The 57,671-nt window shown below is 59.2% G+C and carries 49 protein-coding genes (2 of these 49 only partly in view); 30 read left to right on the top strand and 19 right to left on the bottom strand.

Annotated features, from left to right (window positions below; translation table 11 throughout):
- Window positions 1-292 carry the 3' portion of a TrmO family methyltransferase domain-containing protein gene (locus IE087_RS00275; RefSeq protein WP_189366934.1) on the top strand. It extends 188 nt beyond the left edge of the window, so only the last 292 of its 480 coding nucleotides appear in the window; the start codon falls outside the window, past its left edge; the stop codon is at window positions 290-292.
- Between the two features lie 93 nt (window positions 293-385).
- On the opposite strand, the gene IE087_RS00280 is transcribed toward IE087_RS00275, so the two are convergent.
- From IE087_RS00280 to gpmI, 3 genes are read right to left on the bottom strand one after another with little or no spacing between them, the layout of a single operon-like run.
- Window positions 386-1,747: a S41 family peptidase gene (locus IE087_RS00280; protein WP_189366935.1), complete on the bottom strand. Its 1,362-nt coding sequence runs from the start codon at window positions 1,745-1,747 to the stop codon at window positions 386-388.
- Window positions 1,748-1,753: 6 nt separating this feature from the next.
- Window positions 1,754-2,878, bottom strand: coding sequence for a murein hydrolase activator EnvC family protein (locus tag IE087_RS00285; RefSeq protein ID WP_189366936.1), 1,125 nt, complete (start codon window positions 2,876-2,878; stop codon window positions 1,754-1,756).
- Window positions 2,875-4,386 (bottom strand): 2,3-bisphosphoglycerate-independent phosphoglycerate mutase, encoded by a 1,512-nt coding sequence (gene gpmI, locus IE087_RS00290; protein ID WP_189366937.1) that lies wholly within the window; start codon window positions 4,384-4,386, stop codon window positions 2,875-2,877. Before gpmI ends, IE087_RS00285 begins: the two co-directional genes overlap by 4 nt.
- A 114-nt stretch (window positions 4,387-4,500) precedes the next feature.
- On the opposite strand from gpmI, the gene IE087_RS00295 reads away from it, so the two are divergent.
- On the top strand, window positions 4,501-4,992 hold the full coding sequence (locus IE087_RS00295) for a DUF3291 domain-containing protein (RefSeq protein WP_189366938.1): 492 nt from the start codon (window positions 4,501-4,503) through the stop codon (window positions 4,990-4,992).
- Here IE087_RS00295 and IE087_RS00300 read toward each other — a convergent pair whose 3' ends face one another.
- Entirely contained in the window at window positions 4,993-5,451 is a 459-nt protein-coding gene (locus IE087_RS00300; protein WP_229801210.1) for a hypothetical protein, read from the bottom strand. It lies immediately after the preceding gene.
- Window positions 5,452-5,463: 12 nt separating this feature from the next.
- Window positions 5,464-8,436 (bottom strand): error-prone DNA polymerase, encoded by a 2,973-nt coding sequence (locus IE087_RS00305; protein ID WP_189366939.1) that lies wholly within the window; start codon window positions 8,434-8,436, stop codon window positions 5,464-5,466.
- A 198-nt stretch (window positions 8,437-8,634) separates the two neighbouring features.
- Here IE087_RS00305 and IE087_RS00310 point away from each other — a divergent pair, with 198 nt between their 5' ends.
- A complete protein-coding gene (locus IE087_RS00310; protein ID WP_189366940.1) occupies window positions 8,635-9,102 on the top strand; it encodes a DUF1203 domain-containing protein in 468 nt (155 codons plus the stop codon).
- A gap of 68 nt (window positions 9,103-9,170) precedes the next feature.
- Complete coding sequence (locus tag IE087_RS00315) at window positions 9,171-9,365, top strand: zinc-finger domain-containing protein (protein WP_189366941.1); 195 nt, start codon at window positions 9,171-9,173, stop codon at window positions 9,363-9,365.
- On the opposite strand, the gene IE087_RS00320 is transcribed toward IE087_RS00315, so the two are convergent.
- Entirely contained in the window at window positions 9,352-10,101 is a 750-nt protein-coding gene (locus IE087_RS00320; RefSeq protein ID WP_194547700.1) for a methyl-accepting chemotaxis protein, read from the bottom strand. The two genes, IE087_RS00315 and IE087_RS00320, sit on opposite strands and share 14 nt — an antisense overlap.
- Before the next feature lie 98 nt (window positions 10,102-10,199).
- Between IE087_RS00320 and polA the strand changes: the two genes are divergently transcribed.
- From polA to IE087_RS00335, 3 genes are all read left to right on the top strand, one after another.
- Window positions 10,200-12,992 (top strand): DNA polymerase I, encoded by a 2,793-nt coding sequence (gene polA, locus IE087_RS00325; RefSeq protein WP_189366943.1) that lies wholly within the window; start codon window positions 10,200-10,202, stop codon window positions 12,990-12,992.
- Window positions 12,993-13,008: 16 nt separating this feature from the next.
- Window positions 13,009-13,431: a hypothetical protein gene (locus IE087_RS00330; RefSeq protein WP_229801211.1), complete on the top strand. Its 423-nt coding sequence runs from the start codon at window positions 13,009-13,011 to the stop codon at window positions 13,429-13,431.
- Window positions 13,432-13,776: 345 nt separating this feature from the next.
- Window positions 13,777-14,130, top strand: a complete 354-nt coding sequence (locus tag IE087_RS00335) for an MmcQ/YjbR family DNA-binding protein (RefSeq protein ID WP_189366944.1) — start codon at window positions 13,777-13,779, stop codon at window positions 14,128-14,130.
- Window positions 14,131-14,142: 12 nt separating this feature from the next.
- Here IE087_RS00335 and IE087_RS00340 read toward each other — a convergent pair whose 3' ends face one another.
- The 5 genes from IE087_RS00340 to IE087_RS00360 all read right to left on the bottom strand — a co-directional run bounded on the left by IE087_RS00340 (window position 14,143) and on the right by IE087_RS00360 (window position 17,902).
- The gene (locus IE087_RS00340; RefSeq protein ID WP_189366945.1) at window positions 14,143-14,979 is read right to left on the bottom strand and encodes an ORF6N domain-containing protein; all 837 of its coding nucleotides are present in this window, start codon (window positions 14,977-14,979) and stop codon (window positions 14,143-14,145) included.
- A 341-nt stretch (window positions 14,980-15,320) separates the two neighbouring features.
- Window positions 15,321-15,548 carry a DUF2798 domain-containing protein gene (locus IE087_RS00345; protein WP_189366946.1) on the bottom strand — a complete coding sequence of 76 codons (228 nt, stop codon included), beginning with the start codon at window positions 15,546-15,548 and terminating at the stop codon, window positions 15,321-15,323.
- A 79-nt stretch (window positions 15,549-15,627) separates the two neighbouring features.
- On the bottom strand, window positions 15,628-16,380 hold the full coding sequence (locus IE087_RS00350) for a hydroxypyruvate isomerase family protein (RefSeq protein ID WP_189366947.1): 753 nt from the start codon (window positions 16,378-16,380) through the stop codon (window positions 15,628-15,630).
- Window positions 16,381-16,422: 42 nt separating this feature from the next.
- Window positions 16,423-17,124, bottom strand: coding sequence for an SDR family NAD(P)-dependent oxidoreductase (locus tag IE087_RS00355; RefSeq protein ID WP_189366948.1), 702 nt, complete (start codon window positions 17,122-17,124; stop codon window positions 16,423-16,425).
- A gap of 202 nt (window positions 17,125-17,326) precedes the next feature.
- Entirely contained in the window at window positions 17,327-17,902 is a 576-nt protein-coding gene (locus IE087_RS00360; RefSeq protein WP_229801212.1) for a DUF1285 domain-containing protein, read from the bottom strand.
- Window positions 17,903-17,971: 69 nt separating this feature from the next.
- Here IE087_RS00360 and IE087_RS00365 point away from each other — a divergent pair, with 69 nt between their 5' ends.
- Genes IE087_RS00365 through IE087_RS00380 form a run of 4 tightly spaced genes read left to right on the top strand, consistent with a single transcriptional unit; the run spans window position 17,972 to window position 24,658 of the window.
- On the top strand, window positions 17,972-18,979 hold the full coding sequence (locus IE087_RS00365) for an AAA family ATPase (RefSeq protein WP_189366950.1): 1,008 nt from the start codon (window positions 17,972-17,974) through the stop codon (window positions 18,977-18,979).
- The gene (locus IE087_RS00370; protein ID WP_189366951.1) at window positions 18,976-19,857 is read left to right on the top strand and encodes a DUF58 domain-containing protein; all 882 of its coding nucleotides are present in this window, start codon (window positions 18,976-18,978) and stop codon (window positions 19,855-19,857) included. The genes IE087_RS00365 and IE087_RS00370 overlap by 4 nt, the downstream gene beginning before the upstream one ends.
- Complete coding sequence (locus IE087_RS00375) at window positions 19,854-22,619, top strand: DUF4159 domain-containing protein (RefSeq protein WP_189366952.1); 2,766 nt, start codon at window positions 19,854-19,856, stop codon at window positions 22,617-22,619. The genes IE087_RS00370 and IE087_RS00375 overlap by 4 nt, the downstream gene beginning before the upstream one ends.
- Window positions 22,616-24,658, top strand: a complete 2,043-nt coding sequence (locus tag IE087_RS00380; protein ID WP_189366953.1) for a hypothetical protein — start codon at window positions 22,616-22,618, stop codon at window positions 24,656-24,658. Before IE087_RS00375 ends, IE087_RS00380 begins: the two co-directional genes overlap by 4 nt.
- Here the strand turns inward: IE087_RS00380 and pbpC are convergent.
- Both pbpC and IE087_RS00390 read right to left on the bottom strand, forming a co-directional pair.
- Window positions 24,655-26,568: a penicillin-binding protein 1C gene (gene pbpC / locus IE087_RS00385; RefSeq protein ID WP_189368286.1), complete on the bottom strand. Its 1,914-nt coding sequence runs from the start codon at window positions 26,566-26,568 to the stop codon at window positions 24,655-24,657. The genes IE087_RS00380 and pbpC overlap by 4 nt on opposite strands.
- 38 nt (window positions 26,569-26,606) lie before the next feature.
- Window positions 26,607-31,994, bottom strand: coding sequence for an alpha-2-macroglobulin family protein (locus IE087_RS00390; protein WP_189366954.1), 5,388 nt, complete (start codon window positions 31,992-31,994; stop codon window positions 26,607-26,609).
- Window positions 31,995-32,139: 145 nt separating this feature from the next.
- Here IE087_RS00390 and IE087_RS00395 point away from each other — a divergent pair, with 145 nt between their 5' ends.
- A complete protein-coding gene (locus tag IE087_RS00395) occupies window positions 32,140-34,320 on the top strand; it encodes a response regulator (RefSeq protein WP_189366955.1) in 2,181 nt (726 codons plus the stop codon).
- Here IE087_RS00395 and yaaA read toward each other — a convergent pair.
- The 3 genes from yaaA to IE087_RS00410 all read right to left on the bottom strand — a co-directional run bounded on the left by yaaA (window position 34,317) and on the right by IE087_RS00410 (window position 37,533).
- On the bottom strand, window positions 34,317-35,090 hold the full coding sequence (yaaA, locus tag IE087_RS00400; RefSeq protein ID WP_189366956.1) for a peroxide stress protein YaaA: 774 nt from the start codon (window positions 35,088-35,090) through the stop codon (window positions 34,317-34,319). The two genes, IE087_RS00395 and yaaA, sit on opposite strands and share 4 nt — an antisense overlap.
- A 30-nt stretch (window positions 35,091-35,120) precedes the next feature.
- Window positions 35,121-37,163 (bottom strand): DNA helicase RecQ, encoded by a 2,043-nt coding sequence (gene recQ / locus IE087_RS00405; protein WP_189366957.1) that lies wholly within the window; start codon window positions 37,161-37,163, stop codon window positions 35,121-35,123.
- Window positions 37,164-37,242: 79 nt separating this feature from the next.
- Window positions 37,243-37,533, bottom strand: coding sequence for a YggT family protein (locus IE087_RS00410; RefSeq protein ID WP_189366958.1), 291 nt, complete (start codon window positions 37,531-37,533; stop codon window positions 37,243-37,245).
- Window positions 37,534-37,655: 122 nt separating this feature from the next.
- Between IE087_RS00410 and IE087_RS00415 the strand changes: the two genes are divergently transcribed.
- The 7 genes from IE087_RS00415 (at window position 37,656) to IE087_RS00445 (ending at window position 44,631) form a co-directional block, all read left to right on the top strand.
- Entirely contained in the window at window positions 37,656-38,222 is a 567-nt protein-coding gene (locus IE087_RS00415) for an acyl-CoA thioesterase (RefSeq protein ID WP_189366959.1), read from the top strand.
- A 69-nt stretch (window positions 38,223-38,291) separates the two neighbouring features.
- Window positions 38,292-39,656 carry an MFS transporter gene (locus IE087_RS00420; RefSeq protein ID WP_189366960.1) on the top strand — a complete coding sequence of 455 codons (1,365 nt, stop codon included), beginning with the start codon at window positions 38,292-38,294 and terminating at the stop codon, window positions 39,654-39,656.
- 80 nt (window positions 39,657-39,736) lie between these two features.
- Window positions 39,737-40,579 (top strand): penicillin-insensitive murein endopeptidase, encoded by an 843-nt coding sequence (gene mepA / locus IE087_RS00425; RefSeq protein ID WP_373296484.1) that lies wholly within the window; start codon window positions 39,737-39,739, stop codon window positions 40,577-40,579.
- Complete coding sequence (locus IE087_RS00430; protein WP_189366961.1) at window positions 40,552-41,385, top strand: esterase-like activity of phytase family protein; 834 nt, start codon at window positions 40,552-40,554, stop codon at window positions 41,383-41,385. The genes mepA and IE087_RS00430 overlap by 28 nt, the downstream gene beginning before the upstream one ends.
- Window positions 41,386-41,448: 63 nt before the next feature.
- Window positions 41,449-42,081, top strand: coding sequence for a queuosine precursor transporter (locus IE087_RS00435; RefSeq protein WP_189366962.1), 633 nt, complete (start codon window positions 41,449-41,451; stop codon window positions 42,079-42,081).
- 255 nt (window positions 42,082-42,336) lie between these two features.
- A complete protein-coding gene (gene arfB, locus IE087_RS00440) occupies window positions 42,337-42,753 on the top strand; it encodes an alternative ribosome rescue aminoacyl-tRNA hydrolase ArfB (RefSeq protein ID WP_189366963.1) in 417 nt (138 codons plus the stop codon).
- A gap of 561 nt (window positions 42,754-43,314) precedes the next feature.
- Entirely contained in the window at window positions 43,315-44,631 is a 1,317-nt protein-coding gene (locus tag IE087_RS00445) for a hypothetical protein (RefSeq protein WP_189366964.1), read from the top strand.
- Window positions 44,632-44,803: 172 nt separating this feature from the next.
- Here IE087_RS00445 and IE087_RS00450 read toward each other — a convergent pair whose 3' ends face one another.
- Window positions 44,804-45,052 (bottom strand): hypothetical protein, encoded by a 249-nt coding sequence (locus IE087_RS00450; protein WP_189366965.1) that lies wholly within the window; start codon window positions 45,050-45,052, stop codon window positions 44,804-44,806.
- 150 nt (window positions 45,053-45,202) lie between these two features.
- On the opposite strand from IE087_RS00450, the gene IE087_RS00455 reads away from it, so the two are divergent.
- A protein-coding gene (locus IE087_RS00455) for an IS5 family transposase (RefSeq protein ID WP_189366966.1) occupies window positions 45,203-45,960 on the top strand; the annotation gives its coding sequence in 2 pieces (ribosomal slippage) (window positions 45,203-45,539 and window positions 45,539-45,960; 759 coding nt in all).
- Here the strand turns inward: IE087_RS00455 and IE087_RS00460 are convergent.
- Window positions 45,944-46,177, bottom strand: a complete 234-nt coding sequence (locus IE087_RS00460; RefSeq protein WP_189366967.1) for a P-loop NTPase family protein — start codon at window positions 46,175-46,177, stop codon at window positions 45,944-45,946. The two genes, IE087_RS00455 and IE087_RS00460, sit on opposite strands and share 17 nt — an antisense overlap.
- Window positions 46,159-46,551: a P-loop NTPase family protein gene (locus IE087_RS00465; protein ID WP_189366968.1), complete on the bottom strand. Its 393-nt coding sequence runs from the start codon at window positions 46,549-46,551 to the stop codon at window positions 46,159-46,161. The genes IE087_RS00460 and IE087_RS00465 overlap by 19 nt, the downstream gene beginning before the upstream one ends.
- A 143-nt stretch (window positions 46,552-46,694) precedes the next feature.
- On the opposite strand from IE087_RS00465, the gene IE087_RS00470 reads away from it, so the two are divergent.
- From IE087_RS00470 to IE087_RS00515, 10 genes are all read left to right on the top strand, one after another.
- On the top strand, window positions 46,695-47,405 hold the full coding sequence (locus IE087_RS00470; RefSeq protein ID WP_268244623.1) for a tryptophan 2,3-dioxygenase family protein: 711 nt from the start codon (window positions 46,695-46,697) through the stop codon (window positions 47,403-47,405).
- 47 nt (window positions 47,406-47,452) lie between these two features.
- The gene (locus IE087_RS00475) at window positions 47,453-48,574 is read left to right on the top strand and encodes an aminotransferase class V-fold PLP-dependent enzyme (protein WP_189366970.1); all 1,122 of its coding nucleotides are present in this window, start codon (window positions 47,453-47,455) and stop codon (window positions 48,572-48,574) included.
- 1,242 nt (window positions 48,575-49,816) lie between these two features.
- Window positions 49,817-51,493, top strand: a complete 1,677-nt coding sequence (locus IE087_RS00480) for an FAD-dependent monooxygenase (protein WP_189366971.1) — start codon at window positions 49,817-49,819, stop codon at window positions 51,491-51,493.
- A gap of 1 nt (window position 51,494) precedes the next feature.
- Window positions 51,495-52,472, top strand: coding sequence for an aminotransferase class IV (locus IE087_RS00485; RefSeq protein ID WP_189366972.1), 978 nt, complete (start codon window positions 51,495-51,497; stop codon window positions 52,470-52,472).
- Window positions 52,469-53,239, top strand: a complete 771-nt coding sequence (locus IE087_RS00490) for a cyclase family protein (RefSeq protein WP_189366973.1) — start codon at window positions 52,469-52,471, stop codon at window positions 53,237-53,239. The genes IE087_RS00485 and IE087_RS00490 overlap by 4 nt, the downstream gene beginning before the upstream one ends.
- A gap of 95 nt (window positions 53,240-53,334) precedes the next feature.
- The gene (locus IE087_RS00495) at window positions 53,335-54,447 is read left to right on the top strand and encodes a pyridoxal phosphate-dependent aminotransferase (RefSeq protein ID WP_189366974.1); all 1,113 of its coding nucleotides are present in this window, start codon (window positions 53,335-53,337) and stop codon (window positions 54,445-54,447) included.
- A 16-nt stretch (window positions 54,448-54,463) separates the two neighbouring features.
- Window positions 54,464-54,928, top strand: coding sequence for a VOC family protein (locus IE087_RS00500; protein ID WP_189366975.1), 465 nt, complete (start codon window positions 54,464-54,466; stop codon window positions 54,926-54,928).
- A 59-nt stretch (window positions 54,929-54,987) separates the two neighbouring features.
- On the top strand, window positions 54,988-56,271 hold the full coding sequence (locus IE087_RS00505) for an ATP-grasp domain-containing protein (protein ID WP_189366976.1): 1,284 nt from the start codon (window positions 54,988-54,990) through the stop codon (window positions 56,269-56,271).
- A complete protein-coding gene (locus tag IE087_RS00510) occupies window positions 56,268-57,482 on the top strand; it encodes an ATP-grasp domain-containing protein (protein ID WP_189366977.1) in 1,215 nt (404 codons plus the stop codon). The genes IE087_RS00505 and IE087_RS00510 overlap by 4 nt, the downstream gene beginning before the upstream one ends.
- A gap of 127 nt (window positions 57,483-57,609) precedes the next feature.
- Window positions 57,610-57,671, top strand: the 5' end (the start) of a protein-coding gene (locus IE087_RS00515; protein ID WP_229801213.1) for a M14 family metallopeptidase. The gene runs 1,123 nt beyond the window's last position; 62 of the gene's 1,185 nt are visible here — the first part of the coding sequence; its start codon is at window positions 57,610-57,612; its stop codon lies off the right edge, out of view.

A 57,671-nucleotide genomic window follows, 5' to 3' on the forward strand; every position in this document is an offset into this window, starting at 1 on the left:
GCCATATACGTCGGCATCCGGCGAATTGGGTGTGTTCTCTACTCGGTCGGAAGCACGCCCAAACCCAATAGGACTGTCGGTTTTTTCGATCGCGTCAATCGACTTGGAAGCGGGGATCGTGTTTTCCCACTACTTCGACATGCTGCCCGAAACACCCATTCTTGACCTCAAGCCATACTTCCCAGCCTCAGATCGTGTTGAGAATGCAAGCGTTCCCGACCATTTCAGCCACTGGCCGAATTCATTGGAAGCATCAGCTGGTTTCGACTGGGAAAAGGAATTCACAGCGTAGCGGATGGTTCGTCCATCCGCCTGTGTCATCTTACGCTCCGATATTCGGACTCCAAAAAGAGCGCACGGTGGGGCACCCCACCGTGCGCTTTGATTATTTGGAGCTTGTTCTGCGGTCTTCTTCGACCGGCCCGAGCGCGTTTAGACCTTTCAGGATATCGATGGCATAGGCCAGCTGGTAATCCTCTTCCCGCAGGTCGGCAGCCGCCTGGGCCTTGGCGCGGTCCTCCTCGATCTGGCGAACCTGATCGTCGGTCAAAGAGTCGTTGTCGAGGCTGCCGCGCAGATCGCCTTCCGTGCGGGGTCCAACTGCACTTGCAGGTTCATCCTCTTCCTCGGCAGGGCGACGACGTGGCTGCTCAACGATGATGTCAGGGCTTACGCCCAGCGCCTGAATCGATCGGCCGGACGGCGTGTAGTAGCGCGCGGTCGTCAAGCGCATGGCACCTTCACCGCGCAGCGGCATCACGGTCTGAACCGAACCCTTGCCAAAGCTCTTGGTGCCGACCACGATGGCCCGGCGATGGTCCTGCAGCGCGCCCGCCACAATTTCCGAGGCCGAGGCAGATCCACCATTGATCAGCACAACAATTGGCTTGCCCTGCGCCAGATCACCCGGCGTTGCATTGTACCGATCTCCATCCACCGGGTCGCGGCCACGGGTCGATACGATCTCGCCTTCCTCCAGAAACGCATCCGACACGCGAATGGCTTGTGTCAGCAGACCACCAGGGTTGTTCCGCAAATCCAGAACAAATCCATTGACGTTGTTCATCCCGCCGAGAGTTTCGACCTCTTCTTCCAACTTTGAAACCAGATTTGGCGTTGTTTTGTCGTTGAAAGTGGTCACACGCAGCACGACGGTATCGCCTTGGGTCCGGGTACGCACCGCCTGCAGCTCAATAGTGTCCCGAATGATCGACACGTCAAAGGGCTCGCTCTCACCTTCTCTTACAACCGTGATGATGATCTCGGACCCGACCGGGCCGCGCATCCGATCCACTGCCACGTCGAGCGTCAGACCCAACATCGATTCACCATCAACATGGGTGATGAAATCGCCTGCTTCGATCCCAGCCTCAGCGGCGGGGGTGCTGTCGATGGGCGACACGACCTTGATGAAACCTTCTTCCTGGGTCACTTCGATGCCCAAACCGCCAAACTCACCCCGCGTCTGCACCTGCATCTGTGCGGCGTCATCGGGCGACAGATAGCTTGAATGCGGATCAAGCGATGTCAGCATGCCATCAATGGCCGCTTCGATCAGTTCCCCGGGCTCAACATCCTCGACGTATTGGTTCCGTATGCGTTCAAAGATGTCGCCGAACAAATCCAACTGCTCGTAAACAGTCGCATTCGACGCACTTTCCTGCGCCAGAAGAGGTCCTGCGACCTGCGTCGTGGCGATTGCACCTGCCATCGTTCCGCCCAAGGCGGCCATCACGAATTTCTTCATTCCAGCTTATCCATCCTGTTCGGTGCTGAACCACGTGAGAGGGTCCATTGGCACATTATTCTCTCTTACTTCTATATAGAGCGTTTCCGAGCGGTCAGTACCACCCCCTTCACCACCTGTTGATGTGCCATTTTGTGCCGGAAACCCGCCCATCAGGCCCAAAGGCGTGCTTGCTGCGATAATCTGTCCCGTCTTACCATAGCTGACAGCCATCCCCGCAAGGATGATCAAGGTCTCTGGTCGAGGCTCAAGAATGGTGACAGAGCCAAAGTCCAGAAGCGGCCCGACATAGCGCAATGTAGCTGCAGTTGGTGACGTCACCAACGTGCCGGGGCGGGTCGCCAACAAGATGCCAGGACGGGTGATGCCCGCGGCATCCGGCTCTCCTGAACGTCGCAGGATCACACCACGCGCGGGCATTGGAAATTCACCGATCAGGTCATCAATCTGCGGAGGTGTCCAACCTGCGTCCCCTTCAGCGATGCTGGCCAATCCACTCGAAAACGCATCCAGAGTTTCCGCCGACGCGATCAGGATCGCGGTCCGCACCGGGTCTTCGGTAAACCGTTGAGGCAGATCCGTCCGTTCTGCCATCGCCTGATTGAGCGCCGATCGCGCCGTTTGAACCTCGGATAGCCCGGTTTGCAGCTGCAGTGCCGCCTGCTCCTGCAAAACGCGCAAGCTTTCAACATCGTTCAGATCCTGCCGCAACTGGCTGGCACGCTGGTTCAAGGCGGGGGTGAGTTCTGCCAGTAACATCCCCGCACGCGCTGTTCCGTTAGGACCATCCGGATGCAGAAAGGCAGTCGGTGACTGGCCCGGGCTCAGGGTCTGCAAAACAGCAACAAGCTGCGCAATCTCCGCGTCACGGGCCTGAAGCTGGCGACGCAACTGCGCCTCTCGTATCGATGCCCGGCGCAACCCTGCCCGCATCGCGGCAAGCCCGGCTTCGTATGCGTGCACAGTATCCGTCAGGGCACGCACCCGGTCGCGGGCGCTGTCAGCCTCTGATAAACGGACCGAGGCTGCCTCAAGTTGCACACCCGCGTCACGGGCAAGCGCACCAGCGTCTTCCTGCGCGGACAGAGGCAGCGCAAGACACATCAAAAGGGCTGCAGCCAGACGTCTCATGTAATCAGACTGACACCCGTCATTTCTTCCGGTTGCTCCAGGCCCATCAGCTCCAGGATCGTCGGCGCCAGATCGGCCAACTTGCCATCCGCGATTGTACCTTCAGCACCGATCAACGCCACCGGGACCAGATTGGTGGTATGGGCCGTGTGCGGGGCGCCTGTTTCGGGGTCGATCATCGTCTCGCAATTCCCATGATCGGCTGTCAGGATCATCGCACCACCTGCCTTTTCAAGTACCGGCAGAACGCGACCCAGGCCGGTATCCACGGCTTCGCAAGCCGCAATTGCAGCATCCAGATCGCCCGTGTGCCCGACCATGTCCGGGTTGGCATAGTTCACGACGATCATATCATAGCCTTCTTCAATGGCCGCAATAAACTTGTCCGTAACTTCAACGGACGACATCTCGGGCTGCAGATCGTAGGTGGCAACGGCAGGAGATTTCGGCATCGCGCGATCCTCTCCGGTCTCCGGTTGCTCTTCACCGCCATTCAGGAAGAAGGTGACATGCGGGTACTTCTCGGTCTCGGCCAGCCGGAACTGGCGCAGCCCGGCCTTGGCGACCCACGCGCCGAGCGTGTTCACGATCTCGGGCTTTGGATAGACAGTGGTCATGTAAGCGTTGTGCTCTTCCGAATAGTCCGCCATGCCGATCAGCCCGGACCACTGCGGACGGCCCTCCGGCGCGAAGGCATCAAACCCGGGATCGCCGAGCGCCGCCATGATCTCTCGCGCGCGGTCGGCCCGGAAATTCAGACAGAACAGCCCATCGCCATCCTTGGCGCCCTTGTAACCGTCCATGACCGTGGCCGGAATGAATTCATCGGTCTTGTCATCGTCATAAGCCGCTTCAATAGCCACCTGCGCGTTTTCAGCAATATGCGCATCGGCCCGCACCATCGCGGCAAAGGCCGTTTGAACCCGGTCCCACCGGTTGTCGCGATCCATCGCAAAATAGCGACCCGTCAACGTTACAATCCGAGCGCCCGCTGGCAGGGCGTCATGCAGCTGCTCAAGATAGGTCAGCGCAGATTTCGGGGCCACATCGCGCCCATCCGTGATGGCATGGATCAGCACTGGCAGACCTGCATCGGTGCAGGCCTTGGCAGCGGCAACCATGTGGTTGATATGGCCATGCACACCACCATCAGACAAAACGCCCATAAGGTGCGCGCGTCCCTCAGCCTCCTTGATCCGTGCAATCCACTCGGTTAGGCGGGGATTGCGGAAAAAGCTGCCGTCTTCGATCGCCAAGTCAATCTGGCCCAGATCCATCGCCACGACGCGACCGGCACCGATATTGGTGTGGCCCACTTCCGAGTTACCCATCTGACCGCGTGGCAAACCCACGTCCGGACCATGGGTGATCAGGGTCGCGTGGGAACAGGTGTCCATGATGCGATCAAAGGTCGGTGTCCGGGCAAGCTTTGGTGCATTCCCCGTTTCATCCTCGCGCAGACCCCAGCCATCCAGAATGCACAAAACAACAGGTTTGGGTGGTGCCATTGCAGGATCCTTCCGATGTATCGTCTGCGTTCTACCGCGCGGCCATGCTGTTGGAAAGAAGGCTTGCGCGGCTCATGCGGTGCACTAGGCTTCCGATCTACGGAGGGCGACGGAATGAGCGAACACATGCTGGTGCACTTGAACGTCGTGCGCCCGGTTGGCCCGTTCAGCGCCAGTCACCCTCATGCGCAATACTTCTTCGGTCAACTGCCCCTGGTCTTTGCCCGGGCCAAGGCCGATGGCGGGATGTTTTGGCACAATCACGGCGCACGCTTGCCGGATGGGACCTATGGCGACATGGGCGACATCCTTGCCCTGCAAACGGACCGCACCGAGGATAACTTTCACATCCTGACCATGGCCGGATGGCGTGACGTGCAGGCCATGCACCACTTTGCCTATCGCGATACGCTGCACCGTGAAGGAATGAAAGCCCTGCGCGATTGGGTGGACAGGTCGGAGGGACCGACAATGGTGATGTGGTGGGCGCCAAAGGGCACGCGGGTCAGCCTTGATGAAGGTTGGGAACGTCTGCACCTCTTGCGGCAGAACGGGCCGACCGAACAGGCATTTTCCCTGCAAACGCGCTTTGACCCGCCCGCTTGATTACGTGATGCGATCCGGCAAGCCACGCCCATTGTTCCACCAGCGATGGGGATTGTCGCTGTTCGGATCATAGGCGGCACGGCCTGCCCAGTCCTCACGCAGGAAGATGACTGGTTCTTCGTAATGATGGACCTCCAGAACGGCATCCATCACTTTTTCCAGAACCGCCAGATCGCGCTCGATGGAGATTTTCAACTCGACCATGGGGTAGGTCTCGGTCCCTCCGGCCTCGAACCCCTCCACATGGGTTGTTGTTGTCGATCCGGGTTCAGGTTGCGCCGTCTCGGCTCCGACGGCCGAGATGCTGGCATTGCGTTGGTAGCGCCCGTAACTCAGTGGATGCACAGCCATCACCGCATCCAGAATGCGATCCGTGTCTTCGGGCAGGGTCTGGATTTCAAGTGTCCATACGGGAACAAACATGCCGGATGCGGCCTTGTAATCGGTGAGTGCTGTCATTGTGGGGCTCCTTCAGTCCGGGTTGCCACGGGTGAAACTGATCTTGGACAGGTCGGGGGCGGCCTGCGTCGTCGGCAATACCTCAACGCGGGCCGCGCCGGGCGTGAGGATATGGCGCAACAGGCCCACGGGATGCGCTCTTAGGGTCAGGCGCGTCGACACGTAATCTTCCACCACCTCTTCGCCCAAGCTCATCTCGGGCAACAGGGCCGCAGGCTCATCTACAACCTCACCATCCAGATCCGTGGCGAATAGGGGCAAGGCGGATCCGGGGACAATGGCCTTGGCCTCCCAAAGCGCCTCACGGCGGTTGATGCCTGCAGTGGCAAAGGCATCCGCCTCGGCCAACCGCACGATCACGGCAGGTCCCAACCCCGCACGCCGCCACACGTCCCGCACCGAACGGTAGCCATTCCCGCGCGCCGCGGTCAGCCAGCTGGCGTCCTCCTCGCTCATCCCCTTGAGTTGCCGAAACCCCAACCGCAGGGCCAAGCCCCCCCTGCCGTCCGGCTCCATCGTATTGTCCCAGAAACTCGCGTTCACACAGATGGGGCGCACCTCAACCCCGTGTTCGCGCGCATCCCGCACGATCTGGGCGGGCGCATAGAAGCCCATGGGCTGCGCGTTCAGAAGCGCACAGGCAAAGATGCCGGGATGGTGACACTTGATCCAGCTTGAGGCATAGACCAGCAGCGCGAAACTGGCTGCATGGCTTTCAGGAAAGCCGTAGCTGCCGAACCCCTCGATCTGACTGAAACACCGCTCGGCAAAGTCGTCATCATACCCGTTCTTGCGCATGCCATGCAGGAACAAAGCCCGGAATTCACTGACACTGCCATGTTTCTTGAAGGTGGCAAGCGACCGCCGCAGCCGGTCCGCCTGATCGGGGGTAAAGCCTGCCCCCACAATGGCGATCTGCATCGCCTGTTCCTGGAACAGTGGCACACCCAAGGTCTTGCCCAGCACCTGGCCGAGTTCATCCGATGGAAAGGACACCTCCTCCTCACCGTTCCGGCGCCGGATGTAAGGATGCACCATATCGCCTTGAATGGGGCCGGGGCGGATGATCGCCACCTCGATCACCAGATCATAGAAATTGCGCGGCCGCATCCGGGGCAGGAAGTTCATCTGCGCACGGCTTTCGACCTGGAACACCCCGATACTGTCGGCTTTGCACAGCATGTCGTATACGCGCGGGTCCTCTTTGGGCAGAGTCGCAAGGGTGTAGCTTTGTTGATGATGCATCTTCAGCAGATCAAAGGCCTTGCGAATACAGGTCAGCATCCCAAGGCTCAGCACATCCACTTTCAGGATGCCAAGGCTGTCGATGTCATCCTTGTCCCAACAGATAACGGTGCGGCCCTCCATCGTGGCGTTTTCAATCGGCACCAACTCATCAAGCCGCCCCTCGGTGACGATGAACCCACCGACATGCTGGGACAGATGCCGGGGAAAGCCGTTGATCTCGTAGACCAGTTCGATGGTCTGCCGCAGGCGCCGGTCGCGGAAGTCGAGGCCGATCTCGGCCATGCGTTCCGCCTCCAACCCCTTGGTGGAAAAGAACCCCCAAAGCTGCGAGCTGAGGGCACTGATCGTATCCTCGGTCAGGCCCATGGCGCGGCCCACCTCGCGGATGGCACGCTTGCCCCGGTAATGCACGACTGTGGCGCACAGGCCCGCGCGGTGGCGACCATAGCGCTCGTAGATGTGCTGGATGACCTCTTCGCGCCGCTCATGTTCGAAATCCACGTCGATATCGGGCGGTTCATCGCGGGCTTCAGACACGAAGCGCTCAAACACCATCGTGCCCATCTCGGGAGAAACGGAGGTGATGCCCATGCAGTAACACACCACCGAATTGGCGGCCGAGCCACGGCCCTGACACAGGATGCCACGGCTGCGCGCAAAGTGGACAATGTCGCGGACGGTCAGGAAATAGGGTTCGTATTTCAGTTTGGCGATCAGGGCGAGTTCATGGCGCAGAAGGGTCTTGGCCTTGTCTGGCGCCCCGCCGGGATAGCGCCATTTCAACCCCTCATAGGCCAGCCGATTCAGCCGTTGGCTGGGTGTTTCATTCCTGGTGATTTCCGACGGATACTCATAACGCAACTGGTCGAGTGAAAAGGTCAGGCTGTTCGCCAGTTGCCCTGCCCGATGCACAGCCTCTTCGTGGCCCACGAACAACCGCAGCATCTCGGCCTCGCTCCGAAGCCGCCCTTCCCCGTTGCTGAGGGCCGCACGGCCCAGCGCATCGACGCGGCACTTGAGACGGATGGCACTGACCACATCCGCCAGCTTGCGCCGCGCGCCATGATGCATGCGGGGAGCAGCCGAGGCAAGGGTGGGCAACCCCAACATCCGCGCCTGATCCGCTAGCCGATCAAAGCGGACCGTGTCGCGCCCATCATAGCGCGGGGTCATCAGCACCTGGATGTTTCCAGCAAAGCGGCGCGTCAGCCGTCGCGCCGTTTGCATCCAATCAACCGCGCCGCCCTGCACCGTCTGCGCCTCTGGCCACAGAAGCAGGTGCAGACCTTCGGCAAAGTCTTCGAGGTCGCTGAATTGAAGGTCACATTCTCCTTTTTCAGCACGCAGACGTCCCTTGGAAATGATCCGGCAAAGACTGCGCCAGCCCTGCCGGTTCACAGGCATGGCTGTGATCGGAGGGGCATCGCTGAACATCAACCGGGTTGCCGGAATCAGGCGCGGCACCACCGTGATCGGTACGCTGGGCGGTGCAGGAACATGATCCGGCTTTGGTGGGCCGATCAAACCGTGGAGGGTGTCAAAATCCCGCCGCTCTTTCACACTGCGCGCAATGGCTTTGGCCTGCGTATGCGCCCGCACGATCCCGGCAACCGAATTGTCATCTGCAATAGCAATCGCCTCCATCCCCAGCAGGGCGGCACGATTCACGTACTCCTCGGGGTGGGACGCCCCGGTGAGGAAGGTGAAATTCGATGTGATCGACAGTTCGCAGAACATGAGAATGGCAGATTCGATTACAGCAGGGGGACAGTATATTCACTTTTTGTTCTCATTTGAACGGTTGGTTTTGGGGCTCTGCCCCGTCCTACGGACTCCCCGGGGTTTTAAAAACGGGGAAAGGATCATCGCCATTGCGCAGCATTCGGGTCGCGTGGTGCGGGCAGGCAAAGCAGGATCGACAAAAGGAGACTTCGCATGCCCAGATTCAATGCACTGCCCACCGGCCTCGTCCAAAGCTATCGCGCTGGCGGACCGGATGCTTTTGGCAATCCACCCGAACGCAAAATCTCAGACGGTGCAGGCAACCCCTGCCGCCACTGCCTGCGCAACATCCCCGCGGGGTCAGAGATGCTGGTCCTCGCTCACAAACCCTTTGATGGCGCCCACCCCTATGCAGAGGTTGGACCCATCTTTCTATGTGCAGACGAATGTACCCGTGGTGGAGGTACTGATCTGCCGGACATACTCACCACTTCACCGGACTACCTGATCAAAGGGTATTCAGCGGACGACCGCATCGTCTATGGAACCGGAGCGATCACACCAACGCCCGAAATTCAGGCCCGCGTTACCGCGATCTTTGCAGACCCGAACGTCACCTATATCCATGTGCGATCTGCCCGCAACAATTGTTACCAGGCCCGCATTGATCGCGATGCGTAACCCCTTGTGCGGTCTGCCGCCTTGGCTCATAAACACGGGCGCACGCGCCCCAGCCAAGGATAGCCAACATGCCCATCGACGCGCCCGAAACCAAGACGGTCCACACCCACCGCGTGGCCTGTGACGGGGGCGAAGGGCCATTGGGACATCCCCGGGTCTGGCTGCAGATTCCCGAAGATACGGGATGGGTCGAATGCCCCTATTGCGACTGTAAATACGTTTATGCCGACAAAGCAGACAGCCAAGCGGTCAGTCGTCAATGACCTGATGGATCAGCGCATCGACCTGGGCTTGCACACGCGCATTGGCCTGCTCAATCTTTTCTGAAAGCTCGCGAATTTCCGTTGCGATAACGGCAAAGCCGCGCCCCTGTTCCCCAACATGCGCCGCTTCGATCGATGCGTTGATGGCAATGAGGCCGACGTTCCGCGAAATTTCACTAATCTCGCGCAGAGCAGTGCGGGCATCAGTCCCCGTCTGGCTTGCAGTTGCGCGCCGCACGATCCGGTCGCTGTGCAAGTGTTCACTCAACCGATTGACCAATTTCGCAAAGTGTTCGTTGAACGCACCAGCAGCGAAGCGGGTCACATCGCGCAAGTGATCCGCTGTGCAGGTTTTCGCGGCAAAGGCATTGGCCAGTTCGGAAACGGCCGCCACAAATCGATCCATTTGTTCGATGCTCTCGGGCATATCAGCCACGGTGTTCCGCAACCATGCCAACGCAACGGGATCAATGCCGGGCTCGACCTCACCACCAGACAAAAGGCGCACGCCAGCATGCGCGCCCGGCATGGCACGGCCTATGCCTGCAATACATGCCTCACGATCGCGCAGATCATCAAACAACAACCCCGCAGCACAGTACAAAGTGGCCCGCGCACAATGGGATCGGATCATATCCACGGCACGCAACAACTCGATACGGGCGGCAATACCAGTCGCCCCCGACTGCTGCCCCAGAACATCCGTGATATCGGCCAAACGGTTCATCGCTGTCATATCCGACTTGTGGCAAATCCGGGTTAACAAACCGCTTGTGCTTTCACCTATTCCGGAATCGTGGCACATCACCTGAACAGCAAGAAACCAAGGGGGCGATGAACATGGCATTTGGTAAAGGGTGTCACCTGCATCTGATCGATGGCTCGGCTTTCATCTTCCGCGCCTACCACGCGCTTCCGCCCCTTACCCGCAAATCTGATGGCCTGCCCATCGGCGCCGTCAGCGGGTTTTGCAACATGCTCTACAAGTATGTCGAAGGGAACCACGGCCCCGACGCCCCCACCCACGTGGCCGTCATCTTTGACAAGGGCAGCCACACCTTTCGCAACGACATGTACGACCTGTACAAGGCCAACCGCGAAGCGATGCCAGAGGACCTGAGGCCGCAGATTCCGCTGACCCGCCAGGCGACCGAAGCCTTCAATATCGCCTGCAAGGAGAAAGAGGGGTACGAGGCCGATGACATCATCGCTACCCTCGCCGTGCAGGCGCGCGCTGCCGGGGGCCGCTGCACCATCATCAGTTCGGACAAGGACCTGATGCAGCTTGTGGGCGACGGGGTCGAAATGCTGGACGCCATGAAGAACGCCCGCATCGACCGCGACGGCGTGTTCGAGAAGTTCGGCGTCTACCCCGACCGCGTGGTGGACGTGCAGGCGCTTGCCGGAGACTCCGTCGACAACGTGCCCGGCGCACCAGGCATTGGCGTCAAAACGGCCGCCCTCCTGATCAACGAATATGGCGATCTCGACGCGCTGCTTGAACGCGCCGAAGAGATCAAGCAACCCAAGCGTCGCCAGACACTGATCGACCACGCCGACCAGATCCGCCTGTCGCGAGACCTTGTGAGGCTCGACGAAAAGACGCCCCTCGACTTCACGCTCGATGACCTCGAAGTGCAGGACCCGAAACCGGACCAGCTTATGCCGTTCCTTGCGGAAATGGAGTTCCGCACCCTCACCAAACGCATCGCCGACCAACTTGGCGTCGAAGCGCCCGAGATCAAGGAACCGGCACCTGCGGTCCAGGATGCGCCCGAAGCGCCCAGCTTTGACGATGCAACTTACGAGCACGTGCAGAACGCCGACCAGCTGCAAACCTGGATCGACCTGATCTATGAACGCGGCTGGGTCGCGGTCGACACCGAAACCACCGGGCTCAATGAAATGATTGCGGATCTGGTGGGCATCTCACTTGCCGTGAACCCGGGGCACGCCTGTTACATCCCGCTGACGCATAAACAGGGGGGCGATGACCTCTTTGGCTCCGACGATCTGGCCGAGGGACAGATGCCCTTCGAACAGGCGCTTGAGATGTTGAAACCGGTGCTTGAGGACGACAGCATCCTCAAGGTCGGCCAGAACATGAAATACGACGCCAAGATATTCGCGCGTCTGAACATCCATGTGGCCCCCATCGACGACACGATGCTGTTGTCCTACGCCCTGCATGGCGGGTTGCACAATCACGGTATGGATACGCTGTCCGAGCGCTATCTCGGCCACACGCCCATTCCAATCAAGCCGCTACTGGGGTCCGGCAAATCGGCCAAGACCTTTGATCAGGTCCCGCTCGAAGACGCCGTGAAATACGCGGCCGAAGACGCCGACATCACCCTGCGGCTCTGGCAACTCCTCAAACCGCAACTGCATCGGTCACAAGTCACCAAGGTCTACGAAACGCTCGAACGGCCCATGGTGCACACATTGGCCGGTATGGAACGGTCGGGCATCAAGGTCGACCGCGACACGCTTTCGCGCATGTCCAACGCCTTCGCCCAGAAAATGGCGGGGCTCGAGGATGAAATCTACGAACTTGCCGGGCGCAAGTTCAACGTGGGTTCGCCCAAACAGCTTGGCGAGATCCTGTTCGACGAGATGGGCATCGAAGGCGGTAAGAAGGGCAAGACCGGGGCCTATGCAACGGGTGCCGACGTGCTCGAAGACCTCGCTACGATGCACGAACTGCCCGCCCGCGTGCTCGACTGGCGGCAATTGTCGAAACTGAAATCCACCTACACCGATGCACTGCAGGACCACATCAACGCGGACACGGGCCGGGTGCACACCTCCTACTCCATCGCCGGTGCCTCCACCGGGCGGCTGGCCTCAACCGACCCCAACCTGCAAAACATCCCCATCCGGACCGAGGAAGGGCGTCGTATCCGCGAGGCTTTCGTGTCCGAACCCGGCAAGACCCTCGTCGCGCTGGACTACAGCCAGATCGAGCTGCGCATCCTCGCGCATATCGCGGACATTCCCAGCCTGAAGCAGGCTTTTGCCGATGGGCTGGATATTCACGCCATGACAGCGTCCGAAATGTTCGACGTACCCTTGGACGAGATGACACCCGAAGTGCGGCGCCGCGCCAAGGCGATCAACTTTGGCGTTATCTACGGCATCTCGGGCTTCGGCCTCGCCCGCAATCTGCGCATCCCGCGGTCCGAAGCACAGGGCTTCATCGACCGTTATTTCGAACGCTTCCCCGGCATCCGCACCTACATGGACAACACCAAGGCGTTCGCCAAGGAACACGGATACGTTCAGACGCTCTTCGGTCGCAAAATCCACACGCCGGAAATCGCCTCCAAAGGCCCACGCGCAGGCTTCGCTGCCCGCGCCGCGATCAACGCCCCGATCCAAGGGACCGCCGCCGACGTCATCCGCCGCGCCATGATCCGCATGCCCGACGCGATCAAGGACCTGCCCGCCGCCATGCTGCTGCAAGTCCACGACGAACTGCTGTTCGAAGTGGAGGACAGCGCCGTCGACGACCTGATTGGCGTGGCCAAAGGCGTGATGGAAAACGCAAATGACCCCGTCGTGCATCTCGACGTAAAGTTGACCGTGGATGCAGGACAGGGGCAAAACTGGGCCGAAGCGCACTGACGGAAAGGAGCCTGACATGACCATGATGCCTGCACAGGACGACCTGACCTTCCGCGACCTCTTCGAAACGGGGCGCGTCGCGCCGGATGACTTCAACCACCGCGCCCACCTGCGACTCGCTTACGTCTACCTCTGCGAAGGACCGGTCGATGCCGCCATGCTCCGGATGCGCGCAGCGCTCCACGCGTTCCTGAAACGCAACGGCGTCCCTGCGGAGAAGTACCACGAAACCCTTACCCGTTCGTGGCTGATGGCGGTCGCCTATTTCATGGACAAGGCAACGCCAGCCACCTCTTTCGACAGCTTCCTGAAACAGGATGACCGCCTGCTCGACACGCAGATCATGCTGACGCACTACCACAAGGATACCCTGTTCTCCGACGCAGCGCGCGCCGCCTTCGTGGCACCTGACTTGCAGGCAATCCCGCCTGCCGCATGAACCGGGAAACAATGGAATCGGAGCACGGTCGCATTAACTGATATCACTGCAGCAATTATGCAATGCAAACTTGGAATTTAGAAAAGAAGCTGGAAAGCGAAGACGGCCGACGGAACGTCGAAATGTGCGTCAGCTCGGACGGTAAACTCTTTCGCTACTACGAACATCTATGGATTCCCGTGGGAGAGGAAGAACTGCTATACTATTCCGACGGCGGCTACTGGATATGCGAGCAGATGTCTGGCTACTTTTCCAATTTGGAAGAGTGCGAACGTGGCGCACGTGCCGATATCAGGTGGCTCGCGGGCGCTTCATAGACCAAAACCCGGGGATGAATTGCATCCAATGATCCACACTTGGGAAGACCTCAAAACTCTTGGCCTGTCATTGGGTTTACCCAAAGTCGAAGTCGCAACAAGCTGGGGCAACGAAAACCTCAAGGCGCACGGCAAATTGTGGACATGGTGGTCGCCCTACGTGGATGCCGCCATCTTCAAGGGCAGCATCGACGAACGCGAGATGCTAATGCAAGCCGACCCCGACACATTCGTTCTGCACCCTCACTACGCCAAACACGGCTGCATCCTTGTCGCAGCCGGTCGGATCGATCCGGATTGGGCCAAAGCACGCCTGCACAGCACGTGGCGCGACATGGCACCAAAACGGTTCCTGAAGGAATGGGACGCCCAGCGCGGGTGATTGCGAAACGCCTCAAGCCTCATCGTGGCTTGCTATCGCAATCTGCGATGGCAAGGGCAGCTTTTGCATGTCTGCATTGTCGAACCCATCCGTCAGCAAATCCACGACCTCATCGCGCTCAAGCTGCGCTGACATTTCGCGCAATTGCTGGATCAACGTCAGACGTTTGGCAAACACGTCCATCTGGATGCTGGCCACTTCGGCATTGTTCTTGCGCGCCTCGGCAAACAGCTTGGCCGTTTCGGCCTCAAGCTTGCCAATTTCTGCACTGATTTGGGCATTGCGTTTCGCAGGGGCATCCAACACCGCCTTGACCCGACCAATCGCAGCCTCTGTTACGGTTTTCAGCTCGTCCGACACGCTTGTGCCCGTCGGCATTTCCAATGCGAGCAATGCCTCCATCTGCTGGTACAGCCCCTCTTGTAACCGGTGTCGGTATGTTCTGGCAGCCGGGCCATTGAGCACCCGTTCGTTTGGCAGGGTGCCCCGACGATAGGCCACGAAGGTGTCGATGACAGCACGAGCAATGCGCGCCGCCCGCTCTCCGGACATACGCATGGCCAGCATCGCGAACCCATGCTCGGTATAGGCCCATGGAATGCTCCTCCGCCCCCCATGCGCCGTTGAAATCGCAAATTGCGACTTCAAGTCTGACCATTCCTCGCGTGTCAGCTGAAACGCATAATGTTCTGGGAAAAGAAGCTGGTTGCGGGACCGCAGCTCGTTCACATGCCCGGTCTTGCGATCAAAAAAAGCAGCAATGTCAGCATCCAGGATCACGCGCTCGCCGCGGATCTGAAACAGGCTCCCCGGTGCATCGGCCAACATCACTTCCTGCTTGTCCGACATCTGCTTTGCCCCCAGTTTTGCGCCAGTGTTTCCCGAGTACCCCAAACACCCGCAAAACGGGAGACCCCGTTTTTAGGACAATCGGCGGCTGCACTATGAACGCAGCATGCAAGGGCCGAGCACGACCTACAGACAGCCCTCCCCCTACACCGCGCACATCAACGTCCTCCTTGTCTGAGACCCGGAAAACCGCGCCCCGTCGCGCACCATGGTGCGTTTTTGGCGGTTAACATGCGGTACCAGACCGCGCGCAGACCCAAGCATCTGAAATCGTGCGAAAATCGCAAAGGCATTAAAATCATGCAAACGGACCGAACAGCTTGTCCCCGCGGGGACAAACCCTAGTCCGGGCGCGTCACTGACGCCACAAGCCTACGCGCGATCGGCGCGACCACCAGCACAATCGGAAAGGCAACGGCCCAACTGGGCAGCCATGCGCCAATCCACTGCCCAACGAATCCCGCAACAGCACCAACGGCCAGGAACGTCGAAATTCCGGAGACCAGGAATGACATCATGCCACTCAGAACAAAGCCAAAAGCAATATGCGCATAGCGGGCTGGGATCATGACGGGGCTCCTTCTTCATCGCTCGGCGGCAAAGTGTTGTTCAAATCATCGGAACGCAATTCCACACCGGCGCACAGGGTCAGCGCATCCATCCCAGTGTCTTGTCTGTGCGCCCATCCGTACGGTACTCTGCACTAACCCAGCCGTCATACCCGCCGGCGTCGATCGCATCGAACAGGGCCGGGAAATCAATACATCCCTTTCCCGGGGCAACCCGCCCGGGCGCATCCCCGATCTGGATATGCTGAATAAGGGGCTGCATCGCCTCGAAAGCGCCCAGCGCGTCGCCAGTGATCTGCTGGGCGTGATAGCTGTCAAACTGCAGACCGACATTTGACGCGCCCACAGCGTCGATCACTTCGGCAGCAAGTGCAAAGCTGTTCAGGAAATAGCCGGGATGACTTTCACCACACAGCGGCTCGAGCGTCATCGTGAGGTCGTCCGGCAACGTGGCTGCAGCCCGTTTTAGATTGCCGATCAGCGTTGTTTTGGCCGCATCTCCCGCGCCATCGCCGGTGATCACGTGAATAACAGACGCCCCAAGCACCTGCGCGTACCGCACGGCCCGACGCATGTCATAGTCGAACCGTCTCTCGCCACCGGGGACAGCCGCAAATCCACGCGCGCCGCCCGTGTAATTTGGCCCAGGCGCATTCAGCAACACCATCTGCAACCCGTTGCGGTGCAACGCTGCAAAGGTGGCTGGCGCGGGGACATCATAGGGTTGCTGCACTTCAACGGCGGCAAACCCGGCCTCGGCCGCTGCATCGAACCGATCAAGGTAGGGCAACTCCGCCCACAGATATGTCAGGTTGGCAGCAAACCGTGGCATATCGCGGAACCTAGCGCGCAGTTACGGGGCATTCCAGCGCGATCAAAAGCGTTCGACCCAAGGGCGCAGGCTCAACTCGTTTGACCATGTCGACCGGTGTTGGTCGATCAACTGCATATAGGCCGTCGCGATCGCGTCCGGGTCCAGCATCTTGTCTGTCCCGTCATCCGTCCGTTCGGAGCGCGCCGTATTGGAAATTCCACCATCGATGTTGACCCAAGCCACATGAATCCCCTTGGGGTGCAACTCGCGCGCCATGGATTGGGCAAGGCCCCTTTGTGCGAACTTACCCATGGCAAAAGGTGCCGACTGGGCAAAGCCTTTGACACCGGCCGAAGCGCCCGTGAACAGAATGGTTCCGCGTTTGCCGTCCTGCTCATCCTGATCCTGCATGATACGCGCAGCGGCTTGCCCCATCAGGAAAGACCCGAAGGCGGTGATCTCGACGGCGCGACGCACCTCCTCGGGATCAAGCCCCACGATGGGCCCGCGCTGACGGGAGGATGGATTGTAGACGGCAACACGGAGCGGGCTCTTTACCGAGTCAAAGAGGGCGTTCACCTGTTCAGGGTTACTGCCGTCAATGGCCACGGTGCGGGCATTGGTTTCCGATGCAAGCGCGGCCAGCTTTTCCGTGTTGCGCGCACCCAGAACCAGATCGTGGCCTCGCGCGTGAAGTTTGCGTGCAACCGATGCGGACAAACCGCTGCCCGCGCCAATGATAACTGCTGTGCCCTGGCTCATCGTCTTGCTCCTGCTGTTAAAGGATGTGGCGGACGACACGTCCGCCTTACGTGCAAATGATGGCGCGGATTGGTGCGGTCGGCCATTGAGCCCTTCTGCACACTGATTGTGCATGTCGTAAGGCGGAGGTCACCTCCGCCTTACAGGTGGTTGGTCTGCGCGCTGGAAAACAGTAAGGCGCAGGTGTCCTGCGCCCCGCCCGTCAGGGCAACTCGTTCGACGGAATGATCCCGAAGAATTGGCCTTGCGACCACACCCCGAACCATCCATCGTGATGGCTGCCAAGGTCAACCAGACGATAAAAACTCTTGCGGTCGATCAACGCCTCAAGATCCGCCCGGATCAGGATGTAAGGCGACGGCTCGCCTGTCTCCGGGTCGCGTTCAACGCGGATCGGATGATCCGCACCCGCCACAGCCACATCATCCACATGCGTCACAAAGGTCAGCACCTGCAGCTCGCCAGTTCCATCAGCCTCGAAATCGATGGCGACAAAAGGGGCGTCATCGACGGTGATTCCCACCTTTTCGACCGGTGTAACCAGGAAATATTTTCCCTCCTCGCGCTTCAGAATGGACGAGAACAGTTTGACTAGGCCGGGCCGCCCGATCGGCGTGCCTTGGTAAAACCACGTCCCGTCCCGCGCGATCCGCATATCGAGGTCGCCGCAGAACGGAGGATTCCACAGATGTACCGGCGGCAATCCGCGTGTTTTTGCAGCAGTGATCGATGCCACAAGGCCATCTGCATCCGGTGTCACGGTTTTTTGTCCGCTCATATGTTTTGCCATTCTCAATTGAGGGAATAGGTTGGTACAGAAATATATATCCCGAATGGAAGAGATGTCATGACCGAAGCAGAGGACCTTGTTGCCGAAATCGAGACGCTGGGCAGCAAACTGGCAGAGGCCAAGGCCTCGATCACCAAGCGCTTCATCGGGCAGGAGCGGGTCGTGGACCTGACCTTGACCGCGCTGCTGTGCGGAGGCCACGGCCTGCTGATCGGTCTGCCCGGCCTGGGCAAGACACGTCTGGTCGAGACGCTCAGCACAGTCATGGGGCTCGATGGCAACCGCATCCAGTTCACGCCGGACCTGATGCCAGCAGACATTCTGGGATCGGAAGTTCTGGACACGGCCGAGGACGGGACACGTGCCTTCCGCTTTGTACCAGGCCCAGTGTTCTGCCAGCTTTTAATGGCGGACGAGATCAACCGTGCCTCTCCCCGCACCCAATCTGCGCTGCTGCAAGCCATGCAGGAAAAGACGGTGACGGTGGCCGGACAGGATCGCCCCTTGGGGACACCGTTCCACGTCTTGGCAACGCAAAACCCGATCGAGCAGGAGGGCACCTATCCGTTGCCCGAGGCCCAGTTGGACCGCTTCCTTGTCCAGATCGATGTGCTCTATCCCGACCGTGAAACCGAGAAGGACATCCTGATCGCAACCACCGGGACCGAGGACGCGCAATCAACCGCCGTTTTCACGGGCGAGGAATTGCTGGCAGCCCAAACCTTGTTGCGCCGGATGCCTGTGGGCGACAGCGTGGTCGAGATGATCCTTGATCTGGTGCGCGCCTTCCGGCCAAATGAGGCAGACGCCTCGGACAAGGTCCGCGAGACGGTCGCCTGGGGCCCCGGCCCCCGTGCTGCCCAAGCCCTGATGCTGGCCGTGCGCGCCCGCGCGTTGTTGCAGGGTCGTCTGGCCCCGTCGGCTGAAGACGTCATCGACATGGCCCGCCCTGTTCTGATCCACCGGATGGCCCTGAACTTTGCCGCCCGTGCCCGTGGCGACAGCCTGTCTGACCTGATCGAAGAGACCGCCGCCGGTCTCAGCCGCAAGGAAGCCGCCGCGTGATCACCCCCCTCGCCCTGCGCGAAAAGGCCGAAACCCAAGCGGCCCGCCTGCCTGCGCTGTTGGCACGGGCAGAGCAGCTTGCGGGTGCCGTCCTGCTGGGTGAGCATGGCCGACGTCGTGCGGGGATGGGGGACGATTTCTGGCAATACCGGCCAGCCCAGATTGGCGACAGTCGCCGTTTGATTGACCACCGCCGCAGCGCCATGGGCGACGTGCAGTTCGTGCGCGAGCGTGAGTGGCAGATTGCCCAATCAGTTATGCTGTGGGTCGATCAGGGCGCGGCCATGCGCTTTGCATCAACCAACGATCTACCAACCAAGGCCGAGCGCGCCCGTGTTCTGGGCTTGGCCACCGCGATCCTTCTGATCCGTGGCGGAGAGCGCGTAGGCCTGACCGGCACCCGACTGCCCCCCCGCCGGGGCAATGCACAGGTCCTGCGGTTAGCAGAGATGTTCACCGAGGACGCGGAGCATGACTACGAACCGCCCGAGCATCGCGCCATGATCCCACATGCGCGGGCCGTGTTCATCTCGGATTTCATGGGCAATATCGATGATGTGAAAACGGCCCTCACCAAGGCCGCCGACCGTGGCGTGCGTGGGGTATTGCTGCATGTCCTCGATCCCGCCGAGGAAGCCTTTCCCTTTCGGGGACGCACCATCTTTGAAAGCGTGGGCGGGACACTGGAACATGAGACACTCAAGGCGTCTGAACTGAAAGACCGGTATCTAGAGCGTCTCGCCGAACGGAAAGCCGAATTGCAGCATCTGTGTTCCGTCGCGGGCTGGCAATACGGCCTGCATCACACCGACCATACAGCACAATCCGGCCTGTTGTGGCTGTGGCGCGCGCTGGATGGCGGGCGGGCGCGAACATGATGGTGTTTGGCCCCATCGGCTTTGCGGCCCCCTGGTTGCTCGTGGCCCTGATCGCACTGCCGATCCTGTGGTTGATTTTGCGCGCGATCCCACCGGCCCCGATCCGCCAACGCTTTCCCGGCGTGGCGCTGCTGCTGGGTCTGCAAGATGACGAATCCGTATCCGACCGCACCCCGTGGTGGCTGCTGCTGATCCGGATGCTGGCCGTGGCCGCAATGATCATCGGCCTTGCCGGGCCGGTGCTGAACCCCGAGGATGACGGGACGGCTGGCGATGGTCCCCTGCTGGTCGCCATCGACGGCAGTTGGGCTGGGGCTGCACGCTGGCCGCGGCTTGTTGAGGCGCTGGATGCCGAGTTGCGCCGTGCGGGTGCAAACGGGCGGCAGGTGGCGCTACTGGACCTTGCCGATCCTGAACAACCCGTTTTCCGGGCTGCGAATGCGCTGTCAGCAACGCTGCCGGGTCTGGCACCATCGCCGTGGCAGCCCGCGGATGCGGCGGACATCGTTGCCGTCCTGCCCGAAGGCAGTTTTGAAACCGTTTGGTTCAGCGATGCGCTCGACTATCCGGCGCGTACTGATCTGCTGTCGGCCTTGCAGGCAAGGGGGCCCGTGCGGGTGGTCCAAAGCGCGACTGCCATCACTGCATTGACGCCCGCCACATATGCGGACGGTCTGGTGGAGGTCACTGCCGTGCGAGCCGACGATGGCCCTGAACGCACGGTGAGCATTCTGGCGCAGGGCCGTGATCCTGCGGGGAACGCGACCATTTTGGCCCGCGCCAATGCCGTTTTCGACACTGGGGCCACCACGGCAACAGCGTCTTTGTCCCTTCCTGCCGAGTTGCGCGCGCGCGTCACCCGTTTCGAGATTGCCAATGCCCGCTCTGCTGGCGCCGTCACGTTGGTCGATGACAGCCTGCGCCGCCGCGAGATTGCCCTGATCGCAGGCCGCGAGGGGCGCGAGGGGTTGGAGCTGTTGTCGCCTCTGCACTACCTCGAACGCGCGCTTGCGCCGAATGCGGACCTGCTGCGGGGTGCGTTGACGGATGTGCTGCCTGCAAATCCAGATGTGATTGTGTTGGCCGATGTGGCCACCCTGTCTGATGGCGAAACCGAAGCGATTTTGGACTGGGTGGATCAAGGCGGTTTGCTTTTGCGCTTTGCGGGTCCGCGCGTGGCCGCCAGCGATATCAGCCGCAGCGAACAGGATCCGCTGATGCCGGTGCGCCTGCGCGCCGGGGGCCGCAGCGTCGGCGGAGCCATGAGCTGGGGCTCCCCCAAGACACTGGCTCCGTTTCGCGAAAACTCGCCCTTCTTTGGCCTGTCTGTCCCCGAAGACGTCGCCATCACCGCGCAGGTCATGGCCCAGCCCGACCCGACACTGGCAGAAAGCGTGATTGCGGAGTTGAGCGATGGGACACCCCTTGTGACGCGCAAGCGTGAGGGTCAGGGGCAGATTGTTCTGTTCCACGTCACGGCGAATGCCGAGTGGTCGTCCCTGCCGCTGTCGGGTCTGTTTGTTGAAATGCTTGAACGTCTGGCGGTCTCTGCCACAACGTCGTCGCCCGAGGCAGGCGATCTGGAGGGCACGATCTGGACGCCGGAGGTGGTTATGGATGGATTTGGCGCGCTACGCGATGCGGGTGCTATGCCTGGGGTGCCGGGGCCTGCGCTGGTCAGCGACCCAACGGGGCCAAACCTGCTGCCCGGTGTCTATGTCTCCGGCGATCGAGCCTTGGCCCGCAACGTGCTGACCACTGATGCCACATTGCAGACGGCCACATGGCCCGCCGACGTGCCTGTGTCCGGCCTGACTGCCGCACCTGAACGCCCGCTGGGTGGGATGCTGCTGGCTGCGGCCATCGGGCTTTTGCTGCTGGATGTATTGGCCTCCCTCGCCTTGTCGGGGCGTCTGACCGGCCGGGTGCGCGCGACGGCGGCGGCCCTGATCGGGGCCGCGATGTTGGTTGGTTTCACCGCGCCCGGCGCGCAGGCCCAAAACGAACCAGCAGATGAGGTTGCTGCCGCAGCCGAGGTTGTGCTGGCCCATGTTGTCACCGGCAACCGCGAGGTGGACGAGGTGGCGCAGGCGGGTCTGCGCGGCTTGTCGGACACGTTGTTCTTCCGCACATCCGTGGAACCGGCCACCCCTTTTGCCGTTGATCTGGAAACGGACGAGCTGGCCTTTTTCCCGATCCTCTATTGGCCGATCACACCCGACCAGCCACGCCCCTCGCAGGAAGCCTATGTCAAGCTGAACGACTACCTGCGGTCTGGCGGTCTGATCCTGTTCGACACCCGTGATGGCGATGTTGCGGGCTTTGGTGCCTCAACGCCAAATGGACGCAAGTTGCAGGATCTGGCGGCCCCTCTCGACATCCCCGCACTTGAGCCCGTGCCGCGGGATCATGTGCTGACCCGCACCTTTTACCTGCTGCAGGATTTCCCCGGTCGCCACCAGAATGGCGAGGTCTGGGTCGAGGCCGCCCCACCCGGTGCCGAGCAGGTCGAGGGCATGCCGTTTCGCAATCTCAATGACGGCGTGACGCCAGTGGTCATCGGCGGCAATGACTGGGCGTCGGCTTGGGCCGTGACATCCAGCGGGCAGGCGATGCTGCCCGTGGGCCGTGGCTTTGGCGGTGAACGCCAGCGAGAGTTGGCGTACCGTTTTGGCGTGAACCTGGTCATGCATGTGCTGACCGGCAATTATAAAAGCGATCAGGTCCACGTGCCTGCGTTGCTGGATCGGTTGGGCCAATGACCGGAACCGTCTTGTTTGATCCGCTGCTGCCCTGGCCCGTGCTGGCTGTCGTCGCCGCCTTGGCAATCGCCGGGGTCGCGCTGGCCCTGATACGCGGCCTGAACGGTTGGGCTTTACGTGGCATGGCGGCCATTGTGGTGCTTGCCGCCTTGGCCGGGCCATCACTGCAACAGGAAGACCGGGCGCCGCTGTCCGATATTGTCATTGTGGCCGAGGATGAGAGTGCCAGCCAGAAGCTGCGGGACCGGCCCGATCAAACAACCTCTGCCGCCGATGCAATCGAAGCCGCCCTATCGGCCCGCGAGGGCACCGAGGTCCGCCGCGTTACCGTTCCGGACGGAGAGGAAGACGCAGGGACCCGTCTGATGACCGCCTTGTCGGACGCGCTGGCCGAAGAGCCGCGTGCCCGTGTTGCGGGCCTGATTGCCCTCAGCGATGGGCAAGTGCATGACGCCGATTTGCCCCTTGATCTGCCCGCGCCATTGCACCTGCTGTTGACGGGGCGCGAGACGGATTGGGACCGCCGCTTGCTGGTCAAGAACGCCCCGGCCTTTGCCATCATCGGTGAGCCGGTCACGCTGACCCTGCGGATCGAGGATATGGGTGCTGTTCCCCCTGATGTCGGTCTTGCCCCGCTTGATATTTCTGTCGACGGTGCGCCCCCGCAACGCTTCAACGTGCGGACCGGTGAAGATTTCGAACTGCCCATCAGCCTGCCCCATGGCGGGCGCAACGTGATCCAGTTTACTGTCCCCGAAGCAGACGGAGAGCTGACAGACCGCAACAACACCGCCCTGATCCAGATCAACGGTGTGCGCGACCGTCTGCGGGTCTTGCTGGTGTCGGGTGAACCCCATGCCGGGGGGCGCACATGGCGCAACCTGCTGAAGTCCGACAGTTCGGTCGATCTGGTGCACTTCACCATTCTACGCCCACCCGAGAAGCAGGATGGGGTGCCGGTTGGAGAGCTGTCCCTGATCGCCTTCCCGACCCGCGAGTTGTTTCTGGAGAAGATCGACGATTTCGATCTTATCATCTTTGACCGCTACAAGCGGCGGGGCATCCTGCCCGCGCTCTATCTGGACAACGTGGCCCGCTACATCCGCGACGGTGGGGCCGTGCTGGTTGCGGCGGGACCAGACTTTGCCAGCGCCGACAGCCTATATCGTTCGCCCCTTGGGTCGGTGATGCCGGCCCAACCCTCGGCCCGTGTGCTGGAGGAAGCCTTTCGCCCGCAAGTGTCCGAGCTGGGGCAAAAGCACCCTGTGACCACTGGCCTGCCTGCCGCTGGCGATTGGGGTCGCTGGCTGCGTCAGATCGATGTTGCCGCCGAGTCCGGCAGCGTGGTGATGGAAGGTGTGGATGGGCGACCACTGTTGATCCTTGATCGGGTGGATGAGGGCCGCGTGGCACTGCTTGCATCAGATCACGCGTGGCTGTGGAACCGAGGATATGAGGGCGGCGGGCCGCAACTGGAATTGCTGCGCCGTCTGGCCCATTGGATGATGAAAGAACCCGAGCTTGAGGAGGAGGCGCTGACCGCCACCGCCACAGGCCAATCCATGCGGATCGAGCGGCGTACCCTGTCTGATACCGTGCCGCCGGTGACCATCACCGACCCGTCGGGCAACGTTGTGGAACTTGAGATGACCGAGGTCAGTCCCGGTCGCTTCGAGACCCGGTACGAGGGGCCGGATATAGGTCTTTATCGGCTTGAGAATGGCGATGCGCAGACCGTCATTGGGCTGGGACCTGCTGCGCCCAAAGAGTTTGAAGCCACGATTGCGACGGCTGACTTGCTTGGACCGCGCGTGGAAGGCACACGCGGCGGCGTGCTGCGCCTGGAAGACGGAATGCCGCGCATTCGCACCGTGCGCGAAGGGCGGCCTGCTGCCGGGCGTGGATGGATCGGGATCACGCCGCGTGACGCTTATGAAACGCAGGATGTCCGCCAGATGGGCCTCTTGCCCCCGTGGCTGGTTCTGCTGCTGGCCTCTGGCTTTATCATCGGCGCGTGGCTGCGCGAGGGGCGGCGTTAGGGTCGGACCTCGACCGCGGCGCGGGTTGAACGGCCCGAGGCGTCAATCACTGCTATATCCGAGAAGCCTGTGTCGAGTGCGCCGATGGCGATCTGCCGATCCCGCGCCCCGGTCGCCACAACGGCCCCATTGACCAGAACGGTCAAGGGCAAGGCGCCGCCCGCCACCTTTATGACCGCCTCTCGCTGCGCCAGCCGCGCACCTTCCGGGGGAAAGACCATTTCCGGTCCGTTGCCTGTGTCCATCCACGCGCCAAAACGCTGTAGAGGCACGGGCAGGTCTGCGGTTGCCAGAAGCAATGTGTCCGACGGCGGCGGTGGGGCGGGCGCAAGCTGTGGCTTCAAGCGCCCGAACGCTTCGAACAGGATGGGGGCGGCATGTGCACCGCCGAAAGCACCGGGCACGGGCGTACCGTCCGGTCGGCCCATCCACACGCCGATCACGTGCCGTCCGTCGAACCCGATGGCCCACGCGTCACGGTGCCCATAAGAGGTGCCCGTCTTGTAGGCCAGCCCGGATGGCGCACCGGGCGGTGGCGCGATCCCCCGCAGGATATCACCAACCTGCCATGCAGCGCGCGGTGCGATCAGTGTGTTTGTGCGACCCGAGGCAAGGTGGCCGTAGACTGTCACCAGATCGTCGAGGCTGAGGCCCACACCACCAAGCGCAACGGCAAGCCCTGCCTGTCCGCCCGGCAGCTTCGGCTTGGCCCCAAGCGCCCGCAGCGCAGCCATCAGCCGTTCCGGTCCAAGCGCTTCGGTGAGGGCGACCGGCGGGATGTTGAGCGACAGGGTCAATGCCTGCCGGGCCGTGACATCGCCCCGGAAAACGCCATCGAAATTCTGCGGCGCGTAGCGGCCAAAGCGCGTGGGTCGGTCGGCGAAGACTGTTTCGGGATGCGCAAGCCCCCGGTCAAAGGCCAGCGCGTAGATCAACGGCTTCAGGGTGGAGCCGGGGCTGCGCTTGGCCCGCGTCATGTCGATGAACCCCGGCGTGCCGTCTTTGTCGGCGTAATGCGGGGCACCCACGCGTGCCAGAACCTCGCCGCTTTCATGGTCCATCACCATCAGCGCCAGAGAGACACCGCGCGCCTGACCCGCCGCGTGCAGGCGGACAAGGTTGGACATGCTCTTTTGCACCTGCGTCGACAGGGTTGTGTCGAACCTTTGGGTATCGAGGTTAGCGGTGCGCAAGGCATCTGCATGGTGAGGGGCCAAGCGGGGCAAGGCACGGGCCTGTGTCGGGACACCTGTATGCGACGGGTCCGCCCCAACGCGGGCAAGCACCCGGTCTCGAGCCGATTGCGCTCTATCCGGGTGGCGGTCCGGGCGCCGTGCCTCCGGCGCTTGCGGCAGCGCCACAAGCAGGGCCGCTTCCGCTTCGGTCAGACGTGTGGGTTCTTTACCGAACCATGTGAATGTGGCGCTGCGGACCCCTTCGATACGTCCACCATAGGGGGCGTGTTGCAGGTAGAGATGCAGGATATCATCCTTGCTGAGACGTCGTTCCAGCGCCCAGGCCACCCGCATCTGCCGCAGCTTGCCCTTGATCGATCCGGTGCCCGAGTTTTCGAGCAGACGGGCCACCTGCATTGTCAGTGTTGATCCGCCAGAGACAACACGTCCTGACCACACTGCCTGCCCCACGGCGCGTGCTATTGCACGCCCGTCTACACCGTTGTGGGTGCGGAACCTCTTGTCCTCATAGGCGATGAGCATGTCGGTCAACCGTGGGTCAACGCCACCGCGTGGGACCTCCAGCCGGATCCGCCCATCTTCGACCGCAAAGGCGCGCATCAGGTGACCGTGCCTGTCGCGCATCTCTACTGATGTCTCGGCCAGCGTTGTGGGCAGCACTGTCCTGTCCACCCACGCATCCCACGCGTCATGCAGGCTGGCCGCGACCAGCATGGCGCCCGCGAGGGCGAACAGGGGGCGGTGCGGCCGCTTCACTCGGTCACAACCGTGCGGCCTGTGCCCGTCACCGCACGGTATTCAGCGCGGTACATATCCTCAACCAACGCTGCGGGGTGATGGAAGTCGCCGGGACTTACAGCCCGGGCGATATAGGCAAGGCGGAACGTCTCTGACCCGGTGTGGTTCACCGCGGCAAGGAAGCGATCAGAGCGGAATTCGGCATGTTCGGTGGTGGCAGTCTCCAGCCATTCAAGGCCCGCCACGTCGCCCGACCTGATCAGGTTGGGGTTGTCAATCTCGATCCCCGCTGGCAGAGGATCATCCACCATCAGCCGCGCACCGACTTTTTCAAACGGTGTTACCGTCAGCACGATCACCCGCCGTTCGCCGATAGTCCAAGGTCCTTCGGCAACGCGCCCTTCAAGCGTGAATGCATCGCGTGTGATGCTGTAGCCGTAGCCTCCCGCCTCGGGTGGGGTAATCGGCACGCCGTAGGTGGTGAGTGTCACATCCTGCGGCTGGCCCGAGACGTTCCGGATGATCGATACCGTGTCGCCCAGCGCACGGCTTTGAACCACGGGGCCGGACACCGCTGTGTCATCCACCGAAAGCACTGGCGCGCCTGCCCCATCGCGCAATGCCTGCGCCGCCATGAGCAGTTGAGCCGCTTCCTGGGTGGAGTACCCACCACGGCCCGCTGTCACTGTTGCAGCAAGGCGCGATTGGTCGACACGGGTGCTGCCTGCCTCTGCCGCCAGATGCAGCAGCCCCGCCGCGTCGCGCAAAGATGTGCCGTAGTCGGCGCGCCATAAGCCAGTGTCCGTGTTGTTCCGCAGCGCCAGATCCTGCGCCAGACCAAAGAGCCGGTCAGCACGGGTCTGTTCACCGTAGCTGGCAAGCGCCGCGCCCAATTGTGCACGGGCGAGCAGGGTCGAGAACGCCTCGGCCTTGGTATCGGCATAGTAGCGCAGATCACCAATCGATGCCGATCCGGCGCGGGCCAGCACCATGAGGGCGTAAGCGATGTCTTCGCCGCCCGTATCGAAATCGGGTGCGTAGTTGATCCGGTTGCGCAGGTTGTCGAGGGCGAGCCGCAAGGCACGCTCTGGCACCGCGTGCCCCTGATCACTTGCCCGGAGGAGAAAGTCGGTGACATAGGCATCCAACCAGAAATCCCCCGACTGCGCCCGCCAGAGGCCGAAGGCCCCGTTGCTGGCCTGTCGGGTCAGAACACGATTGATGGCCGTTGTGATCCGCTGATCGACGTCCGCCAGACCCGCCGCTTGCGCCGTGCGCGACAGATAGAGCAGCGGAAGCGCCGCCGACGTGACCTGTTCCGTGCAGCCGTAGGGATAACGGTCAAGCTGCCCGATCAACCCGGGCATATCGAACCGGGCGAGCGGTCCGGCGGCAAGCGTTGCCCGCGCGCTGTCCGGTCGAAGATTGGCAAAGACATTGTCGTCAAAGGTCAGCGCCTCACCCGCTGCCAATTCCAGACGCTGGGTGACGGCGATGGTTGGGTCGTTGGCCCGAACGCCAAGCGTGAGTGACTTTGTCAGGACCGTGCCATCAGGTGTGGTCAGCGCCAGATCGATGCTGTGATCTCCGATCCCTTGCGCGGTGAGCGGCAGAGAGACGCGAACGGTGCCGCTCTCGGTCAGGTCAATTGTTGATGGCGCAGCGCCAACCGAAACGCCACCGCCTGACACTTCCAAAGGCATCGCACCGGACGTGCCCGCCGCATGCACAAATTCAAACTGCACGCGGCTTTGGTCGCCGGGCGCAAGAAAGCGTGGCATAGCCGCCGAGATCACAACCGGGTCGCGGGCGATGACGTCGGAAGAGGCTTGTCCAACCCCGTTATTCGACCATGCCACGGCCATCAGCCGGATCGTGCCATTGAAGTTGGGGCGCGGGATCGTCACTCGGGCCATACCATTGCTGTCGACTGGGACTGGACCGGAGAAGGCCGCCATGACCGCCTCGGTCGGGGGTGGGCTTTGCCGCTGCATGCTGCTGCCTGCATCCCCGCCGGAGCGGACCGTGCCAAGCGCGCCGCTTCGGCCATCGATCAGGCGACCGTAGACATCGCGCAGGTCAACGCCAAGGCGACGCTGGCCGAAATAGTGCCCTTGGGGGTCCGGTGCTTCGAAACCCGTCAGGTTCAGGATGCCGACATCCACGGCCGCAAGGGTGACGAAACCATCCGCACCTTCAAGACCATCCACACGCACCGCTACCTCGGTTTGTCCTTCTTGGCCCTCAACCTCTTCCGGAGCGTCGATGGACACCGACAATGCTTTGTCCTCGGGATCAATGGAGGCATGAGAGAGCCCCAGCACGCGGGCCGGGCCGGAATCGCCGGAGAGGCCCGTGCGCAGGACCGAAGCGGTGACATAGGCGCCCGTTCCCCAGTCTTCGGTCACCTCGAGCGGGATCACCGTCTCACCCGCTTGCACGGGGATGCCCTGCCGCGAGATCACGCTGCCGGAAAGTACAGACACAAGCGCCACGCCGTCGTGGGGCGGTACGATCCGCAATTGCGCGGTATCGCCAACCCGGTAGGTCTCGGCATCGAGCGACAGGGTCAGGCGATCCGGGGTCGCACTGCTGTCTGCGGCACCGTACCAGCCGGATGCAAAGGAAACCGAGCTGGCGGTATAGGCCCCTTGAGTGCTTTCGACGACCAGCTCGTAATCGCCCCATTCGGTGGGTGTACTGACCTGCACGGGTGCATCGCCAAGGACCGCGGTGTCTTGAGCCACGCGGATGCGCCGGGTGATCGGCTCCCAATTCCAATTGCCGTTCAGCTGGTACCACTGGTATCGCGTTTCGACCCTGTTGACTGTCCATTGCACCGGCAGGTTGGCGGGTGCCCCCACTGCAATCACTTCGAAATCAGCGCTGCCCCCCTCGGGCAAGACATCATCAAAGGCGGGCTTGATCCCGATCACCGGGCCATTCGGCGCGATGGGGCGAGTCAGGCTGCGTTCAACCGGGCGACCGCCGCTGTCGGACACGCGGACTGTTGCCACGGCTTCGAGCAAAACATCATCCGCTACAACCTCAGGCCAAGGCAAGGACAGGTAGGATTTGCCGGCCGGGTCTGTGCGCCCACCCTGCACGTAGCGACGTTGTGGAGAGAAAGCCGCGTCATGTCGGCCAAAGAGATATCCGGGATACCCTTCAAGCCCGGTGCGCTGCCGCACCTGAATATCGCCTTCGACAGCCAAATCCGCACCGGGCGCACCGAAGAGGTATTGCGCGTCCACATCCACGATTGCGGGTCTATCAAGGCTGAGCGGTGCGTCGGCGGCAGTCAGTGTCACGTCGATGCGGTCTGGGATGAAATCCTCGACCAGCACGGTTTGGGTGGCGAGGGCGGGTGCCTTCAGATCGCCCTTCACCTCGATCCGCCACGTCCCGCGTGGCACCGTCGTGCCCAACGGCAGCGACACGACATGGCCGCCGCTTCGCCCCTGCGCACTGACTGTCCGGCTGTATTCGACACCATCCGGGCGGCTGAGAATGACGGTCAGGGGCAAGCCATCAATGGCACGCGCTTTGTCATCACGTGCCAGCGCCGTCAGATGAATAGTGGCGCCGGGGCGATAGGCGCCGCGATCCGTTGTCACAAACAGATCGATGGGCGGCGCTGGCGGGCGACCCTCAACCCCGCGGTCGGACAGGTCAAAGGCCGGATCCGTGAGCGGCAGGAATACGAAATCATTCGCTGTTTCGACCTGCAGCATTGCCGGTCGTGTGGAACCTGTTCCACGGGTCAGGCCAGCATCGAATTTGGCGAAGCCATCTGCATCCGTTTGCACCTCACCCAGAACGGCATTGGCCTGAGAAATCAGTCGCACCGTTGCCCCGTCCACAGGACCGGCATTGCTGAGCGCGCGGACCGAAGCCGTCAGCCCATCATTCCCCTGCCACGTGCTTAGCCCCAGATCGGACAGCACGAACCACTGCGTTGCCGCCACAACATCATAACCATCACGCCCCTGTTCGCGCGCGGACAGGACGTAGACGCCCGGAGGCTGGCCGCCCAGCGCCTCGTCCAGAGGGAGACGCGTGCGCATTTCGGTGTTCAGGTCGTTTTGTACCTGCCCCGTACCGCGCCAGATCTCTTGCGCGATGTCCGTATTGAACTGATCAGCCTGCCATCGTGACAGGGGCCGACCAAAGAAGTCCCGGCGCATGGATTGGACAAGGTTGCGGTCACTGACACGGCTGAGTACCAGATCAACCTCGTTCACATTCACCGTCTCGATGGGGATGCTCGCCCCGGCCCCGCGTGCCAACACGTAGCCCCGCCCCGGAAAGCGGACCACCGGTGTGCGGTCACGGACATAAAGGTTCAGCGACACTTCCTTGGCCAGCACCTCACCGCTTTCGGCGGGCAGACCAGAGCGGAAAGTCACGTTGTAACGTTCGCCATGCTGAACCCCATCGATGCAAAGGTCGCGTCCGTCTGCGGCCACAACGAGACCCGGCGTCGCCATGCGCACAAACGGCTCATAGTCCACACCACTCTGGACCAACGGTTCAGAGAACGTGGCGCAGATGCGGGGGGCCGCACTGTCATTGTCCACCTGATGTTCGACAACACGGAAACCGTATTTTGCGATGGCTTCGTCCAGCGCCCTGGCCACATCGTCGCGCGGCTGGATGTTCTGGGCCAAACGCAATGCTCGGATCGAGTCGCGTCCCCGCCCATTCAATTCCAAGGCATCTGCAAGCGTTTGAAGGGCGTTAACCTGGCCACCGGGGGTGTCAGAACGCAAATAGCCGTTCAAGGCAGCAGGCACAGCGGCTTGCCGGGCGCTGCGACGCCGACTTGCCGCGACGTCATCGCCCTGACGCAGAGCAATGTAAGCGTATCGTGTCCACAGGTCTGGCGCGTCTGTCAGCGCGACAGCCATTCCAGTCCATCGCAGGGCTGCCCCCCTATCGCCACGGTCCCAGGCAGCGCGGGACGCCGTCATCAAGGGATCCAGCACCCGCCCCGATTGGGCAAAACGCAAACTAACGTCGGAGGCCAATCCGCGCGCCTCGTCCAAATCGGCTTGCGATACATCCAACGCAGCGGCCCGGCGCGCCGCTGCTGCTTTCAGATCGTCAGAGGCGCCAAACCGTATGGCTGACCGAGCGCCGGAATACGGTTGTTCGTCATCTATCCGAGCCTTTGGGAAACAAGCACTTGATCGGTCGTTAAAAGTGAAGCCAATACATGCATCATCCGCGCTGCAGGCCCGCGCGCAGGCATCAAAGGTTGTATCGAACAGCGATGCGCGATCTGCACCAAGGTAGTCGACATCCTGGGTCACGATGTACCGATCATCCGGTATCGCACCCTGCCCCCACGCCGCCGCTGCCCAAGTTAGTGCAATCAGTCCAATCAACGCGTGGCGCATGATGCCGCTCCCGAAATCAATTTAAGAATGCCCTCAGTCTGACACGCACCGTGTAAGCGGCGCAACGGCTCACCCATCCGGTTAAGCGGTTCTTCACCGTCCGCATGACATATCATCTGGAATTCTTGTATGGTGGAGGACCGGTATGAGTCTGGCAAACAAACTGGCAGAAGAGCGGCGCGGCCGCCTTGCAGCGGAGCGTTTGCTCGAGCTGAAGGAAGCCGAATTGTCAGCCGCCAATCGCAAACTGGGCAAACACGCGGCCGCCTTGCAGGGAGAGATCGTCGAGACCCGGGCCGAGGTGGCAACGGTCAAGACAGAGAATGAGCGGGTCAAAACCGAACTGGGGCAAGCCAATCAGAAAGTCGAGATTGCCGAACGCCGCCTCTGGCATTCCGTGCAAACGATCACAGATGGCTTCGCGTTTTTTAACTCCGACAACCAGATGATCGCCGCCAATGCCAGCTACCTTGCCATCTTTGACAACATCGAAACGATTCAGCCCGGCGTGAATTATGTCACCATTCTACAGGTGATGACTGACGAAGGTATCGTGAATACGGAAGGGATGGAGGCCCAAGCCTGGCGGCAGAAGATGCTAAACCGATGGATGCAACCCCAACCTGACCCGGTCACCGTCCGGCTGTGGAACAATCAATACATCAAACTGGTCGATCGGCGTGGGCAGGCTGGCGACATCGTTTCGCTTGGCCTGAACATCACCGAATCCGTGCGCTACCAGCAGGAACTCAAAGCTGCGCGCGCCGAGGCCGAGGCCGCTAGTCGAGCAAAGTCGGCATTTCTTGCCAATATGAGCCATGAAATCCGAACGCCCATGAACGGTGTTGTGGGCATGGCAGAACTGTTGGGGGATACCGGGCTAAGCGAAGAACAACAGCTATATGTCGACACGATCAAGAATTCAGGCGAGGCGCTGCTGGTTATCATCAACGACGTACTCGACTACTCAAAGATCGAGGCGCAAAAGCTGCAATTGCATCTTGAGCCTTTCGATCTTGAACGCAGTATTCACGAGATCATCATGCTGCTTCAGCCCTCGGCACGTGACAAGGGTCTGACCCTTCTGCTGGACTACGATCTGTTTCTTCCAACTATGTATGTGGGTGATCCGGGACGTATCCGGCAGGTGCTGACCAACCTGATGGGCAATGCCGTCAAGTTCACCAGTCAGGGGCACGTGTTGGTGCGCGTGACGGGTGTGCCTGACCTTGAAGCGGGTCATGCAGATGTGACCATCGTGATCGAGGATACGGGCATCGGTATTCCCGAAGACAAGATCGACCACATTTTTGGCGAATTCAATCAGGTCGAAAACGAACGCAATCGCCAGTTTGACGGCACCGGGCTGGGCCTTGCCATCTCTCAACGGCTTGTATCGCTGATGGAGGGTGAGGTTTGGGTCAGCAGTGAAGAGGGGATCGGATCGGTCTTTGGGTTCCGCATCCCGCTCAAGCTGAGTGAGGCAAAGCTGCCGGAACATCCACCCGTGCCCGAAGGTTTGCGACGCGTCATGGTCGTTGATGATATTGAGGCGAACCGGACAATTCTTCAACGTCAGTTAGAGCAGCTGGGTCTGGGAGTCGTGTCTTGCGCCTCCGGTGAAGAGGCGCTTAAGCAGTTGGCCAACGTCGACCTGATCCTAACGGACCACAACATGCCGGATATGGACGGGCTTGAGTTGGCCGAAGCCGTGCGCACAACGGGATCAAACACCCCCATGCTCTTGCTGAGTTCAAACCCGAGCTTTGCCACCAACGACCCTGGCGCTAAGCATCTGCACGCCATCATGCAGAAACCCGTGCCCCGGGCCGACCTGTTTGCACGACTTGAAAGCGTGGGGCCTGTGATTGGCGCCAGTGGCGTGGCCCCTGTCCCAGCCAAAACGCGGCGCATGGTTGTGCTCGCAGCAGAGGACAACAAGACCAACCAACTTGTCTTTGGCAAAATGGTCAAGGATGCCGATATTGACCTGCATTTTGCGAACAACGGGATCGAAGCGGTCGAGATGTTCGATAAGGTATCACCGGATCTGATCTTTATGGACATTTCAATGCCCAAGATGGACGGCAAGGAGGCGACCAAAACGATCCGTGCAAAGGAGAAAGAGACCGGGGGTCACGTGCCGATCGTCGCGCTCACCGCGCATGCGATGGATGGTGATGACAAAGGCATACTTGAAGCGGGGCTGGACCACTATCTGACCAAGCCCTTACGCAAACCGGAGATTCACGGCATGTTGCACGATATGTGCCCTGACGGCGTCACTCCGCCCTTTGGTGAGGTGCCCAAGGAAGGTGCGGCCTAGCTTTTGGGATAGGGCCGGACGAATACCGGTTTGGCGTCTGTCGACAGGTCCGGTTTGTATGCGTAGCCATCCGTGTTGAAACTGCGCACTCCATTCAGATCCGTGATCCTGTTCTGGATGATGTGCCGCGCCATGGCGCCCCGCGCACGCTTGGCAAAGAAGCTGACGATCTTTGGCCCTTGACCCTTGTCTTCCATGAACGCAGGCGTAACCAATTGCATCTTCAGCGCTTTTTCGGGCACAGCGCCAAAGTATTCCTGACTGGCACAGTTCACCAGACAGTCGGTGCCTGTCTGTTCGGCCTGGGCGTTCAGGGCCTTTGCCAGATCGGTCCGCCAGTAGTCGTAAAGCGATGCACCTCGGCGCGTCTTCAGACGGCTGCCCATCTCGAGACGGTAGGGCTGGATCGCATCCAGCGGACGCAACACTCCATAGAGCCCGGACAGGATGCGCAAATGATCCTGCGCATAGGCTGTGTCGTCCGCCGACAGGGTCGCTGCGTCCAAACCTTGATAGGTGTCGCCAGCGAAGGCGAGCATCGCCGGGCGCGTCGTTTCCGCCCGCGGATCGTCTGCAAAGGCTTGGAACCGGTCACGGTTCAGGCGCGCCAGCTCATCGCTGAGGTCCATCAGGGACTTGAGTTTACCCAATGTCAGATTGCGCGTCGTGCGTGCCAAGCGCACAGCATCGTCCTGCATGGCCGGAGCCGTCATCTGCACGTCCCGCTCTGCCCAGTCCAACCGTTTGGCCGGAGAAATCACAACCAGCATCTCTGCCCCCTCATCCTTGCTTTCGCTGATCTAGCCCGCGGCCCGCAGCACGTCCAGAAATGCAGGGCCAAAACGTTCTGCCTTGCGATCGCCCAACAGACGTTCCAGCCCGGCATCATCATCAGGACGCAACTGCGCCACCTTGGCCAACTGAGACGCAGAACAGCTCAGCGGCTTGTCCGTACCATCACTGCCACGCGCCAATTCTGCCTGCACCGCCAGCAATTGGTCAAAGATCGTGCCCGCATTGTGCCCTGCCAGTTTGCGGCGTGACGGGTGCACGGCCTCGGCCTCTCCGTTGATCACCTCAAGGAAGGCCGACCCGAATTTCTCCAACTTCTTGGCCCCGACCCCGTTGACCTGTGCCATCTGGTCCAGATTTGCGGGGCGTCGTTCCGCCATTTCGATCAGCGTGCGGTCAGGGAAGATGACGTAGGCGGGCACTTTGGCTGCCTCGGCCAGCGCGCGGCGCTTGGCTTTGAGCGCCGACAAGAGCGGAGCATCTTCCTCGGACACCATTGATTTCACCGCCGGGCGACGGGTCGCTGCAGCTTTGATCGTATCCTTGCGCAGCGTGATCTGCGCCTCGTTCCGCAGGATCGGTAGCGCCGCATCCGTCATACGCAGCGCGCCGTAGCGTTCCGGATCAGGACGTACGAGGTCATGGCCCATCATCTGCCGGAACACCGCTTGCCATTGCGGCTTGGAATACTCTTTGCCGACGCCGTAGGTCGGCAGGCTGTCATGGCCGCGTTGGCGGATCTTGTCGGTCTCAATCCCCAACAGAATGTCGATCAAATGTCCGGCACCAAACCACTCGTCGGTACGCAACATTGCCGACAGCGCTTTCCGCACCGCGGTGGTGCCATCGAAGACCTCAGCCGGCTGGTCGCACAGATCACATTTGCCACACGTGACCTCAGCCTCGCCAAAATAGCCAAGAAGCGTCTTGCGCCGGCATTCCAATGCTTCGGCCAATCCGAGCAGCGCATTCAGGCGGGCATGATCTGCCATACGGCGTTCGGGTGGTGCCAGCCCTTCGTCGATCTGGGACCGGCGCAGCTTGATGTCGTCAGGGCCAAACAGTGTCAGCGTCTCTGCAGGTGCACCGTCCCGACCCGCACGTCCGATTTCCTGATAGTACGCTTCGATGGATTTCGGCAGATCAGCGTGCGCCACCCAGCGGATGTCGGGCTTGTCCACGCCCATGCCAAAGGCGACGGTGGCAGCTACGATCAAACCGTCTTCTTGCTGGAACCGGCGCTCAGCAATGCGGCGATCATCAGCCTCCATCCCACCATGATAGTGGATCGCGGCATGACCCGCTTCGCGCAGCGCCTGTGCCAGGGTTTCGGTCTTGGCGCGCGTGCCGCAATAGACAATCCCAGACTGGCCCTTGCGAGCGGCGGCAAAGTTCAGGATTTGCGCGCGGGGTCCATTCTTGGCTGCAAAGGCCAAGTGGATGTTGGGCCGGTCAAAGCCGCGCAGGAAGGTGCGTGGCTGCACCCCGTCGAACAGCTTTTCGACAATCTCGACTTGCGTTTCGGCGTCCGCTGTGGCCGTGAATGCAGCAAGTGGCACGTCCAAGGCGCGCCGCAGCTCACCAATGCGCAGGTAGTCTGGGCGAAAGTCATGCCCCCATTGGCTGACACAATGCGCTTCGTCCACGGCAATCAGGCTGACCCCGATCCGGCGCAGCATGCCAATGGACGACCCGGCGGCCAATCTTTCGGGCGCAATGTAGAGCAGTTTCAACGCGCGGCGCTCCAACGCCTCCCACACTGCGTCCGTCTCTTCCGGCGTGTTTCCGGATGTCAGGGCACCGGCCTGCACACCTGCTTCCTGCAGGGCGCGCACTTGGTCGCGCATCAGGGCGATGAGCGGTGATATGACAACCGTTACACCACTCCGCATCAAAGCAGGCAATTGAAAGCAAAGGGATTTACCGCCACCGGTTGGCATGATGGCCAAGGCGTTTTCGCCCGCTGCCACAGCCTCGACAATCTCTTCCTGCCCGGGGCGGAAGCCGTCGAACCCAAACACATCCCCTAGCAGCGTGGCAGCGCTGGCCATGTCCGAAACCCTGTCAAATTTTATGTAGTCTGCTCGTTGTCTACAGACTCACATTTTAACGGGCCGTGAACAAGAGGGATCAGACAAGGCCGAAGGCAGCAGGCAGAATAAAGGAGCGGATTGCGATCAGCGCAACAAAAGCCACCAGTGGCGCAAGATCGAGCGGATGCGTGTCAGGCATGACGCGTCGGATGGGTTGGTAAATCGGTTCAAGCAGCCGGTTCAGCCCGGTCCAGACCTGCCCAACGATCGGCTGGTGCAGGTTCAGCACCTGGAAGTTGATCAGCCAGCTCATTATGATGTGGATGATCATAATCCAGTAGACGACCCCGAGGATCAGTTGCAGCGTGCCGTAAATCGCGAAAAGCATGAAAGCGTCCTTGTTCTTTGCCCCAGACCTAAGCCGCTGGCCGAAGTGGCGCAAGGTCACGTCGTCGCACCCATTGATGTTTCGCTGCAACGCCGCAACTAGGACGGCAAGGAGTTACACCCATGTTTCCATTCGTTCGCCTTGCAAAAGAGATGGTCAAAGCCCGCCGCCAGCAGCCGCTGGGGTTGACCGATCTGCATGTCACGCAGCACCGGGTGTGGCCCTGGGACCTTGATGGCTTCATGGAGCTGAACAATGGCCGCGCCCTGACGCTGTACGATCTGGGTCGCCTTGGCCTTGGCCAGCGTGCAGGCCTGATTGATGTGCTGAAGGCCAATCGCTGGGGACTGACCATGGCGGGGTCATCCGTGCGCTACCGCCGCCGCCTGCATGCCTTCCAGAAGTTCGAGATGCGCAGCCGCGCCGTCTGCTGGGATGACAAGTTCACTTATCTGGAACAATCCATGTGGAAGCCAGATGGCGAATGCGCCAGCCACGTGCTCTACCGTTCGGCCGTCACGGACATGAACGGGATCGTGCCGCCGCAGAGGGTGCTGGAGGCGATGAACCAGGATCCAACCTCTCCCCCCATTCCCAGCTGGATCGCGGCCTGGATCAAGGCCGAAGCACAGCGCCCGTGGCCACCGATGCAGGACGCGGAAGAGCCCAAGCTGCAATCAGTGGCGTAAAACCTTACCTTGCCACGACGCCCCCGGCCTGCTTTGGTCGCGTTAACAAAAAGACGAGGGATGCGGGGCATGGCGGAAATTGGGCTGAAAAAGCGCATTTGGGGTTGGTTTTTCTTTGATTGGGCCAGCCAGCCCTATCACACCGTTCTTTTGACCTTCATCTTTGGACCGTTCTTTGTGTCGCTCGCCAGTGACAGCTTCATGGCGCAAGGGATGGATACGGAACTGGCCAAGGCCGAAGCCCAATCGATGTGGTCCTTCACCCTGACGATCACGGGACTGCTCATTGGTTTTGGCGCACCATTGTTGGGGGCGATGGCGGATACTGGTGGGCGGCGTATTCCTTGGGTCATTGGCTTTTCCCTGATGCTGGTGGCGGGGTCAGGTAGCCTTTGGTTCACCGCTCCGGACGGCAGCAATCTGACCTGGATGCTGATGGCTTTCGCCTTCGGTTTCATCGGAGCAGAGTTTGCGCTGATTTTCATCAATGCGCAGTTGCCGACGTTGGGTACGCATGAAGAGGTTGGGAAAATCTCTGGCTCCGGGTTCAGCTTTGGATATGCAGGCGGGGTGCTGTCGCTGTTCTTGTTGCTTTTGATCTTTGTCGAACAGCCCAACGGCAAAACGCTGATCGGACTTGATCCACTGTTCGGGCTTCTTGATCCGGCGGAACGTGAAGGCACGCGCATCACCGGCCCTTTTGTTGCTGTATGGTTTGCGCTGTTCATGATCCCCTATTTCATGTGGGTGCGTGATGTGCAGCCAACCGGTTCGCGGACGTCTGTAGCAGCCGCCTTGTCCCGATTGTGGGGCACGGTGCGCGCGTTGCCTGCCAAACGCAGCCTCTTCAGCTACCTTGGGTCGTCGATGCTGTATCGCGATGCGCTGAATGGACTTTACAGTTTCGGAGGCACTTTCGCGCTTCTGGTTCTGGATTTCAGTGTCGTGCAAGTCGGCGTGTTTGGCATCATCGCTGCGATCGGAGCGTCAGTCTTCAGCTATCTGGGCGGCATTGCGGACAAACGCTTCGGGCCCAAACCGGTTGTCATCGTCTCGATCTGGGTACTGATGGGGGTTTGCTTCATGCTGGTAAACCTGTCCCGTGACCGAATGTTCGGCTTTGACCTCGCCGAAGGCTCTCTTGTGCCCGACATCGTCTTCTACATCTGTGGCGTCCTGATCGGAGGCATGGGCGGCGTGATCCAATCTGCGAGCCGGACACTGATGGTGCGACATTGCGACCCCGTCGCAGCAACCGAGAGCTTTGGGCTTTATGGTCTGAGTGGTCGGGCCACGGCATTCATGGCACCATTCCTGATCGGCGTCGCAACCACCGTGACCGGAAACACCCAACTTGGTGTATCGCCGCTGCTCTTTCTCTTCCTTTTGGGGTTGATCATGTTACGCTGGGTCAACCCCAAAGGTGAGGTTTGACTGTGCGCTCTGTTCGACGTTCCTTTGCCCTGATCACGGCCCTCCTGCTTTGTGCCTGCACAAGCGGTGCCGGCACAGACATTGATGGCACGCCCACCCCGGACGTGGACCCGGCCACGTTGCAAAACATCGCCAAGGGGCAGTTTGGCGGCAAGCGTCGCGCCTCGGCGCAGACGGCGGCAGCGTTTGGCGGGTATTCGCGGGGCTGTCTGGCAGGTGGCATACAGCTGGCTGAAACTGGTCCGACTTGGCAGGCCATGCGCCTGTCTCGCAACCGGAATTGGGGTCACCCCGAACTGGTGGACTATGTGCAGGACCTCAGCCGCAAGGCTGCTGCCCAGCCGGGTTGGTCAGGCCTTTATGTTGGAGACATGAGCCAGCCGCGGGGCGGACCGATGCTGACAGGCCACCGCAGCCACCAGATCGGCCTTGATGCTGACATCTGGATGTTGCCGGCCCGCAATCTGACACTGTCTGCCGCCGAACGCGAAAACATAAGTTCGATCTCAACCCGCCGAGCGTCTGGCGCTTACATCAATTCCAACTGGACCAGAGCCCATCACGAGATCATCAAGGCCGCAGCAAGCGACAGTCGTACGGCGCGCATTTTTGTGTTCCCCGGCGCCAAGGTCCAGATGTGCAAAGACGAAAAAGGCGACCGCAGCTGGTTGCGCAAGGTGCGCCCATGGTGGGGGCATCACTATCACTTCCATGTTCGCCTGAACTGTCCCCGTGGTGCGCGGGGTTGTGTGGATCAAGCCGCGCCTCCCCCCGGTGATGGATGCGCAGATGCGCAGCAATGGGTGAACAACATCCTGAACCCGCCGCCCCCCGATCCGAATGCCCCCAAACCCAGACCGCGCCGCGAATTGCGTGTAGGAGACTTGCCGCAACAATGCTCTGGCGTTCTGGCCTCGCGCTGATCCTGTCGGCAACAGCTGCGCTTGCCGACCCGCTCACCTTCATCCAAAGCTGGACGCTTACATCGGACCGGAGCGATTTTGGCGGCCTGTCCGCAATTGAAATGTCAGGTCCAAACTCAGCGATCGTTCTGTCGGATCGAGGCATGGCTTTTGCATTGACGTTGGACCGTTCCATCCGCAACGTCACGATTGCCCCCACCAACCAACCCTATCCCAACCGTGACAGCGAAGGATTGGCTCGCGCCGGTGACACGCTGTATTTCAGCTACGAAGGACCAGCGGTCATTGCCGCACAGGATGGCACACGGATCCCAGCCCACCCGGATTTCGCCCTATATCACCCAAACGGATCATTGGAAGCGCTAGCGGCAGATGAAGACGGCACGCTCTATACTCTGCCGGAACGGTCCGGTGATCTGGCGCGCCCGTTCCCCATCTACCGATTTCGAAAGGGCACTTGGGACATCGTTGCGACACTGCCGCGGGATGGGCCATTTCTGCCTGCAGGTGCCGATATCGGGCCGGACGGGCAGCTCTATATTCTTGAGCGTACATTCACTCCCCTTGGGTTCCGCAACCGGATACGCCGCATGAACCCCAATGAGCCGAACACACCAGCCGAAACACTTCTGACCACGGGCGCAGGACAGCATGACAATCTGGAAGGGCTCACAATCTGGACATCCGACAGCGGCGCAACCTGCCTGGCAATGGTGTCGGATGACAATTTCATATCGGTCCAACGCACGGAACTGGTAGAATACGCCCTGACGGAAACGCTTGCGAACGGCGCAACCTGCGACTAAGAGGCGCCGTCCGGCATGTCGCCGGGCCAAGTCGCCGCTACCTTGCTAAAACGGGCACCAGATATGACACGCGTACACCTTCCCGGCATCATTGCCATGGCCATCATCGTTGTGGCCTCGAACATCCTTGTTCAGTTCTTGTTTGGAAACTGGCTGACATGGGGGGCGTTTACGTACCCGCTGGCTTTCCTGGTGACAGATATCATGAACCGGGTGTACGGCGCCGGCCCGGCCCGCACAGTTGTATTCGTGGGCTTCATCGTTGGCGTATTCTGCTCGCTTATCGGCACCCAGATCATGTTGCAGGGCGACGGGTTCACCTATCCTGCCGTGACTTTCCGCATCGCCATCGGCTCTGGCCTGGCGTTCCTGACCGCGCAATTGCTTGATGTCGGTGTCTTTTCCGCCCTCCGCAAAGGGGTCTGGTGGAAAGCGCCACTGGCTTCGACGATCATCGGAAGCTCGGTTGACACAGCCATCTTCTTCACCATCGCGTTCTCGGCCAGCCTGACATGGCTTGAGCCCGCAAATGATGTGTCCTGGGCAGGCGAAATCCTGCCCCTGCTGGGCGCAGGTCCCGAAGCGCCGCTTTGGGTGTCACTCGCCGTGGCAGACTGGATGGTGAAACTGTCGCTTGCGCTTATTGCATTGGCACCTTTCCGGTGGGTCACCGCGCGCGCGACCTCCGCCAGCTAAATCTGTTGACTTTTACAGACGCTGTGCCACGATCACCTTGAGTTCAACATTTGAAAGGAGGTGATCCAGTGTCGAGAAAGGTATTGGAGAGAGGTGTCGGAACAGCTTGGGAGGTCTCCTGCTAAGGCAGTCCTTCGCGGTGCAGACCGCCAAGTTGGTCGGTTGATCTAACCGGCACAACCTCCGAAACATTTCGAGAAGGGCCGCTGATCTAGCGGCCCTTTTTCGTGCGAGCTAGTCGAGGTATGCAGGGCCATGCTGCGGATAAACGACGATATCACTATCCAGGACTGGGAACTGAGCGAGCAATTCGTGCGTGCCTCTGGGCCCGGCGGACAGAATGTGAACAAGGTGGCCACAGCGGTTGAGTTGCGTTTCGAAGCAGCACGATCACCCTCTTTGCCCGGGCCGGTCAAGACGCGGCTGAAGCGATTGGCAGGACGGCGTTGGACGACCGGGGGAGCGCTGATCATTCAGTGCGATGAAACGCGCAGTCAGGCCAGAAATCGGGACATTGCCCGGCAGAGACTGGTGGATCTGATCCGGAAAGCGCTGGTGGCGCCCCAAAAAAGGATCGAGACGCGGCCGACTTTGGGATCCAAAAAACGCAGGCTGAAGGCCAAGAAAATGCGGGGAGAAGTGAAGGCCTTGCGGGGCCGCATTGAGGAGTGATGGGCCTCGGAGAAGTCAGCCGTCCCATGGTGGAACAGATTTCGGAGCACGAGAGTTCAATGAGCTACCAAGTCGGGCCTGCCCTTTTTTGGGGTGTAGGGGACATATCTTCGTAGTCTTGGGAAATTTCCGACTTTGGACTCGACAACAAAAATGCCGCAAAGCGCAGAAAGCCGACTTTGCAAAATTGCAAAGTTGTCCGCTCCGGCACTCGACCGGATAGGAGCCTTTCGTCATTATTGTCGGCTTCGACGGAAACGATTTTCATACAGACCGCGGCAGGCGTGTCCCCCAATACATGCGTCCCAAAAATTCAGTTTGACGTAAGGTTCAAAGAGGATGTCATAAAGGGAACGCAAATGAAAATAGCAGCGCAGATAGGATTATATCAATCAGTTAGAACTACCAAAGTCCAATTCAACTCGAGCGCGCAGTTTGAAAACGATCTTTGTATTTGATGCCGGTGTGCGCAGGGTCGATAGATAGTGATATCAAGCACGTAACGAATCCACGAGGCAACCCATAGAAGCGTGATGCTCGCTTCGTCGACAGGTATTTGACATGGCAAACAACACCTACAAAATTAGAAGGCTAGACGATCGCGCTCTCTTTGATCTCATGAATGATGCCAAAGCGGCAGTTGAGGCAGCGGATCCTGCAGACCAAGCAAACGTAAAAGTTTCGTGCGAGCTGACCTTTACAGGGCACAATCTGATTGGACATCTGAACTTCAGTGATCAACCGCCAAAGGCGGGGCGATATGCGATACAAATTGCGACACTCACGCTGCAAAGCAAGAACACAGAGGCAATACGCTTCTTAATACAAAAGGGCAGTGACGGTGAATATGATGACTTCCAGCTCCCGCAAAACGCGCATGGCCCACGTTCTGCGGAGTGGAAAACCGGGGGGAATCGTGCAGCATTCCTCGCTGCCCACGATACCCTAACCACCGCGCTTGCGCCGACTGAAGCCGATCCCGACACCCCCACTGGCCAACTGACGAACTTTGCACAGAACATAGATGTATCTGTCAGAGGGTTTGCACAGAGTCTTGAAAGCACACTGCACACACTTGCAGAGCAACGAATTGTAGAGCAGGAACACAACAAGGAAGAACGAGAGCGTTTGCGGCTCGAGATGGAACAGCAGCGCGCGCTGATTCTCAAACAGGCCAATAAAGAGATTGCTACTCGCCAACAGCAACTCGAGGATCGCAAGCAAGAGCTCGACACACGAGAAAGCGAACTTCTGCTAAAGAGCCACAAAGATGCGCGACGTCAAGCGTTTGAAACCCTGCTGCAAAATCTCCAAGACCTATCGAGACGCCCTAAAGCATCCGCTGATGCGTTTCGGTCTCGCATTATGATCTTCTTGGCGATGATAGGTAGCGGGGTAGCCGCTGGCTGGTTTGCTTTGTCATCTATGACACCAGATGATCTTCCAAATTCAGCTACAGAATTTCAAACCTGGGTAACTATACTAAAACCAATCGGGCTGTCTTTGCTCTCCTTGGGGGCCTTCGCTGCTGCCATTCAATGGTTGCGCCATTTTTACACCCAAGACCTTCGTTTTGCGGAGGAAAATGAAAGATTTGGCCATGATATGGCCCGTGCATCTTGGGTCATGGAAGCGTATCTCGAAATGACACAGGAACATGGTATCAAAAATGTTCCGAAAGAGTGGATGCGTAATGCCACTGAAGGTCTTTTCCAGAGAGGTGGAGCGACGCAGAACGTGGATGAAGCCGCTCAGGCGTTCGCTGCTTTGTTAGGGATGGCTGGGTCAGTAAAGGCCGGGCCCAACGGATTTGAGGCTCAAGTCGGGAAAAGAAACTTGAGCAAGATGTCAAAAGTTGTTCACGGGGGTGATGACTAAGCATTTTGCGCACGTTTTAAAATGAAGGACAGACCAACTCCATTCGATGGTCGGGCAGCAATGCCCGCTTCAGGACTTGGGCGACTTTGATGCCAGATTCGGTAGACGTCAGCAGCGAGCTCATATTGGTCATGTCTCGCTGCGCGTTGAACGGAATTTATATGGGACGCTGCTAAGACGGGATTGCGTTAAAGTCGATCTTCTGAAAGCGGTCCCCTTGACTCTTCAGTACCGTCCAATCGAATTCATAAAGCTCTTCGTCGGTCCAATCATCTGGATATTTGATCCGGAACAAGGAGCCAATCGCAGCCTCCAGAGGGTGGTAATCATACCCAGAAACCGTGAGCGATGTGGAACCTGCGGAAAATTCTTGATCGCGAAACTGAGAGGTGACGAGAACAAGGAGGCCGGCAACGGCCATTACGAGGTTCTCAAGGTTAGCTTTCTTGAACTCATTGTGCCGGTCGTGCTTGCTTGCGTTGTAGGCTTGATACCACGGGAGACTTAGGGTCAGGATGCATTGATTTCGGCTGCGCTGCGTGATTCACGAGCTGGAAAACGGAGCGGTGACATGAGCGACCTTTTCTGGCTGAACGACGAGCAGATGGCCAAGTTGGCCCCCTTTTTCCCTAAGTCGCACGGCAAGCCAAGGGTCGACGACAGGAGGGTTCTGAGCGGGATTATCTTCATCAATCGCAATGGCTTGCGTTGGCGTGATGCTCCTGCCGCTTATGGTCCGCACAAAACGCTTTACAGCCGATGGAAGCGTTGGAGCGAGAAAGGCATTTTCGCTCGGATGATGGCCGGGTTGGCTGCGGAACACGGCGAGAAGCAGACCGTGATGATTGACGCGACATACCTGAAGGCACATCGAACGGCGACCAGTATGGCCGCCAAAAAAGGGGGCGCGGTCGCCTGATCGGTCGCACCAAGGGCGGTATGAACACCAAGCTACATGCCATCTGCGACAGCCTGGGACGACCGATCGACCTGTTCGTCACCGCCGGACAGGTGAGCGATTATATCGGCGCACGGGCGCTGCTCAGTGGCCTGCCAAACGTCAAATGGCTGCTTGGGGATCGCGGTTATGACGCTGACTGGTTCAGAGAAGCCTTGCAGGACAAGGGAATACGAGCCTGTATCCCCGGGCGAAGGCAACGAAAGACGCCGGTCAAAAACGACAAGCGCCGCTATAAGCGGCGAAACCGCATTGAGATCATGTTTGGCAGGCTCAAAGATTGGAGGCGTGTGGCGACCCGCTATGACCGATGTCCAAAGGTCTTCCTATCGGCCATCGCTCTCGCCGCTGTCGTCATCTATTGGTTATGAATCCTGACCCTAGCACCACGACAGTATCTGCCAGAGCGCGAACTACATTCAGGTCATGACCAATCATGATCAGACCTCGCCCCGCAGCCTGGATCAGCTTGAACAGGTCAATCACGCGGGATCTGTTCTGCGCATCCGAGCCCTTGGTCGGCTCGTCGGTGACGACAAAGGACGCACGTGCGGCAAGCGCCATCGCAATCATGACCCGTTGCTGCATGCCTCCTGACACCTGGCCCGGATGCTTGTCCAGATCTGCCGCAGACAGCCCGGATCAAGCCGCCATCTGAAGATCTCGGCAACCTGCTTGCCAACCGACATCGTTGGATCCGGCGCAATCGCTGGTTCTTGCAGCAGCACAAAAACATGGTCTTTCCATAGCGGATTAGCCTTCTTATGGCCATCGAGATAGATGTCACCGGTCACAGTCAGACCGGGCATTGGCACCCCAGACAAGGCCGCAGCAAAAAGTGATTTACCAGTGGTCGGGGTAACTCTCTGTCTTTCCGATCTATTCCAGAATTCGCGCGAGAAAAAAATATAGCCTATGGCTTCGTGGCCGGCAAAAATTCGCGCATAGGTAGTATTAATCATGGAGTTCACAAAAATTCATGTTAGCTAATTTGGATGACGCAGACTGAACCTGCGTCAACGACACAGCTAATCGGAAATACAGTCAGGCGGAAACAAAGTTACGCGGAAACGAAGCGATCTACGGACTGAGGGTGTGCTCTTCAATGAACGATCCATATGGACCAGTTTTGCCAGGATCCGGGAAAAACGACTATGAAACATACATGTCGACGGATCAGCTCCTGGCCCTTCAAAAAGGTCCGGATGACTGGGTGTCCAAAGATGAGCTTCTCTTCCAGGTCACGCATCAATCTACCGAGCTTTGGCTGAAGTTAGCTCATTCTGAATGCGAAGAAGCACTTGCCCTGATGGCTCAGGACGACACCAATGGTGCCAGCGCATGCCTCCGGCGCTCGACCCAGTGTATTCGCCTCATCCGATACCAGCTCGACATCTTGTCCGAACTGACACCTTGGGACTTTCTGCGACTGCGTCCGGTTCTTGGGAACGGATCTGGATTTGAGTCACCGGGCTGGCGCAGCATCCGTCAGGTTGGAGCAGCTTTGTCCGACCAGCTAGACGCCTATGTCAGGCGCAGGGGAATTGACATGGCTCAGACCTATGTGAGTGGTCAGCACGGGTCTGAATATCGTCTGTTCGAAGACCTCATCGACTGGGACGAGAGCGTGTCTTTGTGGCGCGCCCGGCACTACAAACTGGCTGAGCGCATAATCGGCCAGTTCACCGTCGGCACCAAGGGCACGCCCGTTTCGGCCCTTAAGGATATGCCAGATACCAAGTTCTTCCTTCAGCTGTGGCGGGTGCGATCCGAACTCGCAGCAATGAGTGGCACCCAGCAAGTAGACCACGCATGACACAGACGATCGAAGCCACTCGGAGCGCATTTCCACATATGGATCAGATGGTCTATCTGGCCACTTGCAGCTTGGCGCCACGATCATCCAACGTGGATGCCGCGGTCGCGGAGATGCTAGGCGCCATGTCACGGCCAGCTTTGGCATGGGCCCGTTTTGAGCAAGAAATAGACGATCTGCGCGAAGAGATTTCCAAGCTTATTAATGCCAAGCCAGAGCAAATCGCGTTCCTGCCCAATGCTTCCGTTTGCGCCTATCAGATATTGGAAGCGATGACCGATCTTCACCCGCTCGAGATCGTGTATTCGCACGACGAGTTTCCCTCCATCGCAAATGTTTGGACCGCAGAACAGGCACGAGGTGCCCGATCATATAGCATGGATGACGAAGGCCTTCAGGTATCGCTGGGTCGCCGCTCAGTTGACCCTGACCAAACGCACGCCACCTTAGTCTCTGTTCCAGCCGTCAGCTATCTGACCGGACGGCGTCCCAACCTGTCGAAAATCGCTACGACCGCCAGGGAGGCCGGTGCTGTACTCGCTATCGATGCCTACCAAGCGCTTGGCAGTGTTCCGATTGACGTCAATGCGTTGAACTGTGACTTTCTGTTCGCGGGAACAATGAAATATGCGCTTGGACTTCCGGGCCTTGCGTTCCTCTATGTTAAGGAACCGATGCGCTGGAGCGCTCCAGCACTGACTGGATGGTTCGGACGCCAAAACCCTTTCGACTTTGAGTCCACAAAATTGGACTATGCGTTGGACGCGCGTCGGTTTCAAACCGGCACCATCGCTGTTCCAAGCGTCTTTTCTGCCAAGGCCGGGCTAATGCTCCTCTCGGAGGTGACGCAGAAGGACCGCGCGGCGCACATTGCGAATATTGTGGACTACACGGCTCAAAAACTGCTGGTTCAAGGTGAACAACTTGTAGGCTATCAAAGCGCGGGATCTCATGGAGCCCATGTCGCCTTCTTGGATGCCGAGGCCGAAACTCTTGGCCAGCGTCTCGCAGAGCAAGGTATTATTACAAGCCCACGTGGAAACGCTGTGCGCGTTTCCTGCCATCAATACACAACAACTTCCGATATCGATGCCCTTTGCACATTCCTGCGGGGGTACCGCACGCATCATGGGGGACAGAATGACAATAGCATTGCCAAATCTGCGTAAAGACACGATTCTAAATCTGGATCGGGACGGAACTGAGAACTCAATCGTCCATCAACTGATCCTCTGTTTGAACCGGCCGTCCGCGACATCGCTGCCAGTGAGCGAGATCGTCAACACATTTCAGCGGCAGGGAAAGCACTTCGTTCCTAAGGAAGTGCTTTTGCTGCTATCGCGTATCCGCGACAAACTTTCAGAAAGCGATGACGGCACCGATGGATGGACGATCGCCTTTCTTGATGTCCTTTTGGACAAGGCCGATCAAACCTATGACTATCATTCCTATCTCGCGCTGAAAGTACTGTTCTGGGGCGACGAGCATCGGATTGATGAAACTGCTCTCGATGAGAACATCCTGGCACTGCTCTTGGATCTCCTGGACTTTGAGACCGCTGCACCCAACCAGGCCGTGCGCTGGTTGGATCGGCTGCCCGCAGACGCTGAACTGTTAGACCTCCGGTGCCAACGGATCCTAAAGCTTGTTCAGCGTCCCGCAGAACGCTTGGGGATCTGGCCGAGCACAAAGGATCTGAGCGCTCCACAGCTTTCGCACCTGCTATTGGAACTATTCGACAGGCGCTGCCCTCCGACAACCAACGCCCGATTGCACCACACCATTCTACCCGTCGCAACGGTCCACGACGAGTATATGTTCATTCGCGTCCTTCAGACGTTCGAAACAGTTTTCAGGTGGCTGGCGCGTGTTTTGCAACGGGTCATCGATCTGGACACCGACAACATAGATCTGTCCACACATTTGATGCGGCGGTGCTCTGTGCGTTTGAATGAAGTGCAATTCCTGCTGACACTGCTCAGCAGCATGCGCAAGGAAGCATTCGCCGATTTCCGCCGCTTCACTGAGGGTGCAAGCGCGATTCAATCCCACAGCTATAAGCTGATTGAGGCTCTTTGCCGAACGCCGGACCCGGACAGATTGAACTCAGCCGCGTTTCAGGCTGTTCCTGGATTGAAGCCAATCCTGAGTTCGCAGACATCCACCCTGGATCAGGTGCTGGAACGCATGAAGCATTCTATAGCGATCTCCGACACCAAGTTCGAAGCCTTCAAGGACAGCGCAACCGAATTCGAGACAGCCGTGCTCAGATGGCGCAAATTTCACCATAAACTTGCAGTTTCCATGTTGGGCAAGACGACGGGGACGGGATATACCGAAGGCGCGTCGTACCTCGACAAAGTCAAAGATGCGCCGCTTCTCCTGGCAACTACATCGCGTCGGGGAAGCGGATGATGCACACCCCAAAACCCGACGCACGCGTTGCCATTGTCGGAGCGGGTCCCGTTGGTTTGACCCTCGCGGCGCTGCTTTCAAAGTCCGGTATCTCGACCTCGCTCTATGACAAGGCACCTCACCTTCTGCGCAAAGGTTCCAAGGCCTGCCTGATACAGGGTGACAGTCTTGAAGTTCTCGACAAGATCGGATGCGCCGCTCAGATCGCGGAAGAAGGTATCGCCTGGCGCAATGGCCACGTCTTTCTCAATGATATCGAGTTGATGCCGCACACATTTCCCGAGCGGCCTGGGTTCTCCCAATTCGTCAACATCTCGCAATATCGGATCGAACAAGAACTGCTGCGGCATCTGGAACAAGACCCGCTTTGTACCTTGTATTGGGATCATGAGGTTGTCGGCCTGCATCAGACCTCATCCGGCGTGACGCTGGATCTGCGCAATGAAGATCAATCCTTCGCTGCCGAGTATCTTTATGTCGTCGCCTGCGATGGCGTATACAGCACTGTTCGCGACCTCATGGGGCTGGAATTCCCCGGCTACACGCATCAAAATCCCTTTTTGATCACCGATATCCGCGCCTGCCTCCCCATGCGCAAGGAGCGGCACTTCTATTTCAATCCTGCGTTCCATCGGGGCCATCAAATGGTCATGCATCCGCAGCCCGACAACATCTGGCGGATCGACTGGCAGCTTGAAAAAGGTGCAGATATCGCGGCAGAACGCGAAAATGGCGGTCTGGATAAGCGCATCCGCAAAGTCATCGGTGACGTTCCATACAACATCGAATGGATCAGCACCTACCAGTTCAATCAGAAAGTCATGGACCGTTTCGTTGCCGGGCGGGTGCTGTTTGCCGGGGATGCGGCACATGCTCTGCCGCCCTACGGGTCTCGTGGCATGAACAGTGGAATCCAAGACGCCGACAACTTGGCATGGAAGCTTTCCAGGGTCCTGAACGGAACGTCTGATCCAGGGATTTTGTCCATTTACAGTGACGAGCGACGGGCCGCAGCGGTTGAAAACGTGCGGCTCACAGAGGCGACAATGCGCTTCATCGCACCGGCCGACCTTCGAAGCAAAGCCATTCGCCACAGCGTTCTGTTTCTCGCGCGCCTCTTTCCTGCGGCGCGCAAATGGATCGATCATGGAAAGATGTCGGAACCATTTACCTATACGTCATCAGAAATGATCGGGCCTAAGGATTTTTGCCCTATCGTTGGACACTTCCTGCCAGATCTACCGGTTTTTCTGGAGAATAAACGGAGCCGACTGCGCAAACTCTTGGGCGATGAGTTCACATGCCTAATCTTTCCCGAGCAGTCTTCAATTCCGTTGATCCGTGACGTGCGTGCGCCTCTTGGCAAAGAAAGTGATGTGCGTTTTGTCATCGTCCATCGACGCGGGGATACGCATCCGCAGGAACCGGCCTCATCGTATGAACAAGCAGATCGGATCGCGAACTATGATGACATTGTCGGCGCGCAGAAATTCGTGTCGAAAGGGGCATGCTTTTTTATCATTCGCCCTGATGGCTACATCGCGAGTTATCACGCAATTTCAGAGCTTTCGCGTCTGAAGCATCACCTGTGTCGGGCTTCCATGAGGATCGAAACGCCTGCGCCGCATGCACGTCCGGTGCGTGCGAACACCGATATGGAAGAGGTTGTGTAACATGAGCACTGTATCCAATGACGCACCGGAACTGGCATGGCTCAACGGCAAGATCATCTCTTGGGACGCATGTGTGATCCACGCGCGCTCGCAAGCTGCTTTTTGGGGCGCGAATGTTTTTGAGGGCGTTCGCGCCTATTGGAACCCCGATCACGAGCAGTTGTATCTCTACCGGCTGGATGACCATCTGCGTCGGCTGCGCGCGTCCATGAAATGTCTGAATATGCCTGTGACCTATGACGACGCGGAGCTGCGTGGCGCGGTCCTTGCACTCCTGCGAGAGAGTAACACGCGACAGGACACGCATATCGTCTTCGTGACCGGTTTCAATTTCGGAACCAACTTCGACTCGCTCGGATATACCGAAGATACGCTGACCCATATCACTGCGTTGCCCATGCCGCGCTCCCCCCGATACGAGAGCGGTGTTAGCGTCGCGGTTTCCTCCTGGCGACGCATCAGTGATGAGACATCGCCGCCCCGGATCAAAACGGGTGCCAATTATCACAACAGTCGCCTGGCTCAGCACGAAGCGGTCCGCAACGGTCACGATACGGCCCTTTTTCTGAACCAACGTGGAACACTTGCCGAAGCACCGGGATGCTGCGTTGCGGTAGTTCTCGGTAATGAAATCGTGACGCCCCCTGGAACAAGCGGAGTCTTGGAAGGGATCACCTTAGATACGATGGGGCGCTTGGCCTCAGAACGTTTGGGTCTGACTTTTCAGCGGCGCGAAATTGATCGAACAGAGCTTTATCTGGCGGACGAGGCGATGCTCTGCGGAACGCTCGCCGAGTTACAACCGATAATTCGTGTGGATGGGGTCGACATCGGTACCGGCAAACCGGGTCCAATCCTGCGCGAACTTCAGCAGCTCTATGATCAGGAAGTTCGCACGGGGGGCCAGTCAACGCCGGTTTACCCAGCAACGGAGACGCATGTTGAGGACAAACCTTTGACGCTGGAAGCAGGACAATGACGTTCGGTGAGAAAGTCACGACAATTGATCTGACGGCGCCCTTGTCCGAAGCCACACCGGTTATTCGGCTGCCTGACGCATTTAACCAAGCTTGGCCGTTTTCGCGGCAGTTGATCAGCAAGTACGACGCAAAGGGAGAGGCTTATTGGTACAACATCTCATTATCGGAGCACACCGGAACGCATATTGACGCTCCGATACATTGGAAATCGGGGGAAACAGGTTCGGATGTTGCATCAATTCCGCTTGAGCACCTGATCGCGCCAGCCGTTGTGCTTGATACAAGCGCAGAGGTCGCTCAATCTCCTGACTTTCTGCTGACCATTGAACACGTGATGTCATGGTGCGATGCGAACGGGCCGCTCCCGGACGGTGGGTGGCTCCTTTATCGTACTGGTTGGGACGAGCGGGACCAGGACAGCGACAGCTTTCTGAACAACGGGCATACGCCAGGTATCGAAGCCGACTGCGCGAAATGGTTGGCGTGCGACACTGGTTTGATCGGCATTGGCGTGGAAACCGTGGGGACAGATGCCGGAAAGGCAGCCGGGCAGACGCCGCCGTTCCCAGTACACTGGTATTTTCTTGGAGCCGGAAAATACGGCATTACTCAACTCAAGAACCTCTCAAGGCTCCCGGCCACCGGTTTTCAGATCGTGGTTGCGCCTTTGCCGATTGTTGGTGGTACCGGCAGTCCTTGCCGCGTTTTCGCGCGTCTCCCCGATGTCAGAGGCGACACGCACGAAGGGGGCGCGCCAAAACCATAAATTCATAGGCTCACCAATCGAATTTCATCACCCCTCTCTCCTTCTGGAGAACGGTCAAAGTATCACGGAAACTCCCGCAAAAGAGGCACAGTCATATGAAAATTGAAGCTGTTATTCGAAAAGGGGTCGTTCAAACGGAGCGGCGAAAGTTTCGAGAGAAGCTTGCGCAGCGACCATCTTATCTGCGCCTCGACCTGAATGAAAACCTGATCGACATTCCGAGTTCGGCATTCGATGAATTCCTCCAAGGCCTCACGCCCGAGATGTTGTCCGCCTATCCGGAGCTGAGCCGCGTTTACAAGGCCGTTTCAAAGTTCTTCGATATCGGCGAGGACATGATTGTACTGACCAACGGGTCGGATTTGGCCGTCAAAACCCTATTCGATTCCTGCATCGATGCCGGCGATCATATCCTCGTACACGACCCCTTCTACTTGATGTATGCACGGTACTCGGAATTCTTCGAAGCAGATCTCGAAACAGTTCCAGTGCTTGACAACTGGAAGCCGGACCTTTCCGAAATGTCCCGGCGGCTGCGGCCCAATACAAAAATGGTCATTCTTGAAACGCCGAGTGGAAACCTCGGCTCATCCGCCGATTTCGACGACATTGCACATCTGGCGCAAGAGTTGGAGTTGCGCAACGTTCTGCTGGTAATTGATGAAGCCTACTTGTTCGTAGAGAGCGGTGACAGCCGTTTCCTTGACCTGCAAAAAAGGCACAAAAACATTGTCATATTGCGCACTTTTTCAAAGGTGTTTGGGCTGGCAGGCGCGCGGATCGGGGCCGTCATTGCGAGCCCGGAACTGACGCAGCAGTTTTACAAGGTGCGCCCGCTTTATGAAATCAGTGCTTTGGCGGCTCATGCGGTCGAATGGCGTTTGGGTCAGCCACAGCTCTTGTCGGCGTACCAAAAGACGATGCGGGAGTCGAAAGAGTGGCTGAAAGCGCGGCTCGAAGAGTTGCGCATCCCCTGTCGCGATGGCGCCGGGAATTTCGTCGTCATTTATGTGCCAGATGGCGATCGGGGTCCGTTTTTCGATCTGGCGAAAGAGAAAGGCGTCCTCATCGGAAAGCCGTTTTACCAACCGCAATTGCGCGGGTGGTGGAGAGTGACGGTTGGGTCGCTTCCTCAATGCAAGACCTTCATCAATGCCTTGTCGGACTCGGTTGCCTCGCCGGACCCGGCCACGGCGAACGAAATCTGAAATCAGGAGACCTCTAATGACACATGCCCCATTGTCGAAACCCGTCGGCATCAATCATATTTCCATTGAAGTCGGTGATGTTGCGGAAGCCGTGACGTTCTACAGCAGCATCTTCCAGATCGAAGTGGTCTACGAAGACAAAGCCGGGATTCCGCGCGACGAAATGGCCTCTGTCGAGCTTGGGGATCAGTTCATGGTCTTCACCCGAAGCAACCGAAGCAATCGGGACGTCGACCGTCATTTTGGTCTCGTTGTGGACGACAAAGAACGGGTCCGCGAACGACTTCATGAGCTCAAAATCGATCTTCTGCCTCTGGACACGTTGACCTTCCTCGATCCTTGGGGGAATCGCGCGGAAATCGTTTCGTATCAGAACATCACATTCACAAAGCTTCCCGGGGTGCTCAGGCAGATGGGCTTGGATGGCATTGAAAAGAACGAAAAGGCCAAGGTCAACATGGCCAAAAAAGGGTTCGTTTAAGGCCCACGGCTCATCGTTTGTGCCGAGAGATGCACACCAATCCAGAACCGGAGTGTGAGATGACAAAGACGCTTGCCATAATTCATCCGTCGTACGACATACCGTTCATTTTCGAGGTCGCCGCGCGCGATGGGTACAAGCTCGTGTCGATCCTACCAGAGCATGGTCTTGAGACCTGTCAATATGAGGCCGTCATTGGGTCTGCGATATTACCAATCTACGAGGACCCCGAGACTGCCCTATTAGAGTTTGAAGCTCTACATACCAAATGGCAGTTCGATGGGATCTGGCCAATCAAAGAACACAGCATGGTCTGGGCCAGCACACTCGCAAAGAGGCTCGGCATGCCCGGCATATCTCCGGAGGCCTCAGTGGCTGCGCGCGATAAGACAACAATGCGAAGCCGGTTCGAACGAGCAGGGATGCGGGTGCCACGCAATGTCACGGTATTACCAGACGATAGTAGCTCGGTCTGCGCCAATCTCACCTTCCCAGTCGTGGTCAAGCCCGCATCTGGATATAACAGTTCTGGTGTCCAATTGGCTTATTGCGAGGCAGAGCTCGACCCTGCCATCTGCCATGTGCGCGAGTTGAACCGCCAGATCTATGACGAGCATTCTTGGAGCACAATGGGAACCTTTTCCAAAGTCATTGTTGAGGAATTTATTGATGGCCCCGAATATGTGGTGGAGACCTTTGCCGTTGACGGAGACGTCAGGGCGCTGAATTGTGGCTATAAGGGAGATCCAAAGGGTCCTTATTTCGAAGAGACCATTTACCTTTGCCCCAGTGGGGCAGGTACTGAACTCGAGGCCAAAATGAAGGCCGAGGCCATAAACGGAACCAAGGCGCTTGGTCTTAACAACGGGCCTGCCCATTGCGAGATGCGGCTGGATGCCAATAACGAGCCGGTTCTTCTTGAAATTGGCGCGCGCCTTGGCGGCGCGGGCTGCGCTCATTTCAATGTCGAAGCCTCCTCGGGCGTGGATTTGGCAGGGTTACAAATGCACCAGGTCGCCGGCACACTGACCTCTGCCCATTGGCCGCCCCCCGAACAGGGTCTTGGCAAGGCCGCGAGCAGTTGGATCATGCCCTTGGGAGGATCTGGATATCTGGAGAGTGTGACCGGTCTGGACGACGTGAAGCGCCATCCCGATTTCCGCCACGCGCTGGAATTTGCGCGGTTTGGTGAATTCTACCGACCGTATCCGGATTTTGATGGCTACATCTACATCATATTTGGCCAACACGATGGACCCGAGCAGGGTTATGCGTTCTTTGACTTTCTCGACGCGACACTTAAGGCCCAGTGGCGATCCGTTGATGTCGGCTCTGTCGCATGACCGCGCCGCTGCTTCTGTTGGGTAAAACCTTAGATGCCCCCGACCAAGCACAGCGTATTGAAGCATCTGGACAGCCGGTGTTTCTGGTAACGCGCAGGGCGCGCTTTGATGCGCGGTACGATCTGGGAGTCAATCAGGTTCTGATTACCGAGCTCGAAACAGATGCCCTGGCGGAGGTGCTGGATAGCATTCATGAGGCATCCCCTTTTTCAGGCGTCTTGTCTCTGACGCAGCCATTCCTGGACCTCGCATGTCAACTAGGGCGGCGTTGGAGCCTGCCGCATCTCAATCCCAAGGCGGTCGCGCTCTTGCCCGACAAGACCGCGATGCGCCTTCGGCTCAGCGAACATGATGAACTGTCTGTTCCTCATCGGCTTTGCCGCAATGTGGAAGACATCCTAAACTTCCATGCCAGTTTGGGACGCCCCGTGATCGTCAAACCGGCGAAGGGAAATGGCAGCATCGGTGTTACGTTTGTTGATAGTGAAAACCGGGCGAAACAGGCAATGGCTCGCATTGAAGCCGTGGGCGACATGGCACTTGCCGAACTCTGGCTCGGCGGGCGAGAATTTAGTGTCGAAACATTCTCTTTGAACAAACGTCACCATCTATTTGCGATCACAGAAAAGATCGTGGACAAAAACTTCATTGAAACCGGACATCTTGTACCGGCCCGGCTGAGCACAGAGGAACAGGCGCGCATATGGCAGCAGGTACAGACCTTTCTGGATCACGTTTCGCTGACCGATGGACCTGGGCATACCGAAATCAAAGTGGATGGATCAAACGTCGCCGTGATCGAGTCACACAACCGCTTCGGCGGCGGTCAGATTACGAAGTTGATGCAACTTGCGCTTGGCATAGACACGACGCAAGTTGCCGCAAAATGGGCATGTGGCGAGGGTTTTGCCCCAACACCAAACACGCGTACTGCCGCCGCCGCCGTTCGCTTCATTACCCTGCCCCAGGGTCGCATTCGACAGATCAGCGCTCCGACCGAGGGCCAACTGGGTCCCGAAAGCGAAATGGTTGAACACACGTTCAAACTCGGTGTCGGCGATTTCGTGCCAGAGTTGGCAGGCAACATGCAACGCGCCGGTTACTTCATCGTAAAGGCACGAACGGCGGATGCCGCATTTGCAGAAGCAGATCGACTTGAGTCGCTGTTCCGGATTGACGTGGAACCACGAGACGGCATGGTCAACGCATGAATTCAACCGCCGGCGTCATCCGAACCAAACATCGATTTCCTCTTCTGTGGGATCCTTTTTTCGAAATGCGGGCAACGGGCTGTTTGCAAATTGTGCTGTCTGGCTCTGGGCTAGGCCAAGGAACGCTATGATTTTCATTTCAAGTGACTTTGAGGCCGGAAACATTCTTGTTTTGAGCGCAAGCAGCCC

This window comes from Tateyamaria omphalii, from assembly GCF_014651375.1.
GTDB lineage: Bacteria > Pseudomonadota > Alphaproteobacteria > Rhodobacterales > Rhodobacteraceae > Tateyamaria > Tateyamaria omphalii.

Excerpts from the sequence above, each read along its gene's own strand:
- IE087_RS00445 (WP_189366964.1), top strand. The coding sequence starts at position 43,315 with ATGGCAAACAACACCTACAAAATTAGAAGGCTAGACGATCGCGCTCTC.
- IE087_RS00320 (WP_194547700.1), bottom strand. The coding sequence starts at position 10,101 with ATGACAGCGATGAACCGTTTGGCCGATATCACGGATGTTCTGGGGCAG.
- IE087_RS00280 (WP_189366935.1), bottom strand. The coding sequence starts at position 1,747 with ATGAAGAAATTCGTGATGGCCGCCTTGGGCGGAACGATGGCAGGTGCA.
- IE087_RS00335 (WP_189366944.1), top strand. The coding sequence starts at position 13,777 with ATGATCCACACTTGGGAAGACCTCAAAACTCTTGGCCTGTCATTGGGT.
- IE087_RS00375 (WP_189366952.1), top strand. The coding sequence starts at position 19,854 with ATGATGGTGTTTGGCCCCATCGGCTTTGCGGCCCCCTGGTTGCTCGTG.
- IE087_RS00485 (WP_189366972.1), top strand. The coding sequence starts at position 51,495 with ATGAGCACTGTATCCAATGACGCACCGGAACTGGCATGGCTCAACGGC.
- IE087_RS00475 (WP_189366970.1), top strand. The coding sequence starts at position 47,453 with ATGGTCTATCTGGCCACTTGCAGCTTGGCGCCACGATCATCCAACGTG.
- IE087_RS00340 (WP_189366945.1), bottom strand. The coding sequence starts at position 14,979 with ATGTCGGACAAGCAGGAAGTGATGTTGGCCGATGCACCGGGGAGCCTG.
- IE087_RS00435 (WP_189366962.1), top strand. The coding sequence starts at position 41,449 with ATGACACGCGTACACCTTCCCGGCATCATTGCCATGGCCATCATCGTT.
- IE087_RS00360 (WP_229801212.1), bottom strand. The coding sequence starts at position 17,902 with ATGAGCGGACAAAAAACCGTGACACCGGATGCAGATGGCCTTGTGGCA.
- IE087_RS00305 (WP_189366939.1), bottom strand. The coding sequence starts at position 8,436 with ATGTTCTGCGAACTGTCGATCACATCGAATTTCACCTTCCTCACCGGG.
- gpmI (WP_189366937.1), bottom strand. The coding sequence starts at position 4,386 with ATGGCACCACCCAAACCTGTTGTTTTGTGCATTCTGGATGGCTGGGGT.
- IE087_RS00460 (WP_189366967.1), bottom strand. The coding sequence starts at position 46,177 with ATGCAGCAACGGGTCATGATTGCGATGGCGCTTGCCGCACGTGCGTCC.
- IE087_RS00505 (WP_189366976.1), top strand. The coding sequence starts at position 54,988 with ATGACAAAGACGCTTGCCATAATTCATCCGTCGTACGACATACCGTTC.
- IE087_RS00330 (WP_229801211.1), top strand. The coding sequence starts at position 13,009 with ATGACCATGATGCCTGCACAGGACGACCTGACCTTCCGCGACCTCTTC.
- IE087_RS00350 (WP_189366947.1), bottom strand. The coding sequence starts at position 16,380 with ATGCCACGGTTTGCTGCCAACCTGACATATCTGTGGGCGGAGTTGCCC.
- IE087_RS00355 (WP_189366948.1), bottom strand. The coding sequence starts at position 17,124 with ATGAGCCAGGGCACAGCAGTTATCATTGGCGCGGGCAGCGGTTTGTCC.
- IE087_RS00395 (WP_189366955.1), top strand. The coding sequence starts at position 32,140 with ATGAGTCTGGCAAACAAACTGGCAGAAGAGCGGCGCGGCCGCCTTGCA.
- IE087_RS00450 (WP_189366965.1), bottom strand. The coding sequence starts at position 45,052 with ATGGCCGTTGCCGGCCTCCTTGTTCTCGTCACCTCTCAGTTTCGCGAT.
- IE087_RS00380 (WP_189366953.1), top strand. The coding sequence starts at position 22,616 with ATGACCGGAACCGTCTTGTTTGATCCGCTGCTGCCCTGGCCCGTGCTG.
- IE087_RS00420 (WP_189366960.1), top strand. The coding sequence starts at position 38,292 with ATGGCGGAAATTGGGCTGAAAAAGCGCATTTGGGGTTGGTTTTTCTTT.
- IE087_RS00410 (WP_189366958.1), bottom strand. The coding sequence starts at position 37,533 with ATGCTTTTCGCGATTTACGGCACGCTGCAACTGATCCTCGGGGTCGTC.
- recQ (WP_189366957.1), bottom strand. The coding sequence starts at position 37,163 with ATGGCCAGCGCTGCCACGCTGCTAGGGGATGTGTTTGGGTTCGACGGC.
- IE087_RS00345 (WP_189366946.1), bottom strand. The coding sequence starts at position 15,548 with ATGATCCCAGCCCGCTATGCGCATATTGCTTTTGGCTTTGTTCTGAGT.
- IE087_RS00315 (WP_189366941.1), top strand. The coding sequence starts at position 9,171 with ATGCCCATCGACGCGCCCGAAACCAAGACGGTCCACACCCACCGCGTG.
- IE087_RS00310 (WP_189366940.1), top strand. The coding sequence starts at position 8,635 with ATGCCCAGATTCAATGCACTGCCCACCGGCCTCGTCCAAAGCTATCGC.
- polA (WP_189366943.1), top strand. The coding sequence starts at position 10,200 with ATGAACATGGCATTTGGTAAAGGGTGTCACCTGCATCTGATCGATGGC.
- IE087_RS00430 (WP_189366961.1), top strand. The coding sequence starts at position 40,552 with ATGCTCTGGCGTTCTGGCCTCGCGCTGATCCTGTCGGCAACAGCTGCG.
- IE087_RS00285 (WP_189366936.1), bottom strand. The coding sequence starts at position 2,878 with ATGAGACGTCTGGCTGCAGCCCTTTTGATGTGTCTTGCGCTGCCTCTG.
- IE087_RS00415 (WP_189366959.1), top strand. The coding sequence starts at position 37,656 with ATGTTTCCATTCGTTCGCCTTGCAAAAGAGATGGTCAAAGCCCGCCGC.
- IE087_RS00365 (WP_189366950.1), top strand. The coding sequence starts at position 17,972 with ATGACCGAAGCAGAGGACCTTGTTGCCGAAATCGAGACGCTGGGCAGC.
- IE087_RS00490 (WP_189366973.1), top strand. The coding sequence starts at position 52,469 with ATGACGTTCGGTGAGAAAGTCACGACAATTGATCTGACGGCGCCCTTG.
- IE087_RS00480 (WP_189366971.1), top strand. The coding sequence starts at position 49,817 with ATGATGCACACCCCAAAACCCGACGCACGCGTTGCCATTGTCGGAGCG.
- IE087_RS00500 (WP_189366975.1), top strand. The coding sequence starts at position 54,464 with ATGACACATGCCCCATTGTCGAAACCCGTCGGCATCAATCATATTTCC.
- arfB (WP_189366963.1), top strand. The coding sequence starts at position 42,337 with ATGCTGCGGATAAACGACGATATCACTATCCAGGACTGGGAACTGAGC.
- yaaA (WP_189366956.1), bottom strand. The coding sequence starts at position 35,090 with ATGCTGGTTGTGATTTCTCCGGCCAAACGGTTGGACTGGGCAGAGCGG.
- IE087_RS00510 (WP_189366977.1), top strand. The coding sequence starts at position 56,268 with ATGACCGCGCCGCTGCTTCTGTTGGGTAAAACCTTAGATGCCCCCGAC.
- IE087_RS00300 (WP_229801210.1), bottom strand. The coding sequence starts at position 5,451 with ATGACAGCACTCACCGATTACAAGGCCGCATCCGGCATGTTTGTTCCC.
- IE087_RS00470 (WP_268244623.1), top strand. The coding sequence starts at position 46,695 with ATGAACGATCCATATGGACCAGTTTTGCCAGGATCCGGGAAAAACGAC.
- IE087_RS00465 (WP_189366968.1), bottom strand. The coding sequence starts at position 46,551 with ATGATTAATACTACCTATGCGCGAATTTTTGCCGGCCACGAAGCCATA.
- pbpC (WP_189368286.1), bottom strand. The coding sequence starts at position 26,568 with ATGCTGGTCGCGGCCAGCCTGCATGACGCGTGGGATGCGTGGGTGGAC.
- IE087_RS00495 (WP_189366974.1), top strand. The coding sequence starts at position 53,335 with ATGAAAATTGAAGCTGTTATTCGAAAAGGGGTCGTTCAAACGGAGCGG.
- IE087_RS00390 (WP_189366954.1), bottom strand. The coding sequence starts at position 31,994 with ATGCGCCACGCGTTGATTGGACTGATTGCACTAACTTGGGCAGCGGCG.
- IE087_RS00295 (WP_189366938.1), top strand. The coding sequence starts at position 4,501 with ATGAGCGAACACATGCTGGTGCACTTGAACGTCGTGCGCCCGGTTGGC.